The organism is Oceanicella actignis, assembly GCF_900111545.1.
GTDB lineage: Bacteria > Pseudomonadota > Alphaproteobacteria > Rhodobacterales > Rhodobacteraceae > Oceanicella > Oceanicella actignis.
In genome coordinates this window covers 164925-221422 of the sequence record NZ_FOHL01000001.1, presented here as the reverse complement: position 1 = coordinate 221422, position 56498 = coordinate 164925, and the positions used below count along the sequence as shown (strand labels likewise).

Genomic DNA, 56498 nt, shown 5'->3' with positions numbered 1-56498 from the left:
GAGGCCTCGGCCAGCGTCACGTCCGATTCGGTGATCGCGCCCACACCGGCATGCAGCACGCGCACGCGCACCTCGTCGTTGCCGATCTTCTCCATCGCCTGGACGATCGCCTCGACCGAGCCCTGCACGTCGGCCTTGACCACGATCGGCAGCTCGGCCACGTCCTGATCCGCCTTGGCCTGGGCCAGGAGCTGGTCGAGCGTGGCGCGCGCGCCGCGGGCGGCCTGCATCTCGCGCGCCTTGCGCTGGCGGTAGTCCGAGATCTCGCGCGCCTTGGCCTCGTCCTCGACCACGTTCAGCACGTCGCCGGCCTCGGGCGTGCCCTGAAGGCCCAGAACCTCGACCGGGACCGAGGGGCCGGCCTCGTTCACCCGCTCGCCGCGGTCGTTCATCAGGGCGCGCACGCGGCCCCACTGCTCGCCCACCACGAACACGTCGCCGCGGCGCAGCGTGCCGCGCTGCACCAGCACGGTGGCGACCGGGCCGCGGCCCACGTCCAGCTTGGCCTCGATCACCGCGCCTTCGGCGGGGCGGTCGGGGTTGGCCTTCAGGTCCAGGATCTCGGCCTGGAGCGCGATGGCCTCGAGCAGCTCGTCGAGGCCCTTGCCGGTCTTGGCCGACACCTCGACGTCCTGCACGTCGCCCGACAGCTTCTCGACCACCACCTCGTGCTGGAGCAGTTCGAGGCGCACCTTCTCGGGGTCGGCGTCGGGCTTGTCGCACTTGTTGATGGCCACGATCATCGGCACGCCGGCGGCCTTGGCGTGGTGGATCGCCTCGATGGTCTGGGGCATGACCGAATCGTCGGCCGCCACCACCAGGACCACGATGTCGGTCACCTGCGCGCCGCGCGCGCGCATCGAGGTGAAGGCGGCGTGGCCCGGCGTGTCGAGGAAGGTGATCTTCGCGCCGCCCTCGGTCGTCACCTGATAGGCGCCGATATGCTGGGTGATGCCGCCGGCCTCGCCCGAGACGACGTTGGTGTTGCGGATCGCGTCCAGCAGCGAGGTCTTGCCGTGGTCCACATGGCCCATGATCGTGACCACGGGCGCGCGCGGCTTGAGGTCCTCGGGGCGGTCCTCGGCGGTCTCGATCACGTTCTCGACGTCGGCTTCCGACACGCGCACCACGCGATGGCCGAACTCCTCGACCACCAGCTGGGCGGTGTCGGCGTCGAGCGTGTCGTTGATGGTGACCATCATGCCGCTCTTGAACAGGGTCTTGACCACGTCGGCGGCGCGTTCGGCCATGCGGTTGGCCAGCTCCTGCACCGTGATCGCGTCGGGCACCTGCACGTCGCGCACGACCTTCTCGCGGGTTTCCGAGCCGCGCATCTTGCGCTTCTCGCGCTCGGCGCGGCGGCGCATGGCGGCGACCGAGCGCTGGCGCCCGCCCTCGTCGTCGGACATCACGCGCGAGATGGTCAGCTTGCCCGAGCGGCGGCGTTCCTCGTCGCGGCCGCGGGGGCCGGGGCGGTCGGCGCCGTCCTTGCCGCGCTTGCCGGCCGGGCCGCGGGCGGGGCCGCGGTCGTCGGGGCGCGGGGCGGCGGCCTCTTCGGCCGGGCGGGCGCGGGTCTGCGCCTCGGCCTTGGCGCGCTCTTCGGCCTGCTTGCGGCGGGCCTCCTCGGCGGCGGCCTCGGCCTTGGCGGCCTCTTCGCGCTCGCGGCGGATCTGCTCTTCCTTCTCGCGGCGCTCGCGCTCTTCCTTCTCGGCCAGAAGGCGCAGGCGCTCTTCCTCGCGGGCCTTGGCCTCGGCCTCTTCGCGGGCGCGGCGCGCGCCTTCGTCGCGCTTGGCGGCCTCGAGCGCGCGCTTGCGGCGCTCGTATTCCTCGGGCGAGAGGCTTTGCAGCATGGCGCCGCGTCCCTTGGGCCCCTGCGCCGCGCGCGCCGCGCGGCCGGCGCCGCCGGCCTGCTGGGGCGCCTGGTGCGCGGGCGTCGCAGCCTGCGCCGCCGGCTTCTCGGCCGCCGCGGCCGAGCCCGCCTTCGCGCCGCCCGCGGCCTTGGCCGCCGCGCCGGGCGCCTTGGGCTTGATCACGCGCTTGCGCTTGGTCTCGACCACGACGGTTTTCGAGCGTCCCTGGCCGATGCCCGGCCGCACGCGCCCGGCCCCGCCGCCGCCGCCTCGCGTCCGGATGGTGCCGCCCGTCTTGTTGTCGCCGTCAGTATCGCTCATCAACCGTCCTTTTTCCCGCCCTGTGCGGGAGTCGTCATGTCCTGCGCGTCGTCGCAAGTTCGAAAGCCGGAAAGCCTCAGCGACTCGCGGAGCACGCTCTGGGCCAGTCCGCCCTCGTCAAGGGCGGCATGTATCACAAATTCCCGGCCAAAGGCCAAACCCAATTCGCGGCTGCTCAGGCAATCCACGATCGGGGCCTTGCCGGCCAGGGGGCGCAGCTTGGCCCGCCCCTGTTCGGAGCCGTCGCGCGCCTCGATCAGCGCCGCGACCGGCCCCTTCTTGAGCCGGGCCTTTACCTTCTCGAAACCGGTGACCGCAAGCCCCGCCTTTCGGCAAAGCGCGATCAGCTCGGTCAGCCGCGCCGCCAGAAGCGCCTCGACCCGCTCGGGCAGATCGGGCGCGGCGGCGGCCCGGGTCTTGAACGCGCGCGAGAAAAGCCCCCGCCGCACGGCCTTCTCGAGCGCGTCGCGGCGCGCCGTCACCCAGGCGCCGCGGCCGGGCAGGCGCTCGGCCAGATCCGGCGCGACCTGCCCGTCAGGCCCGAGGACGAAGCGGATCAGCCCCTCGCGCGGGGCGCTCTCGCCGGTGGCGATGCAGCGCCGCTCGGGCTGCTCGCGCGTCTTGAGCCGTCCGCCCCGGGTCATGGGCGCGCCGTGCGGGCCGGGGCGTCACGCCTCGGCCCGGACCTCCGCGGCGGGCGTCGCGGCATCCTCGCCTTCGCCCTCGGCCCCTTCCTCGTCCTCGGCGGGCTCGAGATCGGCCGGATCGACCATGCCCAGCTCGACTCGGGCGCGCATGATCAGCTCCTGCGCCTCTTCGAGCGAGACGTCGAAGGGTTCGAGAATGCCGTCATCCTTGACCCGCTTGCCGTCGATGGTCGAGTAGCCGCCCGCCAGCTCCCAGTCGGCGCATTCGGCGAAGTCGCGCAGGGTCTTGATGCCGTCCCTGGCCAGCGCCAGCACCATCTGCGGGGTCAGCCCCTCGAAGGCGATCAGGTCCTCGGCCGCGCCAAGCTCGCGCGCCTCGTCCAGCGCCTTCGCGTTGGCTTCCTCGAGCTTCTCCTGCGCGCGGGTCTGCAGCTCGGCGGCGGTGTCCTCGTCGAGTCCCTCGATCGAGAGCAGCTCGTCGCGATCGACATAGGCGATCTCCTCGAGCGAGGCGAAGCCCTCGGAGACCAGGATCTGGGCCAGGAACTCGTCAAGATCGAGCTGCTCCTGGAACAGCTTGGTGCGCTCGGCGAACTCGGCCTGGCGGCGCTGGCTTTCGGCCTCTTCGGTCAGGATGTCGATGTCCCAGCCGGTCAGCTGCGAGGCGAGGCGCACGTTCTGGCCGCGGCGGCCGATGGCCAGCGACAGCTGGTCGTCGGGCACGACGGCCTCGATGCGGCGCGCGTCCTCGTCCAGCACCACCTTGACCACGTCCGCGGGCTGCAGCGCGTTGACCACGAAGGCGGCCGGGTCCTCGGACCATGGGATGATGTCGATCTTCTCGCCGCCCAGCTCCTGCACCACGGCCTGCACGCGCGAGCCGCGCATGCCCACGCACGCGCCCACCGGATCGACGCCGCTGTCATGCGAGACGACGCCGATCTTGGCGCGCGAGCCGGGGTCGCGCGCGACGGCCTTGATCTCGACCGTGCCCTCGTAGATCTCGGGCACCTCCATCTTGAACAGCTCGGCCATGAATTCGGGCGCCGTGCGGCTGAGGAAGATCTGCGGGCCGCGCACCTCGCGGCGCACGTCGCGGATGTAGGCGCGGATGCGGTCGCCGGTGCGGTGCATCTCGCGCGGGATCAGCTGGTCGCGGCGGATGATGCCCTCGCCCCGGCCCAGATCGACGATGACGTTGCCGTATTCCACGCGCTTGACGACGCCGTTGATGATCTGGCCGACGCGGTCCTTGAACTCTTCATACTGGCGCTCGCGCTCGGCCTCGCGCACCTTCTGCACGATGACCTGCTTGGCGGTCTGCGCGGCGACGCGGCCGAAATCCATCGGCGGCAGCGGCTCGGAGATGAAGTCGCCCACCTCGGCCTCGGGGTTCATGGCGCGCGCCTCCTCGAGCGAGATCTCGGTGAAGTGGTTCTCGACCTCTTCGACCACCTCGCGCGCGCGGGCCATGGTCAGCTCGCCCGTCTTGCGGTCGATATGGGCGCGGATGTCATACTCGGCCCCGTAGCGCGAGCGCGCCGCCTTGGCCAGGCTGTCCTCCATCGCCTCGATCACCAGCTCGGGATCGATCAGCTTCTCGCGCGCGACGGCGTCGGCGATCTGCAAAAGCTCAAGTCTGTTCGCGCTGACCATTCTCAGGCCTCCGTGTTCGCATCTTCGTCCGCGGCCCCGGCCGCGCGGGCGCCGCCCTTGCCGGCGGCGGAATCCTCGTCGTCGTCTTCTTCGGTCTCGATCTCGTCGAAGGCGTCGGGCGCGGGCTCGGGCGCCAGCCCGGCCGCCTTGCGCGCGCGCAGCGTTTCGGCGATCAGCTCGTCCGTCAGCACCAGCTTGGCGTCGGCGATCAGATCGAAGGACAGGCCGATCACGCCCTCGGCGATCTCGATCAGGACCTCGCCGTCCTCGACCCCGTGCAGGACGCCGCGAAAGCGCTTGCGCCCGTCGATCATGACGTCGGTCTCGATCTTGGCCTCCCAGCCGGCGAATCGCTCGAAATCGGCGATGCGGGTCAGCGGGCGGTCGATGCCGGGCGACGAGACCTCGAGCGCGTAGCGCCCCTCGATCGGGTCCTCGACGTCCAGCGCCGCCGACAGCGCCCGCGAAAGCCGCGCGCAGTCGTCCACCTCCATCACGCCGTCGGGGCGCTCGGCCATCACCTGAAGCGTGGCCTTGCGCTCGGCGCCGGTGAAGCGCACGCGCACCAGTTCGAACCCCATCCCTTCGACGGTGGGGCGCAGGATGCGCGCGAGGCGCTGGTCCAGCGGTGTCTTGGCGACCAGGTCGGTCAAGTCGGGTCTCCTGAAAACGCGGAGGGCGGGCCTTAGCGGCCCGCCCTTCCCGGTCCGGTCGAGGCCCCCGTGGCGGGGACGTCGCCGCTATGTGTCACGCCATATACGCCCTTTGCCGCCGCGCCGCAAGGGCGCGCGCCGAAATATGCGCCGCGCCGCCTTCGGACCGCGGCGCGTCGCGCGGCGGCTTTCGTCGGCGGCGATTCGATGGCATAGCGTGCCGCCGGCCCCGCGCCGGCGCCCGCCGGCCCCGGATGCGCCCCAGACGCAAGGTCGCCGCATGCGCCGCTACGTTCTGTTCGACAACGGCCCCGAGGCCCCGCCGCTGCTGTTCGCCCGTCCGCGGCGGCTGCTGGCGGCGTGGGAGCCGGCCGAGGTCGCCGATTGCTTCGCGCGCATGGAGGCGGCGCGCGCGCAGGGCGCGTGGCTGGCGGGCTATGCTTCCTACGAGCTGGGCTATGCGCTCGAGCCCCGTCTCGGGCCGTTGACGCCGCGCGGGCGGCGCGCGCCGCTGATGCTGTTCGGCGTCTTCGACGCGCCGGCCCCGGCGGAAGAGGGCGCGGCGCTGCTCGCGCAGGCCGACCCCTCGCGCGCAGCGCTGTCCGCGCCCGCGCCGGACTGGAGCTTCGACGACTACGCGCCGCGCTTCGCACGCGCCGCGGCGTGGATCCGGGCCGGCGAGTTCTACCAGGTGAACCTGACCTTCCCGATGCGCGCGCGCGCGCGCGGCGCGGCGGCGGATCTGTTCGCGCGCATGCGCGCGGTGCAGCCGGTGCGCCACGGGGCGCTGGTTTCGCTGGGCGTCGGGCCCGAGGTGCTGTCGCGCTCGCCCGAGCGCTTCTTCCGCCTGTTCCCCGACGGCCGCATCGAGGTGCGGCCGATGAAGGGCACCGCCCCGCGCGATCCCGACCCCGAGGCCGACCGCGCCATCGCCCGCTGGCTGGCCGAGGACGCCAAGAACCGCGCCGAGAACCTGATGATCGTGGACCTGATGCGCAACGACCTGGCGCGCGTGGCGCAGGTGGGTTCGGTGCGCGTGCCGCGGCTGTTCCATGTCGAGACCTACGCCACGGTCCACCAGATGGTCTCGAGCGTGACGGCGCGGCTGCGCCGGCGCCTGACGCTGGCCGAGCTGTTCGCGGGCCTGTTCCCCTGCGGCTCGATCACCGGCGCGCCAAAGGTGCGGGCCATGGAGGCGATCCGCGCGCTCGAGCACGCGCCGCGCGACGTCTATTGCGGCGCGGTGGGCTGGGTCTCGCCCGACGGGGGCGCCGATTTCAACGTCGCCATCCGCACGCTGTCTTTGCATCCGGGCGGCGAGGCGGTGTTCAATGTGGGCGGCGGGCTGGTTCAGGACTCGACCGCGCGCAAGGAGTATGAGGAATGCCTGCTCAAGGCCCGCTTCGCGACGGACGTGGCGCGGGGGCCGGCCTGAACGGCCGCGCCGCGCCGCAGGACGGGGCCCCGGCGCTGATCGAGACCATGCTGCGCCGCGACGGGGTCTATCCGCGCCGCGCGGGGCACATGGCGCGGCTGGCGCGCTCCTGCGCGGCGCTGGGGCGGCCGCTGGACATGGCCGCGGTCGAGGCGGCGCTGGACGCCGCGCCCGCCGGCGGGCTGTGGCGCGTGCGGCTGACGCTGGACGCGGACGGGCGCGTCGAAGTCGCCTGGACGCCCTTCGCGCCGCTTGCGCCCGGCGCGGTGTGGCGGGTGGCGATCTCGGCGGTGCGGCTCGACCCGGCCGATCCGTGGCTGGGGCACAAGACCACGCGCCGCGCCGCCTACGAGGCCGCGCGCGCCGCCGCGCCCCCCGGCGTGGACGAGGCGCTGTTGCTGAACCTGCGCGGCGAGCTGTGCGAGGGCGCGATCACCAACGTCTTCGTCGATCGCGGCGCAGGGCTCGAGACGCCGCCCCTGTCCTGCGGCCTCTTGCCCGGCGTGCTGCGGGCCGAGCTGCTGGCCGCCGGGCGCGCGCGCGAGGCCAAGCTGCGCCCCGAGGATCTGCGCGGCGCGCGGCTTTTCGTCGGCAACGCCCTGCGCGGGCTGATCCCGGCGCGGCTGGTCGGGTAGGGCGCTCAGCCTTCGGCGTCCAGCTCGTCGGCGAAGTGGCGCAGCGCCAGCCGGATGGGATTGGGCGCCGCCTGGCCCAGCCCGCAGATCGAGGCGTCGGCCATGGTCTGGCACAGCTCCTCGAGCAGCGGCGCGTCCCAGCGCGGGGCCTCCATCAGCTTGACGGCCTTCTCGCAGCCCACGCGGCAGGGGGTGCACTGGCCGCAGCTTTCCTCCTCGAAGAAGCGCAGCATGTTGAGCGCCGCGTCGCGGATGCGGTCCTTGTCCGACAGCACCACGATCGCCGCCGAGCCGATGAAGGTTCCGTGCGCGTCGAGCGCGTCGAAATCCAGCGGCGCGTCGTCGATGCTGGCGGGCAGGATACCGGCCGAGGGGCCGCCCGGCTGATAGGCCTTGAAGACGTGGCCGTCCTGCATGCCGCCCGCGGCTTCGATCACGTCGCGGATCGTCGAGCCGGCCGGCAGCAGGTGCACCCCCGGCCGCTTCACCCGCCCCGAGACCGAAAAGGCGCGCAGGCCGCGGCGGCCGTTGCGCTCGACCCCGTTCAGAACCTGCGGCCCCTCGCGGCAGATGCGCGTCGTCCAGTGCAGCGTCTCGACGTTGTGAACCAGGGTGGGGCGGCCCCACAGCCCGCGTTGGGCCACATAGGGCGGGCGGTGACGCGGCAGGCCGCGCTTGCCCTCGATGCTTTCGAGCATCGCGCTTTCCTCGCCGCAGATATAGGCGCCGGCGCCGCGGCGCAGCTCGACATGGCCCGGCGCGATCAGCCCCGCCTCTTCCAGCGCGGCGATCTCGCGGCGCAGGATCTCGAGCGCGGCGGGGTATTCGTCGCGCAGGTAGAAGAAGCAGCGCTCGGCCTCGATCGCCCAGGCGGCGATCAGCATGCCCTCGAGCACCGTATGCGGCGTCGACTCGAGCAGCGCGCGGTCCTTGAAGGTGCCCGGCTCTCCCTCGTCGGCGTTCACCGCCATGTAGCGCGGCCCGGGTTCGGCGCGCACGAAGGACCATTTGCGCCCGCTCGGAAAGCCCGCCCCGCCCATGCCCCGCAGCCCGGCCTCGAGCAGCGCGCCCTGCACCTGCTCGGGCGTGCGCGCGCCCGCGCGCAGCGCCAGAAGCGTCTCGTAGCCGCCTTCGGCGCGATAGGCGGCCAGATCCTGCCAGCGGGGCAGCTCGGGCTCGGTCAGGCCGGCCTCGACGGCGGCCAGGACGGCCTCGGGGGTGGCGCGGTCGATGTGCCGCCGGCCCAGCTGCGCCGTGGGCGCAAGGTCGCAGCGGCCCATGCAGGGGGCGTGCAGCACGCGCACCTGCGCCGGGTCGGTCCCGCGGGCAAGCGCCTCGCGCAGGGCCTCGGCGCCCGCCATGGCGCAGGACAACGAGCTGCAAACCCGGATCGTCAGCGCCGGCGGCGGGGTCTCGCCCTCCTTCACCACGTCGAAATGCGCGTAGAAGGTGGCCACCTCGAACACCTCGGCCTGGGACAGGCCCATCTCCTCGGCCAGGGCGCGCAGCAGATCGGCGGGCAGGTGGCCGCGCGCGTCCTGGATCAGGTGCAGATGCTCGATCAGCAGGTCGCGCCGGCGCGGCCGGTCGCCCAGCAGCGCGCGCAGCTCGGCCAGCGCCGAGTCCGAGACCTGCCGTCCCTTGGGGGTCTTGCGGCCCTTGCCGCGCCCCGACTTCCATACGCCCTTGCCGTCGTCCAGCGCCATGCTTCGCCCCGTCATCCGTGCCCGTCACCGGTGATCGCGCCGCGCCGTGCCGGGCGGCCGCGGGCATGGTAGCGCGTGCGCGCCGGCGCGGGCAGGGCGAAAAGCGACGCAACGAGGCGCGCGGCGGACATGGCGCGCGCGTTCACCCTTTGGAAACCATCTTGCGCGCACCCTGACGCCGACCGATGGAACGAGGAGGCGCGATGTTCAGGGCATGGATCGCGGCCGCGCTTGCGGCGCTGGCGCTGGCGGCGTGCTCGTCGCCGGGAATGCGCTTCGTGGGCGCCGAGCCGACAAGGGTCGAGGTCGACGGCTGGAGCTTCGACGTCTATCGTGCGGGCGACGAGGCGCAGGCCATTCGGCTCAGCAGGGCATGGGGCGCCAGCGCCGAGCTCATGGCCCTGCGCGGCGCCGAGGCCATGCGCCGCGCCACGGGTTGCGAGCCGGTCGAGAAATCGATGCGGGCCGACCCTTCGGTGCTGACGGCGGTCTTGCGCTGCACGACCGGCTGATTGGCGGGCTGGCCGCCGCGCGTGCGGCTGCGCGGCGGCGACCGTTGGCGGTGGCCGAGAGGCCCGGCGCGCGCCGTTCCGGCGAGTTCGCGGCGCCGGCTCGTTCAAGCACGCCGCCGGGCGCGTCCGGGCGCGCGCCCCCGGGCCGGTCCGGCCCCTAGCGCGTTTGCCGAAGCGCCGCGTTCAGCGCGACAGCGCGCGCCAGCCGATGTCGCTGCGGCAAAAGCCGCCGGGCCAGTCGATGCGGGCGATGGCCTCGTAGGCCTTGGCGCGGGCCTCGGCCAGCGTCGCGCCGCGCGCGGTCACGTTCAGCACGCGCCCGCCATTCGACAGGATGCGGCCGTTTTCGGCTCGGGTGCCGGCGTGAAAGATCTCGACGTCCGGGTCGGCCGCCGCGGCTTCGAGGCCCCGGATCTCTTCGCCCTTGGCGTAGGCGCCCGGATAGCCCTTGGCGGCCATGACCACGGTCAGCGCCGGTTCGGGGCGCCAGTCCAGCCGCACGCCCTCGAGCCCGCCCTCGGCGCAGGCGCGCAGGGCGGGCAGGATGTCGCCCGCCAGGCGCATCATCAGAACCTGGCATTCGGGGTCGCCGAAGCGGGCGTTGTATTCGACCAGCCGCGGGCCCGACGGGCCGATCATCAGCCCCGCGTAGAGCACGCCGCGATAGGGAGCGCCGCGGCGGGCCATTTCGCGGATCGTCGGCAGGACGATCTCGTCGATGGCGCGGCGCTCGATCTCGGGGGTCAGCGCCGGCGCCGGCGAATAGGCGCCCATGCCGCCCGTGTTGGGGCCCTTGTCGCCGTCGAAGGCGCGCTTGTGGTCCTGCGCGCCGGGCAGGGGCAGGACGTGCTCGCCGTCGGTCAGGACGAACAGGCTGGCCTCCTCGCCGGGCATGAACTCTTCGATCACCACCGCCGCGCCCGCGGCGCCGAAGGCGCCGGCGAACATCTCGTCGATGGCGGCCAGGGCCTCGTCCTCGGTCGCGGCCACGACCACGCCCTTGCCCGCGGCCAGCCCGTCGGCCTTGATCACGATGGGGGCGCCCGACGCGCGGACATGGGCCTTGGCGGCCTCGGGGTCCTCGAAGCGGGCCCAGGCGGCGGTCGGCGCGCCGCAGGCGTCGCAGATCTGCTTGGCGAAGGTCTTGGACGCCTCGAGCTGCGCCGCCGCGCGCGAGGGGCCGAACGCCGCGATCCCCGCCTCGCGCAGCGCGTCGGACACGCCCGCGGCCAGCGGCGCCTCGGGGCCGATGACGACGAAGTCGATCTCCTCGGCCCGGCACAGGGCGATGACGGCGGCGGGGTTCTCGATGTCGGCCGGGACGCAGCGCGCGACGGCGGCGATGCCGGCGTTGCCCGGCGCGCAGATCAGCTTGCCGCAATCGGGGCTGCGGGCGATCGCCCAGGCCAGGGCGTGCTCGCGCCCGCCGCCGCCAAGGATCAGGATGTTCATCATGCGCCTCTTCGCTGTGGTCGGCCTCGCTTGTAGGGCGCCGGGGGCGGGCGCGTCCAGACGCGGCGCGGCGGGGCGGCGCGGCGCTGGATTCGGAACGGCGTTTCGCGTATTTCGACATCAGCAGCCGGCAACCGAGGAAGACCCCGATGGTGGACGAAGAGACCTTCGCGCAGCTGATCGACGCCGTGGACCGTTTCGTGGAAGAGCGCCTGATCCCGGCCGAGCCGCGCGTCGAGGCCGAGGACGAGATCCCCCCCGAGATCGTCTCCCAGATGCGCGAGATGGGCCTTTACGGCCTGACGATCCCCGAGGAATACGGCGGCCTTGGCCTGAGCATGTCGCAGGAGGTGCGGCTGGTGGAGCGGCTGTGCCGCGCCTCGCTGGCCTTTCGCTCGCTGATCGGGACCAATCTGGGCATCGGCTCGCAGGGCATCCTGATGGATGGAACCGAGGAGCAGAAGGCGCATTGGCTGCCGCGGCTGGCCTCGGGCGAGGTGACGGCCTCGTTCGCGTTGACCGAGCCCGATTACGGCTCGGACGCGGCGCATATCCGCACCTCGGCGCGGCGCGACGGGAACGATTTCGTCATCAACGGCGTCAAGCGCTACATCACCAACGCGCCGCGTGCCGGGGTGTTCACGCTGATGGCGCGCACCAATCCCGACGATCCGGGCGCGGGCGGGGTGACGGCCTTTCTGGTTCCGGCCGACGCGCCGGGGCTGGAGCTGGGCCCGCCCGACCGCAAGATGGGTCAGCGCGGCGCCAAGACCTGCGACGTGCGCCTGACCGACGTGCGCGTGCCGCAGGACGCGATCATCGGCGGCCCCCAGAACGAGGGCAAGGGCTTTCGCACGGCGATGAAGGTGCTGGACCGCGGGCGGATCCACATCTCGGCCGTGGCGGTGGGAACCGCGCAGCGCATGCTGGACGAGGCGCTGCGCTATGCCATGGAGCGCGTGCAGTTCGGCAAGCCGATCGTCGAGCACCAGCTGGTGCAGGCGCTGCTGGCCGACAGTCAGGCCGAGCTTCTGGCCGCGCGCGCCATGGTGCGCGAGACCGCGGCGCTTTACGACCGCGAGGGGCGCGCGCAGCTCGAGGCGTCGGCCTGCAAGCTGTTCTGCACCGAGATGGCCGGCCGCGTCGCCGACCGGGCGGTGCAGGTGCATGGCGGGGCGGGCTACATGGCCGAGTATCCCGTCGAGCGGCTTTACCGCGACGTGCGCCTTCTGCGCATCTACGAGGGCACGAGCCAGATCCAGCAGATGCTCGTCGCCCGCCAGATGGCCCGCCGCGCGGCGCGCTGAGCCCGGCCGCGCGCCGGCGGCGGGGGCGCCGGCCGTCGCCCGCGCGGCGGCGTCGCCCGCCCGCGCGGCCGGCGCGGGGAGCGTTTCGCATGCGTCGCCGGGCGCGCGCGTCGGCGGCGCGCTCCGGCCCGGGCGCGGATGCGGCGTGGCCGGTTGCGTCAGCGCGGGCCCAGCCTTGCGCCAAGCGACAGGGGCTGCGGCGCGCCGCTCAGGCGGGCGGCGTAGACATGGACGCTTTCCATCACGCGCATGACGTAGTTGCGGGTCTCGGGGTAGGGGATGGACTCGATCCAGTCGAGCATCTCGATCTGGCCGCGCCGCGGATCGCCCAGCCGCTCGAGCCATTCGCGCACGCGCGCGGGGCCGGCGTTGTAGGCGGCCGCGGCCAGGGGCTCGGCGCCGAATTCGCGCATGAGCTCGGCCAGATAGGCCTGCCCGAGCCGCGCATTGTAGCGGCCCTCGGAGGTCAGCGCGTCGCGCGAGTAGTCCACCCCCAGCGCCGAAGCCACCTTGCGCGCGGTGGCGGGCATCAGCTGCATGAGGCCGCGCGCGCCGGCGGGGCTGACGGCCTCGGGGGCCAGCTCGCTTTCCTGCCGCGCGACGGCCAGCGCCAGGGCGCGCGGCACGCCCGGGGCGGGCGGGCCAAGATCGACGATCGGGTAGAGCAGCACCGCCGGGGCGTCGCCTTCGGCGGCCCGCGTCGTCTTGGCGATGGCGATGGCGATGTCGGGGCGCCCGAGGTCGAGCGCCAGCGCGCCCAGCGCCTCGCGGTCGCGCCGCGTCGGCGCCTGGCGCGCGGCCGCGGTCAGAAGCCTTCGGGCCAGATCCGGCGCGCTCGCCTCGGCCGCCAGCGCCCCGGCGCGCGCCAGCCCGCCGCGCAGCCAGGGCGCGCGCTCGGGGTCGGGCAGCGGCGCGGCGCCCGTCAGCGCGGGGTCGGGCGGGGCGCCGATCCGCTCGGCCGCCAGCTGGCCGTAGAAGGTGGTCTGGAAGGCGGCGGCGCGGGCATGGGCGGCGCGCGCCTCGTCCGCCTTGCCGGCGGCCTCGAGCGCGCGGCCCAGCCAGTAGCCCGCGCGTCCCTTGCTGACGGGGGTCGAGACGGCGGCGTCGAAGGCGCGCAGATGCGTCAGCGCGCGCGCCGGATCGTCGAGCCGTCGCAGGGCGATCCAGCCGGCGAGCCATTCCAGCTCGGCCATGCGCGCCCCATCGTCAAGCCCGTGCCCCGAGACGATGCGCAGGGCGTCGCGCGCGCGGCCCTGCTGCAACGCCTCGCGCGCCAGCAGGAGGCGACCGCGCGCCCAGGCGGCGAGGCGGCCGAGGCCCTGCTTGGAGGGCGGGCGGGACAGCAGCAGCGCCTCGGCCTCGTCCAGCCGGCCGCGCGCCAGCAGGAAGGCGAAGCGGTCATGGGCAAGGCCCGGATTCGCGGCCAGCCGGGCGGGAACGGCGGCCAGCGCGGCCTCGGTGCCCGGGCGGCCTTCGCGCAGCGCGATGCGCGCGCGCATCAGCGCCATCAGATCCGCGTCCAGATGCGGCGCCATGCGCATGGCCTCGCCGCTCAGGCCGCGCCAGAGCAGCATGTCGAGACGCTCCGCATGGGCGCCGGCCAGCGCCGCGCCCCATTCGCGCTCGAAGGCGCGCTGCTCGGACGGGGTCAGGGACAGGCGGTGCCATGCGGCGCGCGCGGCCGCGCGGGCGGCGTCGATGCGGCCCTGGGCGCGCAGCGCCCGCGCCAGCATCAGCGCGCCGGCGCCCGTGGCGGGGGGCGTTCGGGCGAAGAAGGCGACGATCTCGGCCGGGGGCGGGGCCTGGTCGAACGGCGCATCGGCGGCGGCGCGCTCGGCCGCGCGGCGCAGCCGGGCGGCGTCGGGCCAGCCGGGGTTGCGGGCGAGGAAGTCGGCATATTCGCGCCAGCGCCCTTCGCCCGCGCGCAGGCGCAGCCAGCGCAGAAGGTCGGCGCCCGCCGGCTCTGCGGCCGCATCCAGCGCGCGTTCGGCCAGCAGGGCCGAGGGCCAGTCGCCGCGGCGCGCGGCGGCGAGGCCCTCGGCGACGATCCGCTCCGCAGGGCCGGAAGAAAGCGGCGCCGCGCCCGAGGCCCGCGCGTCCGAGGCCGCGGCCCTGCCGGGCGGAGCGGGCGTCGCCCAGGGGGCCGCGCCGTCCGGCGTCGAAGCGGCCGCGCGGGCGGGCGCCTCGATTCGCGCTTCGGTCCGCGGGGCGGGAAGCGGCGCGCGCAAGGGCGCCGGGCCCTCGGCGCCCGCGGCGGCCTGGCCGAGCGCGGCCGCCGCCAGCGGCGCCGCGTGCAGAAGGAAGAGGGTCGCGGCCCCGCTCGTGAGCCGTCGGCGATGAATGCGCGCCATTCGGGTCTTTCCGCTCGATCCGCGCGGTTGCTCCGCGCCGTGACGCGCAGTCTAGCACGGCGGCGCGGCCGAGGCCCGATCACGCGCGCGCGATCGGGCCGCGGCGGTCAGGCGTTGACGTCGACGACGACGCGGCCCTTGACCTGGCCTTTCAGGATGGCCTGCCCCAGCGCGGGCAGATCGGCCAGCGTCGCGGGCTGGACCATGGCCTCGAGCTTGTCCATGGGCAGGTCGCGGGCGATCCGGTTCCAGGCGCGCACGCGGTTCTCGTAGGGCTGCATCACGCTGTCGATGCCCAAGAGGTTCACCCCGCGCAGCAGGAACGGAATGACGGTGGTGTTGAGCTGCGCGCCCCCCGCAAGGCCCACCGCCGCCGCCGAGGCGCCGTATTTCAGCTGCCCCAGCACGCGCGCCAGCATGACGCCGCCCACCGCGTCGACGCAGCCCGCCCAGGTCTCGGATTCGAGCGGGCGCTTGACCGGCTCGGACAGCTCGGCGCGCGGCACGATCCGCGAGGCGCCCAGCCCGCGCAGATACGCCTCGGCTTCGGGACGGCCGGTGACCGCCGCCACCTCGTGCCCCAGCGCCGCCAGCAGCGCCACCGCCACCGATCCCACGCCCCCGGCGGCCCCCGTGACCAGCACCGGGCCGGCGCCGGGCTTGAGCCCGTGATCCTCGAGCGCCATCACCGCCAGCATCGAGGTCAGCCCCGCCGTGCCCACGGCCATGGCCTGCCGCGTGGTCAGCCCCTCGGGCAGCGGCACGAGCCAGTCGCCCTTCACGCGCGCCTTCTGGGCATAGCCGCCCCACCAGATCTCGCCCACGCGCCAGCCGGTCAGCACCACCTTGTCGCCGGGCTTCCAGCGCGGATCGGACGAAGACTCGACCGTGCCGGCGAAGTCGATGCCCGGCACATGCGGATAGGTCTTGACCAGCCCGCCGCCCGTGGTCAGGCACAGACCGTCCTTGTAGTTGAGGGTCGAGTACTCGACCGCCACGGTCACGTCGCCCTCGGGCAGACGCGATTCGTCGATCTCCTGAACCGAGGCGCGGGTCTTGCCCTCGTTGTCCTTCTCCACGATGAGCGCCTTGAAGGTCATGCGCAGTCTCCTTTGTGCGTCGTTTCCATTGGCGCGGGGCGCGGGCCCCGCGGCGTGCGTCGTTCAGTTGAAGGGGCGTTCGCGAACCGTGGCGCGGCGCGCGCCTTCGGGCGTTTCGACCGTCACCTCGGTTCCATCGTCCCAATGGGTCATGCGGATCATGCCGATGGCCACGTTGGTCTCGAAATCGGGCGACCAGGCGCAGGACGTCACCCGCCCGACCGCGCGCCCGCCCGCATGCACGGGCCACACGTCCGCGCAGGGCGCCAGCGGCGGGCCCGATATGGCCAGGCTGCGGATCTGGCGCACCGGCCCCTCGGAGGCCACGCGCAGCAGCGCGTCGCGCCCCACGCAGCCGATGGCCGTGGCCGTGTCGCAAAACCGGCCCAGGCCGCATTCATGCGGCGTGTTCTCGCGCGTCATGTCGTTGCCGTAGCTCAGCAGGCCCGACTCGATGCGCTCGATCAGGTTCGGGCAGCCCGCGCGCACGTCCAGGTCCGCCCCGGCCGCGAACAGCGCGTCCCACAGCGCGGGGCCGATGTCGGCGCCGTCGACATAGATCTCGAACCCGCCCTGCTTGGAATAGCCCGAGCGGGCGATCACCAGCTCGCGCCCCCGGAAATCGAACAGGTCGAAGCGGAAGAAGCGGATGTCGCGCACGCGCTCGCCGAACACCCGCGCCATCAGCGTCTCGGCCAGCGGGCCCTGCACCGCCAGCGGCGAGACGTCGGGCTCGGTCACGTCCACCTCGAGCCGGAAGCCGTAGGCCAGGCCCTTGACCCACAGCAAGAGGTCGCTGTCGGCGATCGAGATCCACCACCGGTCCTCGGCCAGCTTGAGCGTGACGGGGTCGTTGAGCATCCCGCCGGTCTCGTCCACCATCGGGGTGTAGAGGCATCGGCCCGGATGCACGCCGCGCAGATCGCGCGGGGTCAGCATCTGCACAAGGCGCGCGGCGTCGGGACCGCGCACCTCGACCTGCCGCTCGCAGGCCACGTCCCACACCTGCACCGCGGTCTTGAGGTGGCGGCACTCGGCGGCGACGTCGCCGAAATGGGTCGGCAGCAGCATGTGGTTGTAGACGGTCCAGCCCTTGACCCCGGCGGCGATCACGCGGTCGGTGAAGGGCGTGCGGCGCGTGCGGCGCGAAATCGAAAGCTCGGCCATGGCGGCTGCTCCTGGCGTGGTTCTGCGCGGGGCGCCCGCCGCCCCGCGCCGCGCTTGCGGCGGGCGGCGCCCGCCGCGGCCGGCCCTGTCAGGCCGAGCCCCAGCGGATCTGGCAGATCTCGGCCGAGCGGCCGTCGAAATCCCACACCCGGCCGCGGTCGCGCACGCGGCCCTGATCGGCCTTTGCGATGGTCACGTCCGGGCCCATCCAGTAGCCGGTGTTGACGACCTTGACCTCCTCGCCCGGCTCGGCGCCCTCGATCGGCGTGACCGCGCCCTTGACCTTGCGGCCCACGGTCAGGCGGCGCGTCTTGCCCTCGGTCTCGTAGGTCACGGGCTGGCGCTCGGCGCCCAGGAACTCGCCCACCAGGACCGAGAACAGCCCCGTCGTGCCGCGCGCCTGCCCCGAGAAGATCCTGACCAGGGCGTCGAAGGCCTCGTCCGAGGCGCGCTCGTCGATATAGGCGGCGGCCTTCCAGTTGCCGCGCGCCATCAGGCCGGGGATGTCCAGCAGCATGCCGATGTTCAGCCCCGACAGGTCGACGCCGTTGAAATGGCCCTTGTCGATGCGCACGCCCATCCAGGCCTGGCAGTAGCCCTCGGTGGGCGGATGCTTGCCCAGGCTCACCACGCACGGGCAGAACACCGTGCAGTTGCAGTTGAGGATCAGCTCCCCCTCGATCTTCCAGTCGTCCATCGGGCCCCTCCCTAGGCAAGCGCGCCGGCGGCCGTCGCGGCCGCGGCGCCGATCAGCGCGAACCCCAGCGGGCGCGTCAGCGGACGTCCCAGCTCGGGCAGTTTCTCGAGCGTCATGAGGGCGGTCCCCGCCGCCATCCACGCGATGTTCATGGTTCCGCCGACGAAGGCCAGCAGCATCAGCGCCCAGCAGCAGCCGAGGCAGACCGCGCCCAGCTCGACGCCCATGCGCGCGGCCGCGAGCGGGCCGGGGCGCCAGCGCTCCATGAAGAAGGTCAGCGGCGCGCGGCACTTGCTCAGGCACGCCTGCTTGAGCCGGCTGAACTGGTAAAGCCCCGCCAGCGCCAGAAGCGCCGCGTTCAGCCACAGCGCCGTCGCGCGGCCCTCGGCGTCGATCGCGCCCAAGGCCGACAGCCTGGCCTGCGCCAGCGCCGCCAGGGCCGAAAAGCCCAGCCAGACCGCAAGATACCCGCCCAGCAGCGCGAAGAAGTCGCGCTCGCCCCCCGCGCCGGCGCGCGTCAGGTCGCGAAAGGCGCGCAGGGCGGGCAGGGCGGTGGGCGCCATCATCGCCGCCGACATCGCCGCCCACATGGCGACAAGCGCCCAGGGCCGCGCGTCGCGCGCGCCCGCCGCGCAAAGGTCGCGCCACCAGTCGAGGCCAAGCGCCGCCGGCCCCTCGGGCGGGTTCAGCGCCGGGTCCATCAGCGCCGCCGCCGCCCATGCCGCCAGCGTCAGCGCGTAGAAGCCGATCCAGCCGGGCGCCGCGCCCCAGCGCCGTTCGGCCCTTGCCGGATGTTCGCCCGCGCTCATGCCTCGCCCTCGTCCGCGCCTTGTCCTCGGCCGAAGGTTCCGCGCGGGGGCGGGCGCTGTCAACGGCAAATGTCTGACAAATGAAAAAATGGCGGATTTGACCGCGCCGGCGCCCGCTTCTATCCTGCCCCCAAACTGCGCGGAGCCCGGCATGAGCATCGAATATCAGCCCCTGACTCGCGAGGGGCTCGGCGTCCAGATCGCCGACGCGATCCGCGAGGCCATCGTCGAAGGCCGCCTGATGGTGGACGAGCGCCTGCCCGGCGAGACCGAGCTGGCCGAGCGTTTCGGCGTCTCGCGCGCGACGGTGCGCGAGGCGCTCAAGCGCCTGGCGGCGCAGAACCTGATCCGCACGCGCCGCGGCCCGGCGGGGGGCGCCTTCGTCAACCGGCTCAGCCGCGACGAGGCGCAGGAGACCATCGTCACCGTCTCGCGCCTGATGATCGGCATGAACGAGATCGACTTCGAATCGGCGGCCGAGGCGCGCTTCGCGCTCGAGGCCGCATGCCTGCCCCTGGCCGCCAAGCGGCGCGAGGACGAGCATCTGGCCGCCATGCGCGTCGAGGTCGCCGCCCAGCGCGACCCCGAGATCGACGACGAGGCGTTCTGCGCCTCGGACGTGCGCTTTCACTGCGCGGTGGCCGAGGCGGCGGGCAATCCGATGCTGGCGATGCAGATCTGCGGCGCGGTCGAGGCCATGCAGCCGCTGATGAACATGCTGACCTACAGGCTGCGCGACCGCAAGGCGGTGGCCGCGCTGCACGAGGGCATGGCCGACGCGCTCGAGGCGCGCGACGCGGCCGCCGCCCGCGCCCGGCTGGACGAGCTGGCCGCCTATGCCGCGACCCTGGCCGCCGCGCGGCGCGCGCGCGCGGGCTGAACCGCGCGGCGCCGGGTCCTGGCGCGCGGATCGGGGGCGACCCGGCGCTGGCGCAAGGTCGGCCCGCGGTCGGCGATTGCGCCCTTCGCCCGCCGCGCCGATCCGCCCCGCCGATCGCCCCGCCGATCGTCCCGCCGATCGTCCCGGTCCGCCGCGACGGCCGGACGCCTGGCCTCGGTCGGGCGCGCCGGGCCGCGTTCACGATCTTCACGATCGCGCGCGCGTCGCCGCGGGCCCCTCGCCGCGCGCGCGCCCGCAAGCGAGGATGGCGGCGCTCGCGCGCATCCCGCGCCGCCGCATCGCAAGGAGCCGCCCGCCATGCCCGCATCGTCGCATCCGCCCAGCTGCGCCGACGTCATCGCCCGCCGCCTGCATGACGAGGGCGTGCGCCACGCCTTCGGCATTCCCGGCGGCGAGGTGCTGGCGTTGATCGAGGCGCTCGAGCGCGCGGGCATCCGCTTCCACCTGGCGCGGCACGAGAACGCCGCCGGCTTCATGGCCGAGGGCGTGCACCGCATGACCGGCGCGCCGGGGGTGCTGGTCGCGACGGTGGGGCCGGGCGTGGCGAATGCGGTCAACGTCGTGGCCAACGCCGCGCAGGATCGCGTGCCGCTGATCGTCCTGACCGGGCGCATTCCCGAGGACGAGGCCCTGACCTTCCCCCACCAGGTCTTCGACCACCAGGCGGTGCTGCGTCCGCTGGTCAAGGCCAGCTTCGAGGCCCGCCCCGGCGCCTGCGGCGCGATGATCGACAAGGCCGTTCGGCTGGCCGCCGATCCGCGCCCGGGCCCGGTGCATGTCGACGTGCCCACAAGCGTCGCCGCCGCGCCCGAGCGCGCCGCCCCGCCGCCCCCGCGCGCGCGCCTTGGCCCGGCGGCGCCCGCGCCCGGTCCCGCGCTGGACGAGGCCCGCGCCATGTTCCGCGCCGCGCGCCGCCCGGTGCTGATCGCGGGGCTCGACGTTCTGGCCGAGCCGGGCGCGCCCGAAGCGGTGCGCGCCTTCGCCGAGCGCTTCGGCGTGCCGGTCGCGACCACCTACAAGGCCAAGGGCGCGCTGCCCGAGGACCACCCGCTGAGCCTTGGCGGGCACGGGCTGTCGCCGCGCTCGGACGCGCTGATTCTGCCTTTTCTGCGCAAGGCCGACATGATCGTCTGCGCGGGCTACGATCCGATCGAGATGCGCGCCGGCTGGCGCGATCCGTGGGATCCGGCGCGCGCGGTCGAGTTCGCCGCCGCGCCTCCCGTCCACCACATGCACCATGCCCGCCGCGCCTGGGTCTGCGGCGTCGCCGCCGGGCTGGCCGCGCTGGCCGAGGGGGCCGAGCCCGCAGCGCTCTGGCCCGAGGGCGAGCCGGCCGCGCTGCGCAAGGCGCTGGCGCGCGCCTTCGCGCCGCCCGACGCCTGGGGACCGGGGCAGGCGATCGCTACGCTGGCGCGGCTCACGCCGCCCGACGCCGTGGTGACCGTGGACACCGGCGCGCACCGCATCCTGCTCAGCCAGATGTGGCGCTGCGCCGCGCCGGGGCGGCTGCTGCAATCGACGGGGCTTTGCACCATGGGCTGCGCGCTGCCGCTGGCGGCGGGGGCGGCGCTGGGCCGGGCGGGCGCGCGGGTCGTGGCGGTGCTGGGCGACGGATGCCTCGACATGACGCTGGGCGAGCTGGCCACCTGGCGCGATCTCGGCCTGCCGCTGACCGCGGTCGTGCTGGCCGATGACTCGCTGTCGCTGATCGAGCTCAAGCAACGCGCCGACGGCCGCCCCGAGGCCGGCGTCGCCTTCGGGCGCAGCGACTATGCCGCCGCCGCCCGCGCCCTGGGCGGACGCGGGGTCGAGGTCGGCGACGCCGATTCGCTGGCCGCGGCCTATGCCGGGGCGCTGGACGCCGATGCGGGCTTCTCCCTCATCGCCGCGCGCATTCCCCGCGGCGCCTATGAGGGGCTGATCTGACGGCCCGTCAGACCGCCATGGCCAGCTCCAGCGCGCGGGCGTAGTGGCTCTCGCACTGGCAGGCGCAGCCGGGGCGGCACTTGCCCTGGTTCTGCGGCTCGTCGAAGACCAGGGCGCGGCGCTCGAGCTTGCCGATGGCCGCGTCGAGCGCCTCGCGCTCGGCCGGCGCCAGCCCCTCCATCAGATAGGCGGCGCGTTCGCCCACGATGCGGCCGACCTCGCTCTGGATCGCGCGCCCCTCGGGCGTCAGGCGGATGAGCTTGATGCGCCGGTCATGCGGCGATTCGCGCCGGGTGATGAGGCCGCGATCCTCGAGCCGCGACGCCGCGCGGCTCATCGACACCTTGTCCATGGCGACGCGGCGCGCGACCTCGCGCGTCTCCATCTCGGGGGCCTCGGCGGCGGCGGCCAGAACGCGCCACTCGTCCCGCGTCAGCTGGAAGCGGCCGGCATAGATCTGCGCCATGGCATGGCTGACCGCCTCGGCCATGCGGGCCAGCCGCCAGGGAAAGAATGTCTCGAACTGCATCCGCCCTCTCCTGATCGTTGCGGATGCAATCTGTCACATGCGAAAGCGTCGCGACTTGACTTGCGTCAATTCCGGCGCTCTGTGCAGGGCAGCTCGGCCAGAAGCTGGCGGCTGCGCAGCTCGGCCAGCAGGGTGCGGTTGGCGGCCGCCATGTCGGCCAGCAGCCCGCCCACGGCCAGCGCGCCGCCCACCGCCATCAACCCCGAGCCGATCGCCAGCGACTGCACGTGGCCCGCGCCGTCGCCCGCCGCCCAGAACCACGCGAAGCGCCCGAAGGCCCAGACCCCCGGCGCAAGGAACAGCGCCGCCAGCGCGCCGAAGAAACGCAGCGGGTTGTAGAGCGCGAACACGCGCACGATCACCGCCGCCGAGCGCCACACATACCCGGCCACAGAACGGATGAGCCGCGAGGGGCGCGTGGGCGGGTTGGTGCGGATCGGAACCCAGGCGACGGGAATGCCCAGCCGCCCCGCCTGGATCAGCGTCTCGAGCGTGTAGGTGTGGCGATTGAACACGTAAAGCCGCACCGCCGCGTCGCGGTGAATGGCGCGAAACCCCGAGGGGGCGTCGGGCGCCTCGATTCCGGCGGCGATCTGGACCGCCCAGCTGCCCAGCCGCTGAAGCAGCTTCTTGAGCGGCGAGAAATGCGCGATCTCGGCGATCGGGCGGCGGCCCACGACCATCTGCGCCTCGCCGCGCAGGATGGGCGCCGTCAGGTCGGGAATGCAGGCGGCGTCATACTGGTTGTCGGCGTCGGTGTTGACGATGACGTCGGCGCCGGCGCGCAGCGCCGCCTCGAGTCCCGCCATGAAGCCGGCCGCCAGGCCGCGGTTGCGCGGCAGCCGCACCACATGGTCCACGCCGCAGGCGCGCGCGACCTCGGCCGTGCCGTCCTCGGACCCGTCGTCGATCACCAGCCATTCCACACACGAGAATCCCGGCACGTCGCGCGGAAGCTCGGCCAGCGTCGCGGGCAGCTGCTCGGCCTCGTTGTAGCATGGGATCTGAATGATCAGCTTCACCGCGCGCCCCTTCGCCTGCCCCCGACGGCTCCTCCGGCCCGCACAATGCCTTGCGGCGCGCGCGGGCGCAACGCGGCGCATGTTCGGCGCGCCATGGCGCGAAACCGCCCCGCCGCGTCGATTTCCGGTCGTCCGAGGGGCGCGCGCGGGTGCATACTCGGCCCCGGCGACAGGTGCGAAGCGGAGCGCGAAGCGGACGATGACCGAAACGATCAGGTTCATTCTCGACGGCGCCGAGGTCGAGGCGCGGCCCGGGCAGACGATCTGGGAAGCGGCCCATGGCCGCGGCCTGGTCATTCCTCATCTGTGCCACAAGCCCGCCCCCGGCTACCGCCCCGACGGCAATTGCCGCGCCTGCATGGTCGAGATCGAGGGCGAGCGCACGCTGGCCGCCTCGTGCATCCGCACGCCGACGCCGGGCATGGTGGTGCGCACCGACAGCGCCCGCGCGCGCGCCGCGCGGCGCACGGTGCTCGAGCTGCTCATGGCCGACCAGCCCGCCGAGGATCAGGCCCCCGACCGCTCGTCGCATCTGCGCCGCGTGGCCGAGGGGCTGGGCGTGCGTCAAAGCCGCTTCCCGACCCGCGAGGCCGCTCACGCCCCGCGCCCGGACGCCAGCCACGTGGCCATGCGCGTCAACCTTCAGGCCTGCATCCACTGCAATCTGTGCGTGCGCGCCTGCCGCGAGGTGCAGGTCAACGACGTCATCGGCATGGCCGGCCGCGGCCCCGAGGCGAAGATCGCGTTCGATTTCGACGATCCCATGGGCGACAGCACCTGCGTCGCCTGCGGCGAGTGCGTGCAGGCCTGTCCGACCGGCGCGCTGGCCCCGGCCGCGGCGCTGGACGAGGCCGGGCGCGGCGATCTTGGCGCATGCGACCGCGAGGTGACCTCGGTCTGCCCCTATTGCGGCGTCGGTTGCCAGCTGACCTTCAAGGTGCGCGACGACCGCATCGTCTGGGTCGAGGGCGCCGACGGCCCCGCCAACCGCAACCGGCTGTGCGTGAAGGGGCGCTTCGGCTTCGACTACGTCGCGCATCCGCACCGCCTGACCCGCCCGCTGATCCGCCGCCCGGACGCGCCGCCCAAGGGGCTGAACGTGGACCCGGCCAATCCCTGGACCCATTTCCGCGAGGCCAGCTGGGACGAGGCGCTCGACGTCGCCGCCGCCGGCCTCGCGCGCCTGCGCGAGGCGCATGGCGGGCGCGCGGTGGCGGGCTTCGGCTCGGCCAAATGCTCGAACGAAGAGGCGTATCTGTTCCAGAAGCTGATCCGGCAGGGCTTCGGCCACAACAACGTCGATCACTGCACGCGGCTGTGCCACGCCTCGTCCGTGGCCGCCCTGCTCGAGAACGTCGGCTCGGGCGCGGTCACCGCCACCTTCAACGAGATCGAGAACGCCGACGTCGCCATCGTCATCGGCGCCAACCCGGTCGAGAACCACCCCGTCGCCGCCACCTGGTTCAAGCGCTTCGCCAAGCGCGGCGGCAAGCTGATCGTGATGGACCCGCGCGGCGTCGGCCTGCGCCGCCATGCGTGGAAGATGCTCCAGTTCCGGCCCGGCTCGGACGTGGCCATGCTGAACGCCATCATGCACGTCATCGTGGAGGAAGAGCTTTACGACGCCGAGTTCATCGCCCGCTTCACCGAGAACTGGGACGAGATGAAGGCCCATCTGCGCGCCTTCCCGCCCGAGAAGATGGCCGATCTGTGCGGGATCGACGCGCAGACCCTGCGCGAGGTTGCGCGCGCCTTCGCCGGGGCGCGCGCGGGCATGATCTTCTGGGGCATGGGCGTCAGCCAGCATGTGCACGGCACCGACAACTCGCGCTGCCTGATCTCGCTGGCGCTGATGTGCGGGCATGTGGGCCGGCCCGGAACCGGGCTGCACCCGCTGCGCGGGCAGAACAACGTGCAGGGCGCCTCGGACGCCGGGCTGATCCCGATGTTCCTGCCCGACTATCAGAGCGTGACCGACGACGGCGTGCGCTCGGCCTTCGCCGAGATCTGGGGCTCGGGCGACTGGTCGGCGGAAAAGGGGCTGACCGTGGTCGAGATCATGGACGCCATTCATGACGGCGCGATCCGCGGCATGTACATCCTGGGCGAGAACCCGGCCATGTCCGACCCGGACCTGTCCCATGCGCGCGCCGCGCTGGCCCGGCTGGAGCATCTGGTGGTGCAGGACATCTTCCTGACCGAGACCGCCAACTACGCCGACGTCATCCTGCCCGCCGCCGCCTGGCCCGAAAAGACCGGCACCGTCACCAACACCAACCGCCAGGTGCAGATGGGCCGCCCCGCCGTGCCCCCGCCCGGCGAGGCGCGCGAGGACTGGCGGATCATCGTCGACCTGGCCAACCGGCTGGGTCTGGACTGGCGCTACGCGCATCCGCGCGACGTGTTCGCCGAGATGAAGCGCGGGATGAAGTCGCTGGACAACATCACCTGGGAGCGGCTCGAGCGCGAGGCCGTCACCTACCCCTCGCTCTCGCCCGACGATCCCGGACAGGCGATCGTCTTCGGCAACGGCTTCCCGCGCCCCGAGGGACGTGCGCGCTTCACCCCCGCGAAGGTCACGCCGCCGGCCGAGACGCCCGACGACGAATACCCGCTGATCCTGACCACGGGCCGCCAGCTCGAGCACTGGCACACCGGGTCGATGACCCGCCGCTCGCGGGCGCTCGACGCGATCGAGCCCGAGGCGAACGCCTCGCTGCATCCGCGCACGCTGGCGCGGCTGGGCGCGAAGCCGGGCGACATGCTGCGCATCGAGACGCGGCGCGGGGCGATCCGCATCATGGCCCGCGCCGATCGCGCGGTGGCCGAGGACATGGTCTTCATGCCCTTCGCCTATGTCGAGGCGGCGGCCAACATCCTGACCAACCCCAAGCTCGACCCCTTCGGCAAGATCCCCGAGTTCAAGTTCGCCGCCTGCCGCGTCACGCCCGAGCCGGCCGCGGCCGTCGGCTGACCCTCAGACGGGCGGCGCCCCGGCGTCGTCCAGAAGCTCGGCCGCGCGCTGCTTGTCCAGCGCGCGGTGCCGCCAGACGTCGGCGGCGGGCATGACCCGCAAGGGCAGCGCGTTGGGCACGCGGCGCAGGGGCGGATCGACCTTCACGCGCGTCTGCGCCGCCAGCCAAAGCCCCCCATGCGCCACGATCAGCGTGTTGGGGCCGCGCGCGACGGCGCGCTTCATGGCCTCCCATGCGCGCGCTGCGAATTCGGCGAAGGTCTCGCCCCCCGGCGGGGCATAGGCGCCGCGCCAATACTCCATCAGCCACGGGCCATGCGGCTTGCCCTGATGCTCGCCCAGGTGACATTCCTTCAGCCCGTCGTCGAGGATCACCTTCAGGCCCTTGGCGTCGGCGAGGATCTCGGCCGTCTCGCGCGCGCGCGCCAGCGGGCTGGCCACGATGTGCGAGACCGGCTGATCGCGCATCACTTCGGCCGCCCGCATGGCCTGCGCATAGCCGACCGCGTCCAGCTTCACGTCCAGCTGGCCCTGAGTCACGCCCTTGGCGTTCCACTCGGTGCGGCCGTGGCGCAGGAAATAGAAGGGGTGTTCGAATGCCATGCGAGCGTGTCCCTTTCGCGCGGGAATGATCCAATGATGCCGCGCTTTGGTTAACGCAGTCTTCGGCGGCGCGAAAGCGCGTCTTGCGCACGCGAAAAAGCCCCGCCGTCGCCGGCAGGGCTTTCGCAAGTTCTCTCGGGCTGCGGGCCTGAAGCCGCGCCGCCCGCCCGGTCAGGGGTAGGAGACGCTGCCGGCCGAGCTACGCCCGTCGCGGCCGCGCTCGAGCTCATACTCGATCTTCTGGCCGTCGGCCGGGGCCGACAGACCCGCGCGCTCGAGCGCCGAGACGTGCAGGAACACGTCGTTGCCGCCCGCGTCGGGCTGAATGAAGCCGAAGCCTTTGGTGGAGTTGAACCATTTCACGGTGCCGGTGGCCATGTCGCCAATCCTTCGCATTGTCGCCGCGCGCGGAATGCCGCGGCTGTGGCTGGTCAGTCTCAAGACGCCAGCACCAGTCGAAGGACAGTCACCGTAGTCAGTCAGAGATAGATCGCAGCGCCCTTGTGCCCCGAATCGCAGGGCATGGCAAGGCATTTTTTCCCAACGGCGTAGCGTGCGAAACCTTTGGTGAACGGATTCGGCGCCAGGATGCCCGCATGAGCACGCCCTTCGCCATATGCCCCGACCCCGCGCCGCTTCCTGCGCACGCCGCCTGCACGCTGCGTCTGCTCGATCGCCGCTCGGACCTTCTGGTGCGAGAGGTCGCGGCCCTGCGCGCCGCCTGCGCCGCGGTCAAGCGCCGGCGTCCATTCCAGATTCTGGGCGCGGTCGTTCTTCCGGCCGAGCTGCGCCTGGTGATCCGCGCCCCCGATCACGACCTGCAGGCGCGGCTGAGCGCGATCAAGGCCGGCTTCATGCGCGCTCTGCCGCCGGAAGAGAAGCGGCGCTCGATCCTGCTGCGGCGCAAGGATGTCGGCGTCTGGATGCGCGGCGCCGTCATTCGCCCTCTTGCCGACGGACGGGCCTTGCGCGAAGAGATCGAGGCGTGCTGGCGCGCACCGGTTCGCGCGGGCCTGGCCGCCGACCCGTCGCAATGGCCGTTCTCGTCCTATCGGCGCGATGCCTCGGCCCGCGCGGCGTGACGGGCCTTGGCGCAAGCCGCAGCAACGGAGGGCCGCATGATCGTTCTTGTCGAAACCACCGCCTCGTCGCGCGACGAGGCCGAGCGAATCGCCCGTCTTTGCGTCGAGCGGGGGCTGGCCGCCTGCGCCAACATCGACGAGGTGCGCAGCATCTATCGATGGCAGGGCGAGATGCAGGAGGAGACCGAGTTCCGCATCCTGCTCAAGACCGCGCGGGAATCGCTCGATGCGCTGTCCGCGCTCATCCGCACCAACCACAGCTATGAAGAGCCGGCGATCCTGGCGCTCGAGGTCTGCGGCGGCAGCCCCAGCTTCCTGGCCTGGGTGAAGGAGAATTCGCGGGGCGAAGGCGGCTGATCGCCGGCCCTCGCCCCGCCGCGGATCAGCCGCCCAGCTGCGCGGGCAGCCACAGGACGATGCCCGGGAAGGCGATCAGCACCGCCACGGTCAGAACGTCGGCGATGAAGAAGGGCGAGGCGCCGCGGAACACGTCCTGCACCGAAATGTCGGGGCGCACCCCCGCCACCACGAAGCAATTGAGCCCGATCGGCGGCGTGATCAGGCACAGCTCGGCCATCTTCACCACGATGATGCCGAACCACACCGCGCATTCGGGGCCCGTCATGCCCAGCGCCGAATCGGCCGCCGACACCCCCATCCCGCCATTGAGCGCGATGACCGCCGGGAACGTCACCGGCAGCGTCAGGATCAGCATGCCGATCGCGTCCATGAACATGCCCAGCACGACATAGGCGCTGAGGATGAGCAGCAGGGTCAGCATCGGGGGCTGCTCCAGCCCCGCCACCCACGAGGCGAAGGCGCCCGGCAGGTCGGCGAAGCCCAGATAGCGCACATAGATCAGCACGCCCCAGATCATGGTGAAGATCATCACCGTCAGCTTGGCGCTTTCCATCAGCGCGCCGCGCAGCTGCGACCAGCGCATGCCGCGCCAGAGCGCCATCACCAGCACCACGAAGGCGCCCAGCGCGCCCGCCTCGGTGGGCGTGCCCCATCCGCCGTAGATGCAGAAGATGATGATCGCCACCACGAACATGATCGGGAAGGCGCCCGGCAGCGTCTGGAACCGCTCGGCCCAGGTGAAGCCCGTCACCGGCGGGCCCAGATGCTTGCGCGTCTTGGCCAGGGTGATCACCAGCCCGCCATAGATCACCGCCGACACCGCCCCCGGCAGGAAGCCCGCCAGCAGAAGCTGCCCGACCGAGCTTTCGGTGATGATCGCGTAGATCACCAGAATGGCCGAGGGCGGAATCAGCGAGGCCAGCGTGCCGCCCGCCGCCACCACGCCGGCCGCGAAGCGCTTGTCGTAGCCCAGCTTCAGCATTTCGGGGATCGCGATGCGCGCGAACACCGCCGAGGTCGCCACCGACGCCCCCGAAACCGCCGCGAAGCCCGCCGTGGCGAAGACGGTCGCCACCCCCAGCCCGCCCGGCAGCCAGCCGACCCACCGCTTGGCCGCTTCGAACAGCGCCTTGGTCAGCCCCGCATAATAGGCCAGGTAGCCGATGAGGATGAAGGTCGGGATCAGCCCCAGCACATGGGTCGAGGTCTTGGAATGCGGCACCTGGCCGGCGATGCGCACCGCCGTGGTCAGCCCGCGCTCCCACCCCTGGCCCTTGTCGAAGGCGAAGACCGTGAACAGGCCGATGAAGCCGATCAGCGCGGTCGCGAAGGCCACGCGAACGCCGATCACCACCAGAAGGATCAGCAGCCCCGCCAGAAGAAACGATGTCTCGATCGTCGTCATCGCGCCGCTCCTCCATCGCCGCGGGCGTCGTCCTCGAGCCCCGAAACCGTTTCGGCCTCGTGCCTGGCCTGGGCGGCGGCGTCCTCGATCAAGGGGACCGCCACGGGGGTCAGCTCGCCCGCGGCCAACGCGCGCCAGAAGGCCCACAGCTGAAGCGTCAGCCGCACCGCCAGCAGCGCGAACATGATCGGGAAGGCCAGCTTGGTCGGCCAGATCGGCAGGTTGATGTCCACCGTCGAGTCGCCCAGGCGGATCGCGCGTTCGGCATGATCCCAGGTTCCGTAGATCAGCGCCGCGGTGATGATCAGCATCAGCAGCGTGCTCAGCAGCTCGAACGCCCAGACGGCGCGGCCGTTAAGCTTGCCGATGACGAAATCCATGCGGATATGCCCGCCCAGCCGCTGGCAATAGCCGATGCCGAGCACCGCCATCAGCGGCACCGCCTGGATCATCCAGTCGATGTAGCCCGAGATCGGCGCGTCGAACAGCTTGCGCCCCAGGATGTTCGCCACCGAAAGCAGCATGACCGCCAGGATCAGCAGCCCGCCCGCAAGGTTCAGCGCGCTCTCGACCCTGAACAACGCGCGGTCGAGGCGGCTGAGCAGGGAGTCGTCCTCAAGGACCGAATGCGATGACATGTCTCGCCCTCTCGTCGCCCGGCGCCGTCGGCGCGGCGCCGGGCCTGCCCGCCGCGCTCAGCGCGTCTTGGCCAGGGTTTCCTGAACCAGGTCGTAGAGCTCTTGCGCGGGGATGCCCTGCGCGCTCATCTGGGCGATCCAGGCGTCGCGGATGGGCGCCGCGGCCTTGTCGCGGAAAGCCTGCAGTTCGGACTCGGGCAGGCGCACCTTCTGCACGCCCTTTTCCTTGAGCACGGCTTCCCAGCGGTCCAGCAGCTTGCCGTAATTGGCCAGATAGTGCTGGATCGCCGGTTCGATCGAGCTGTCGAGCGCGGCGCGATGCTCGGGCGACAGCGCCTCGTAGGCGTCGATGTTGACCACCACCGGGCAGTTGACGGTGCCGGGGTTCAGGTTCTCGGTCCACCACTTGGCAATGTCGATGGTGCCGTAGGACAGATGCGCGTGCTGCGCGAAGGCGACCGCGTCCACCACGCCCGATTCGAGCGCGCTGTAGGCCTCGGTCGCGGTCACCGAGGTGGGCACGGCGCCCACGGCGCGGAACGCCTCGCCGATGCCGCCGGTGGCGCGCACGCGCATGCCCTTGAAGCTGTCCAGCCCCGTCGGCGCATCGCCGACGCCGGCCAGGTTGTATTGCGGCATGGGCGAGGGCATCAGAAGCTTCGCGTTCCAGCGCGCCAGGTCCTTCTGCACGGCCGGATGGGCGTAGACCGCGTTGCTGACGGCCACCTCCTGCTCCAGCGTCGAAACGCCGAGGAAGGGCAGCTCCAGCACGGTGATGGTCGGGTTCTTGTCGCGGTGATAGCCGGCGCAGAACTGCGCCATCTCGAAGGCGCCGATCGAGATGCCGTCGAGATTCTCGCGGTTCTTGGACAGGCCGCCATAGGAGATGTTGAGCGTGAACTCGCCATTCGTCTTCTGCGCGACCAGCTCGGCCAGCTTCTCGACATGCTCGGTGAAGGCGCGGCGCTTGCCCCAGACCGAAACGTTCCATTCGACGGCATAAGCCTCGGCTGCGAAGGCGCAAAGCGCCGTGGCTGCAAGCGCGATGCGCGCGGTTTTTCTGATCATGCGAACCTCCCGATCGTTGCGCCGCGCAGGGCGCGGCCGTTTGCGGGCGGCGTCTTTGCGCCGCGCTCAAGGCCCACAAGCTAAACGCTTCTTCGGCGAAGCCAACGATTTTCTGAACGCAAGGGGCTCAGCCCTCGGGGGCGACGCGGCGCAGCGCCTCGAGCGCGGCCTGCAGATCCTCGCGCCGGAAGGGCTTGGGCACGTGGCGGTCGAAGCCGCGCTCGAGATATTCGGCGACCTGATGGGTCATGGCGTTCGCGGTGATCGCCGCGGCGGGCGTCGGGGGCAGGCCGCGTTCGGCCTCGTCGCGGCGTATGCGATCGAGCGCCTCCATCCCGTCCATTTCGGGCATCGAGATGTCGAGCAGCAGCGCGTCGAAGCGTTCGCGGCGGGCGGCCTCGACGGCCTGAAGGCCGTTCTCGACCAGAACGGCCTCGACGCCCATGCCGCGCAGCATCGCCTCCATGATCATCCGGTTCGAGGGCGTGTCGTCCGCCGCCAGCACGCGCATGTTGCGGATCGGGGGCGCCTCGGCCTCGGCTTCGCCCGCGGCCGGCGGCGTCTCGGCCCGCGGCAGCGGCAGGGCCACCGTCACCCGCGTGCCCTTGCCCGGGGCGCTGCGCACATGGATGCGCCCCTGCATCATCTCGACCAGGCGGCGCACGATGGCCATGCCCAGCCCGGTTCCGCCGAAGCGGCGCGAGATGGTGCTGTCGGCCTGCGCGAAATCCTCGAACAGCTTCTTCTGCTGCGCGCGCGTCATGCCGATGCCGTCGTCGCGCACGTCGATCACCACTTCGTCGCGCCGGTTGACGCGCAGCTGCAGCTCGATCTCGCCCGATTCGGTGAACTTGACCGCATTGCTCAGCAGGTTGTGCAGGATCTGCTGGACCCGGTGCTGGTCGCCCAGGCGCGGCGCCTCGGCCAGGGAATCGATGCGGCTGCGCAGCGTCAGCCCCTTTTCCGCCGCCTTGAAGGCGTGCACGTCCGCGACGCGCCGCGCGGCCTCGGCGGGGGCGAAGGGCGCGGCCTCGAGCGTCAGCTTGCCCGCCTCGATCTTCGACATGTCGAGCAGGTCGTTGAGGATGTTGAGCAGCGTCTCGCCCGACTGGCGGATGGCGCCGATCATCCTGAGGCCTTCGGGATCCTCGATCCGTTCCTCGAGCAGCTCGGCCATGCCCAGGACGCCGTTGAGGGGGGTGCGGATCTCGTGGCTCATCGTCGCCAGGAACAGCGACTTGGCGCGGTTGGCCTCCTCGGCCCTTTCGGCGGCCTCGACGATCTCGGTCACGTCCGAGCCCAGCCCGCGATAGCCCTTGAAGGCGCCGTTCTCGTCGAAGACGGGCGTGCCGCCGATGCGGATCCAGCGCCTTTCGCCGCCCGGCCGGTGCGGCGCCATGTAGACGAAGTTGCGGAAGGGCTCGCGGCGCTCGAGCTTGCGCGCAAGCGCCTGCCAGTCGGCGCTGGCCAGAACCTCGGGCCTGTCGGCGAAATATTCCTCGCGCGTCTTGCCCAGAACCTCGGCGGCGTCCTGGCTGACGACCTGGCGCGAGGCGTTGTCGGACAGGAAGGTGAAGCGCAGGTTCTCGTCCTGCTCCCAGACCCAGTCGTCGCTGACCGAGATGATGTCGTAAAAGCGTTTCTCGGCCGCGTCGCGCTCGCGCATGGCGCGTTCCAGCTCGGCCTTGGCGGCCTCGAGCGCCTGTTCGCGCGCCTTCTGCTCCGAGATGTCGATATGCACGCCCGAGGTCACCAGGGGCTCGCCCGTCGGGGCCCGCAGCGTCACCCGGCCGCGGCTGAGGATCCAGACGTAATGTCCGTCGCGGTGGCGCAGGCGCACCTCGTTCTCGAACATGTCCTTGCCAGCCAGGATCTCGGCATGCTCCTTCTCGATCTTGGCGCGGTCGTCGGGGTGGAGCAGCGCCATGAAATCGTCGGCGGTCACCGCGTCCGGGTCGTCGAGCGAATAGCCCAGCATCTCGGCCCAGCGGCGGTTGACTGGGTTGCGGCCGCTGCGCATGTCGAGCTGCCAGGTGCCGACCTGCGCGCCCTCGATGATGTCGGCCAGGCGTTGCTCGGCTTCCTTGAGCGCGGTGACGTCGATGCGCATGCCCACCCAGCCGCCTTCGGCCGTGCGCTTTTCCAGCACGCGCACCCAGCGCCCGTCGGCCAGGCGCTGTTCGATCGGGCCTTCGCAGCGGGCGTGCTGCGCAAGGCGTTCGCGCAGCCATTCCTCTTCGTGGCCCAGAGCGGCGACGTATTCGCCCGCCGCAAGGCCCGCGCGCAGGATCTGCTCGAAGCTGGCGCCCGGAACCATGGCATGGGCCGAGCGCGGGTAGTATTCCTTGTAACGCTCGTTGCACAGCACCATCCGATCGTCGGCGTCGTAGAGCGCGAAGGCGTCGGGCAGCGCCTCGATGGCCTCGAGCAGCTGGCGGCGGGCGGTGCTGGCGGCTTCGAGCGCGGCTTCGCGCTCGGCCTCGCGGATCTTGTCTTCGGTGATGTCCTGGACCACGCTCCAGATGCGCTTGCGGCCGAGATCGTCCTGAACGAGCACCCCGTTGACCAGAACGTTGCGCACCTGGCCGTCGCTGCGCCGCACGGTCAGCTCGAAGGGTCCGAAACGTTCGCCCACCGCCATCTGCGCGCGCGCCCTGGCCTCGGCCTCGGCCAGGCCGTCGGGCAGGAACACCTCGCGATAACGGATGCCGGGCAGCTTTTCGCGCGGGATGCCCAGGGTTTCGGCCAGGGCGGGGTTCGCCTCTTCGATGCGGCCGGTGTGGTAGTCGTAAAGCATGATGCCGACGGTGGCGAGCTCGACCAGGCCCTCGAGCAGCTCTTCGCGGTAGCGCAGCGCCTCGAACGCCTCCTTGCGCGCGGTCACGTCCATGTGCACGCCCGACATCAGCCGCGGGCTGCCGTCGGCCTCGCGCTGCAGGACGCGGCCGCGGGCTTCGATCCAGATCCAGCGGCCATCCTTGTGGCGCATGCGGAACTGCGCCTCGAAGGCGTCGGTCTCGCCGTCGATGCACCGGCGCAGGCGCGCCATGGCGGCGTGCAGATCGTCGGGGTGGGTCAGGCGGCGCCAGGTCTCGAAGGTGACGGGGCGCAGCTCGTCCACCTGATAGCCCAGCATCTGGGCCCAGCGGTCGTTGATGATGTTCTCGCCGCTGCGGATGTCCCACAGCCATGTGCCGACCCGCGCGCCCTCGATGACCTGGGCCAGGCGGCGCTGGGCGCGGACGGTTTCGGTCACGTCCATGCGCAGGCTGACGCGGCCGCCGCCGGGGACGCGCCGCTCGAAGATGCGCAGGACGGTTCCGTCGAGCAGCTCGATTTCCGATCGGTATTCGTCCTGCGCGTTGCGCTCGCGCAGCTTGCGCACGAAGCGCTCGGGGTCCGAGTCGGGGCCGCCCAGCAGGCCGCGTTCGATGGCCGCGCGGACCAGCTCCTCTTGCGGGACGCCGGGGCGGATCAGGTCGGCCACGCCGCAGTTCATGCGGGCATAGGCCTTGTTCCACATCACCAGCCGATCCTCGGCGTCGGTGAGGAGGAATGCGTGCGGCAGCGTCTCGATCGCGTCGCGCAGAAGGTCGGCGGCGGCCTGCGCCTTTGCGCGGCTGCGCTCCAGCTCGGCCTCGCGAAGCTTGCGCTCGGTGATGTCGCTTTGCAGCGCCAGATAGCCGACGATCTCGCCGTTCCGGCCGCGCCGCGGCAGGATGTTCGTCTCGATCCAGTAGGTTTCGCCGTTCTTCGCGCGGTTCCGGATCTCTTCGCGCGCAGGGCGGCCGGCGGCCAGGGCGGCGCGGATGCGGGCCTTGACCGCCGGATCCGTGCCGTCGAAGTGAAGAAGCTCGGAGGGTCGCTTGCCGCGCGCTTCTTCCAGCGAATAGCCCGAGCGGCGCTCGAAGGCCGGGTTGACCCAGGTGATGCGCTGCGCGGCGTCGGTCATCACCACCAGGTGGTGGGATTCCCGCGCCGTCTGTTCCAGCCAGTCGAGGCGCTCGGCGCGCCGGCGCTCGGTCGTGACGTCGCGCACGCGCAGCCGCAGCTCGGTCTTGCCCGAGGGCGCGGCGACGGGCATCGCCGTGAGCTCGAACCAGGCCTCCGAGTCGCCCTCTTTCAGCCCCAGCATGGCGCGCGGGGGCGGCGCGGCGGCGTCGAGCGCGGCGGTCGCGCGGGTCAGCTCGGCCAGGGCGGCGGCCGGTTCGGCGGGGTCGAGAGCGAGGGCCGCAAGCGCGTCGTCGATGCGCGCGCCCATCAGCGCGGCGGGCGGCAGCGGCCAGCGCGCGGGCGGGCGCCCGCGCCAGCCGGCGCAGCGGCCTTCGGCGTCCAGCTCCAGAATCAGGTCGGGGCAGGCGTCCAGCTCGGCGCGCAGGCGGGCGACCTCGTCCCGCAGGGCGGCGAGTTCGTCGGATTGGGGCGCATACGGCGCCGATGCCGGTTCGGGTCGGCGATTTTCCGCAAAGCCGGACATCCGGGCGCGCTCCACTGTTTCCGGTCGGCCGGGCGGCGCCGACCCTTCATCCTTGGGTCGAACGTGCCGCAGCTTGCTTAAGAACCTGTTTCGCCGCTGGAGGGCCTTTCGTCAACTTGCGCGTGCGCCCTACCAGAGGATGCCAAGGCGCAGGGCCTCGTAGATGGCGGCGTGGATGTTGCGCGCCGCCACCGCGTCGCCGATGCGGCAAAGGCGCATCCGCGCCTCGGGCCGGCGCGCGGGAAAGGGGTCGCGCCCGGCCAGCAGGGCCTTGTGGTCGATCTCGCCCAGGTTGCGGCTCAGGGGCTTGAGCGCGAAGTAGAGTTCGTCGAGCGGGGCGGTGGCGTGCTCGACCACCACCTGGTCGACGCGCCGCTCTTCGCGCCAGCCCTCGGCGTAGTCCGAGCCGAAGGTCGCGACCAGCTCGTTTCCCTCGCGGCGCACCCCCGTCAGGCGGGCGTTGATGGTCACGCGCACGCCCAGCTCGTGGAACGCCTTCATGTAGGGCGCATGGTTCAGGCCGCCGATCTCGGGCGCGAAGAATCGCTCGGGCGTGACCAGCTCGACCTCGGCGCCGGCGCGCGCCGCGACCTCGGCCGCGCTCATGCCCGGATGGGCGCCGTTGTCGTCATAGACCAGCACGCGCCCGGCCGGCTTGACCGCGCCCGACAGGATGTCCCAGCTCGAGACGGTCAGCTCGGCGCCCGCGTCCATCGGCGGGGTCTGGGGCAGGCCGCCGGTGGCGATCACCGCCATGTCGGGGTCTTCGGCCAGCACGTCCTCGGCCTCGGCGTAGACGTTGAAGCGGATGCGCGCGCCAAGGCGCGCCAGCTCGTCCAGGCGCCAGTCTATGATGCCGATCATCTCGCGCCGGCGCGGGTTCTGGACCAGCAGGTTGACCTGCCCGCCGGCGCGGTCGGCCGCTTCGAGCACGGTCACGTCGTGGCCGCGCTCGGCCGCCACGCGCGCGGCCTCGAGCCCGGCGGGGCCGGCGCCGACGATCACCGCCTTGAGCGGCCTGGGCGCGGGCGGAATGACGTGGGGCATGCGGGCCTCGCGCCCGGTGGCGGCGTTGTGGATGCACAGCGCCTCGCCGCCCTCGTAGATCCGGTCGAGGCAGTAGGTGGCGCCCACGCAGGGGCGGATGCGGTGCTCTTCGCCGCGCATGACCTTGGCGGCGATGTGCGGGTCGGCGATGTGGGCGCGGGTCATGCCGACCATGTCCAGCTTGCCCGTCGCGATCGCATGGCGCGCGGTGGCCACGTCGGGGATGCGCGCGGCGTGGAAGACGGGGATGCCGACCTCGGCGCGGACCTCGCCGGCGAAGTCCAGATGCGGCGCCGAGGCCATGCCCTGCACCGGGATCACCCGCGCCAGCGGCGCGTCGTGGTCGATATGCCCGCGGATCAGGTTGATGAAGTCGAACTTGCCCGAGGCGGCGATGCGGCGCGCGATCTCGACCCCTTCCTCGCGGCTCAGCCCCTTGTCCCAGTCCTCGTCCGCGACCATGCGGATGCCGACGATGAAGTCGGGCCCGACGGCGGCGCGCACCGCGTCGATCACCGCCCATGTGAAGCGCAGCCGATTGTCCAGCGAGCCGCCCCATTCGTCCTCGCGCCGGTTGGTGGCGGGGGACCAGAAGCTGTCCATCAGGTGGCCGTAGGCCTCGAACTCGATGCCGTCCAGCCCGGCCTCCTCCATGCGCTGGGCGGCGGCGGCATAGTCCGCGACGATGCGGGCGATGTCCCAGTCCTCGGCCTCCTTGGGAAAGGCGCGGTGGGCCGCCTCGCGCACCGGCGAGGCCGACAGCACCGGCAGCCAGTCGCCCTTGTTCCAGCTGGTGCGCCGGCCCAGATGGGTCAGCTGGATCATCACCGCGGCGCCGTGCTCGCGGCACTCGTCGGCCAGGCGGCGCAGCCAGGGCACGATCTCGTCGCGATAGGCGTGCAGGTTGCCGAAGGCCTCGGGGCTGTCGGGCGAGACCACCGCCGAGCCCGCCGTCATGGTCAGCGCGATGCCGCCGCGGGCCTTTTCGACGTGGTAGAGCCGGTAGCGGTCCTTGGGCAGGCCGTCCTCGGAATAGGCCGGCTCGTGCGCGGTGGACATGATCCGGTTGCGCAGCGTCAGGTGCTTGAGCCGGAAGGGCTGGAGCAGGGGATCGTTCGTCATGCTCGGACCTCGGTCTGGGGGCGTAACCCGATTGGCGCGCGCCTTGGGCCGACGCGCAAGCCCGGCGGCTCAGTGCCACATGTCGGGCCCCTGGGCCTTGCGGCGGGCGACGAAGTCGGCCAGGGCCTCGTCGATCGCGGGGTCGAGCGGCGGGGGCTCGAACTCGGCCAGGCGGCGCTTCCAGATGCGGTTGGCGCGCGTCGCCGCGTCCTCGGCGCCGGCTTCGAGCCAGGTCTCGTAGGGGTCGTCGTCGCCGGTCTCGGAGGGGCGGAAGGCGGTTTCGTAATGGGCCAGCGTGTGCGCGCAGCCGAAGAAGTGCCCGCCCGGCCCGACCTCGGCGAAGGCGTCGAGCGCCAGCGTCGCCTCGTCCACCCGCACGCCCTGCAGATAGGTGTGCAGCGCGCCGCACAGGTCGCAGTCAAGAACGAACTTCTCGTAGGACATGGACAGAAGCCCGTCCAGGAAGCCGGCCGAATGCAGCACGAAATTGGCGCCGCAATGGATGGCCGACAGCATGGACATGGCCCCCTCGGCCATGGCCTGCGCGTCGGGCAGCTTCGAGGTGGTGAAGTTGCCCGCGCAGCGCAGCGGCAGCCCCAGCCGCCGCGCCAGCTGCCCCACCGCCAGCGAGCCGACCGCCGGCTCGGGCGTGCCGAAGGTGGGCGAGCCCGAGCGCAGGCTCATCGAGCTGAGGAAATTGCCGAAGATCACCGGCGCGCCGGGCCGCTCGAGCTGGGTCAGCGCGCAGCCGGCCATGGTCTCGGCCAGCGCCTGGGCGACGGCGCCGGCGGTGGTGACGGGCCCCATGGCGCCCCCCAGGATGAAGGGAACCACCACCGCCGCCTGGTTGGCGCGCGCATAGGCGCGCAGCGCCCGCGTCATGGTCCCGTCCCAGACGAGGGGCGAGTTGACGTTGACGTTGCCCAGGATCACGCAATTGGCGTCCACGAAGTCGGCGCCGAAGAGGATGCGCGCCATCTCGATCGAATCCTCGGCCCGGTCCTCGGCGGTGACCGAGCCCATGAAGGGCCGGTCCGACAGGCGGATATGCGCCAGGACCATGTCCAGATGGCGCTTGTTCACCGGGATGTCGGTCGGCTCGCAGATCGTGCCGCCCGAATGGTGCAGCCAGGGCGAGGACTGGGCCAGCTTCACGAAGTTCTGGAAATCCTCGAGCGTGCCGTAGCGCCGCCCGCGGTCCAGATCCATCACGAAGGGCGAGCCGTAGGCCGGCGCGAACACCACCTGATCGGCGCCGATGCGCACCGAGTTGGCCGGATTGCGCGCGTGCTGGACGAACGCGCGCGGGGCCGAGGAGAGGATCTCGCGCAGCATGCCCGGCTCGAAGCGCACAAGCGCGCCCTCGACGCGCGCGCCGGCCCGGCGCCACAGCGCCAGCGCCGCCGGGTCGTCGCGGAACTCGATCCCGACCTCGGCCAGGATGCGGTCGGCCGCGCGCTCGATGCGCAGCAGCGATTCCTCGTCCAGCAGCTCGATCGGTGGAACCGCGCGGCGGATGCCCGGCCGCCCCGCCGGCGCGCCCGCCTCGGCGCGCCTGGCCTGCCGCGCCTGCCTTCCGCCTTGTCCCTTGCGCCGCGCCGATGCTTCCATGATCGCCTCCCTTCGCCGCGCCGCGCGCGCCGGTCGCGCGGCGCCCCAGGGGAACGCTAGACCGGGCGCGGGCGTGCGTAACGCTGGAAAATTCTCATGCGGCGCATAAGCTGCGCTTATGACGAACCTGCGCCGCCTGCTGCCCTCGCCGGGGCATCTGATCGTGTTCGAGGCCGCCGGCCGGCTCGGCAGCTTCACCGCCGCCGGGCGCGAGCTGGGCATGAGCCAGGCGGCGGTCTCGCTTGCGGTGCGCGCGCTCGAGGACCAGCTGGGCGCGCAGCTGTTCGTGCGCACGCCGCGCCGGGCGCGGCTGACCGATGCGGGGGCGCGCTTCTTCGCCGAGGTCTCGCAGGCGCTGTCGCAGATCCGCGGCGGGGTCGAGGCGCTGCGCGCGCGCGAGGACGGGCCCGTGACGCTGGCCGTCTCGACGGCCTTCGCCGCCTTCTGGATGATGCCCCGCCTGCAGCAGCTGCGCGAGGCGCTGCCCGGCGTCGATCTGCGCCTGCAGACCGCCGACCGCGACCTTGACCTGGTCGCCGAGGGAGTGCCCCTGGGCGTGCGCGGCGGCGATCCGGCCGACTGGCCCGGCCACGGCGCCGAGCCGATCGCCGAAGAGGTGATCTTTCCCGTCGCCAGCCCCGCCTGGATCGCCCGCCACGGCCTGCCCGCCGACCCGGCCGAGCTGGCGCGCCGGCGGCTCATCCATCTCGAAGAGCCCACGCGCCCGGCCGCCGACTGGGGCGACTGGTTCCGCGCCGCGGGCCTCGAGGGCGCCGCGCCCGCGCGCGAGCTGGTCATCAACGACTACGTCCTGGTCATCCAGGCCGCGCTCGAGGGGCAGGGGGTGGCGCTGGGCTGGCGCCACCTGGTCGAGCGGCACCTGCGCGCGGGGCTTCTGCGCCGCCTGGGCGGGCCGGCGCTGCGCACGGGGCGCTCGTTTCACGTCGTCTGGCCGCAGGGCGTCGCGCTGACGCCCAAGGCGCGCGCCGTGCGCGACTGGCTGGCCGCCGCTGCGGCCGAGGGGCGCCGCGCCGGCGCGCCCCGGCTCAGACGAAGATCAGCGCCGCGGACGCCGCCATCAGCGCCGACAACGCGGTCATGAAGCGGCGGTGGGCGCGCTCGGACGCCATCAGCCGGCGCAAGAGCCCGCCCGCCGAGGTCCAGAACACGCATACCAGCAGGTTCAGCCCCGAGAACACCAGCGCCAGGCGCGCCGCCTCGGCCGCCGGACCGCCCCCGCCGGCGAAGCCCGCCGCCGCCGCCGCCAGCGCCACCGCCCAGACCTTGGGGTTGACCCATTGGAACAGCGCCGCCTCGGCCAGCGTCATCGGCCGTCCGGCGTCGGCGCCGCGCGGGCGGCGCGCGGCCGCGGCCATGGACCAGGCCAGCCGCAGGATCCACAGCGCCGCGATCGCCTTGAGGCCGGCCGCCAGCCACGGCGCCGCCGCCAGCGCCGCGCCCACGCCCAGCCCCGCCGCCGCCGCGATCGCCCCGACGCCCCCCGCCACGCCAAGAATGTGCGGGACCGTGGCTCGCACGCCAAAGCGCGCGCCCGAGGCGGCCAGCATCACCACGTTCGGCCCCGGCGAGAACAGCCCCGCGAAGACGAAGGCGGCCAGCGGGGCCAGCTGCGCGTCGGCGCTCATCCCAGATCGGCGACGGCCAGCATCGCCGCGCCCGCCGCGACCATGGCGCCCATGCAAAGGTTGAAGGCCCGCAGCCGCGCGCCGCCGCCCAGAACGCGCCCCATGCCGGCGCCGAACGCCGCCCATCCATGCGCCGAGGTCAGGCCCGACGCCACGAACACCAGCGCGCAGGACGCCGCCTCGCGCAGCGGCGCGGCGCCGGTGACGAATTGAGAAACCACCGCCACGCACATGGCCCAGGCCTTGGGATTGACCCACTGGAACGCCGCCGCCTGCAGGAAGGTGAAGGGGCGCGAGGGGCCGCCCGCCGCGCCGGGCGCGCGCGCCGTCGCGATCCGCCACGCGATCCACAGCAGCAGCGCCGTGCCGGCCCAGCGCAGCCCCTCGCGCAGAAGGACGCTTTGCTTGAACAGCCCCGCCAGGCCCAGCGCCGTCAGGAACATCATCAGCGAAAAGCCCAGCGCCACCCCCATCGCGTGCGGCAGCGTGCGCCGAAAGCCGAAGGTCGCCCCCGAGGCGGCCAGCATCGCGTTGTTCGGCCCAGGCGTCCAGGTCGAGGCCACGGCCAGCGCGGCCAGCGCGGCGAAGGTTTCGAAGGTCCACATCGGGGGCTCCGCGTTTCGGGCGATTTGGTCAGCAGGGGTGACCAAAGAAGATATGACGCGCTCCGCCCCGGCGCGTCAAGCGTGGCCGCTCAGCCCTTGCCGACCCGCGCCAGCAGCGCCTCGGCGTCGAGCCGCATGTCCGAGTCGAGCCACGCCTCTTCAAGGCGCCGCAGCTCGGCGCCCATCTGCGGCCCGGGGGCGACGCCGCGCGCGGCCAGATCGCGCGCGCGCACGGGCATCCGCGCGCCGGCGCCGCGCGCCAGCTCGGCCTCCAGATCCGCGGGCGGCGGGGCGGCGCGGGCGGCGGCGTCGATCAGCGCCGCGTCGCGCGCGGCGTCGGGGCCATGGCGCCAGGCGGCGCGGGCCGGGGGCTCGGCGGCCTCGCGCGCCGCGGCCGCGGCGGCCAGGCGGCGACGCTCGGCGTTGGACAGGCGCAGGGCCCGGGCCAGCTCGTCGGCGTCGGCGCCGGGCGCAAGCGCGGCCAGGCGGCGCAGCCAGTCGGGCGCGGCGCCGGCCAGCGCCTCGACATGCGTCAGGGGCGCGATCAGCGCCGGGTCCGCGCCCGGCAGCACCCGCGCCAGCGCGCCGCAGGCGGCCATGGCGGCCAGGGCCGGGGCGGGGTCCGGGGCGGCCAGAAGGCGGCGCATCTCGTGGCCGATGCGCTCGCGCGACAGGCGGTCGAGGCCGTCGAGCCCCTCGGCGCAGGCGGCCAGGCCCTCGGGGTCGATGCCGTTCGCGCCATACCAGGCGTGGAAGCGGAAGAAACGCAGGATGCGCAGGTAGTCCTCGCGGATGCGCCGCCCCGCGTCGCCGATGAAGCGCACGCGCCGCGCGCGCAGGTCGGGCAGCCCGCCCACGGGGTCCAGCACCGCGCCGTCGGGGCGCGCGTAAAGCGCGTTCATGGTGAAGTCGCGGCGCGCGGCGTCCTGGGCCAGATCGGCGCCGAAGGCGACCTCGGCATGGCGGCCATGGCCGCGCAGATCGGCGCGGAAGGTGGTGATCTCGAAGGGGCGGCCGTCGGCGACCGCGGTCACGGTGCCGTGCGCGATGCCCGTGGGAACGGCGCGCAGCCCGGCGCGGGTCAGAAGCTCGACGGTGCGTTCGGGGCGCGCATCGGTCGCCAGGTCCACATCGGCCACGGGGGCCGGCGCTCCGAAGCGCGAGAGCAGCGCGTTGCGCACGCAGCCGCCCACGAACAGCGCCTGCGCGCCGCCCTCGAGCAGGGCGGCGGCGACGCGCTGCGCGGCCGGATCGCGCAGCCACGCATCGTCCAGCGGCGCAAGGTCGGGAACGGGCGCGGCGGCGCTCATGCCGCGCCCCCGCCCGCGCCGTCAAGCGCGGCCAGGCGCGCGCTCAGCCCCACCAGCATGCGCGCCGTCGCGCCCCAGATGCGGCGTCCGCGCCATGGCATCTCGTAATACCAGCGCCGCTGGCCGTTCCACTCGCGCCAGCCGCGGGCGTGGTTGGCGGGGTCCATGAGCCAGTCGAGCGGGACCTCGAACACCTCGGCCACCTCCGAGGGGTCCGGGCGCGGCGAGAAGGCCGGGTCCACGAGCCCGAGCCAGGGCGTGACCAGAAAGCCGGTCACCGTTTCGTGCCCGTCGATGGCGCCCAGAAGCTCGACCATGGCGGGGTCGAGGCCGATTTCCTCTTGCGCCTCGCGCAGCGCGGCGGCGGCGGGCGAGGGGTCGTTCGGTTCGACCTTGCCGCCGGGAAAGGCCACCTGGCCGGGGTGGTGGCGCAGATGGTCCGCGCGCCGCGTCAGGATCACGTGCAGCCCCTGCGGGCGGCGCACCAGCGGGCACAGAACCGCGGCCGGGCGCAGCTTGCGGCGCGGGGGCAGCGCGTCGCGCAGCTCGGGGTTGAGGTCGTAGTCCGAGCTGCCCGCACGCCCGCCGCCGCGCGCCACGCGGCGCAGGTCGTCCTCGCTGACGGGCATCCGGGGCGGGCGCGGCGCGTCGAGCGGCTGCGGCCCGGCGCCGGGGTCGAGCGTGGGGTCGGCCTCGTCGTTCAGGGCCGCGGCGGGATCGTGCGGGGGCGTGTCGAAAGCGTCTTGCATGGGCAAGATGTGGCCCGCCGGGCGCGCGCTGGCAAGCGCCGCGTGCCCGCGCCCATGCGCGCGGGGCCACCGCCGCCGCCCCGCCAAGGGTCGAGGCAGGCGGCGGAGCGGGGGCGTCGAGGCCGTGACCGATGCGGAGCTCGGGCACGGGCCGAGGCGGCGGGCGCGGCGTGCGCGCGGCGCTGCGGGGCGAGACGACCGGGGCGGCCACGCGCCATTCGACCGGGGCCGCGCTGCGGGGCGGTCGAGGCGACCATGCGCCGTTCGACCGGGGGCCGGGCGGGCGGGGCTGCGCCGCGAGAGGGCGGACGCGGCGACGTCCCGTTCGGGCGAGGCGGCGGCGCCGGGCGGTCGAGACGGCGGCCGGCTGTTCTGCCGCGGGCTTGGCGCAGGGCGGCCGAGGCGGCCTTGCGCCTTTTGGCCAAGGGCGCCGCGCGGCGAATGCGGCGGCCCTGCGCCGTTCGTTCAGGGCCGCGTCGCCGGGCGCGAAGCTGGCGCGCCTCAGCCGCGCCGGCGCGCGAAGCCGGCCCCGGCCAGCGCGCCCAGCCCCGTCAGCAGCAGCGCGCCGGCCGCCGGGACTGGCACGGCGGTCGAGCGCACGTCCACCGGATCGAGGAAGGCGTTCGGATCATACAGGCTCAGATCGCCGTCGATGGCCGAAAAGACGGCGTTGCGCGCGGGCCCGGCGCTGTTGGCGACCGAACCGAACGAGAGCCGGATCTGGTCCGTGTCCACGAAGCGCAGCACCAGCGCGCCGCTTGCGTCGGTTTCGTCGAAGTTCGTGCCCGGCCCGGTGAACAGGTAGGTTTCGCCCTCATCCGTCGCGCTCAGCGCCTGCGGCGCGTCGCCCAGCTGGTATTGCGCCAGCCCGTCGGCGCGCCAGACGCGCAGGAATTCCGACTGCGAGGGCTCCCCGTCCACGTCATAGATCAGCAGCTCGACGGCGGCGGCCTTGAAGGGCGTCGAGAAGGTTCCCGACAGCGCGCCGGTGCCGTCGAACAGCGCGATGGTCAGATCGATGCCCGCAAAGCCGTAGTCGAGCGATTCGTAAAGAAAGCCCAGGTCGTCATTGGGCTCGGCCGCGCCGTTGGGGGCGTAGTAGTTCGGCGCGAAGCCGCGCCGGGCCTCGCCCGTGAGCTTCCTTCCGCTCGAGCCCCTCCGGCGGTCGTTGACGGTGGCGAAATGCGTGTTGGCCTCATCGACCACGGCGGTCACGCGGGCGTCGACGGTGGTCGCGCCGTCGGTCGCGACGGCGATGAAGTCGACGCTGAGCGCGTTGGTGATCGCCGGGCCGGCGAAACCGTCCATGTTCGCCACGTCGGTCGGCGCGACGGCGTTGTTGAACTTGAGCGGCAGCGCGCCTGCGGGCGCGGCCCAAATCGCGGCGCCAAGCGCCGCGGCCAGGATCGAAACGTGCTTCATCGGTTGGGCTCCGTCGCGGAACGGCGGCGCTGGCGCGAGCGGCCGGCGTCGGCGTGATCATAATGGCGACGGATCATTCATTCAAAGTTCATTTGCCGATCCGCCGATCTTCAAATCGTCAGTCGGGCAGCTCGTCGGCGGCGATCAGCGGAAAGAACATGCCGCCCGAGCGCACGCCGAACCATTCGCGCCCGTCCTGTTGCGCGCGCTCGCCGATCTCGGCCAGGCGGTAGAAGCTCTTGCGGTCGATGAGCGCCTCGAGCCCGCGGCGCACATGCACATAGGGGCTGGGCTCGCCGGTGGCGGGGTCGTGAGCCACGCGGATCGGGTTCTCGGGGCCGGCGGCGGTCTCGTCGCCGACATTCGTCGCGAAGACGATCGTCTGATCGGGGCCGGGGTTCTCGACGCGGAAATCGACCGCCACGAAAGGCGCGTCCTCGACGACGATGCCGACCTTCTCGACCGGGGTGACAAGGTAGTAGCGGTCGCCGTCCTTGCGCAGGATCGAGGCGAACAGGCGCACCAGCGCCTCGCGCCCGATGGGCGTGCCCAGATACCACCAGCTGCCGTCGCGCGCGATCCGCATGTCCAGATCGCCGCAAAAGGGCGGGTTCCACAGATGCACCGGCGGCGGCCCCTTCTTCGCCGCCGCGGCGGCGGCGCGCGCAAGGCTCTCCTGCGTCGGCTTGTCCGTCGGTCCGGCGCTCTCGCTCATGCCGCGCTCCTCGATTCGTTGCGTGTCGCTTCCGCCGCCGGCTGCATCGCCGGCGCTAGACATGCTATGCCTGCGGTCTAGAGTTTCAACCCGCACCCCGCTTCGCGCAGGAGGATCCGCATGACCGAAGACCCCGCCGCACTCGCCGCCGAGATCGAGTCCCTGGGCGAGGCGCTGGCGCGCGTGCGCGCCGAGGTGTCGCGCAGCGTGATCGGCCAGCAGGGCGTGGTCGATCTGACGCTGGCGGCGCTGCTGTCGGGCGGGCATGCGCTGCTGGTCGGCGCGCCCGGCCTGGCCAAGACCCGCCTGGTCGAGACGCTGGGCGTCGTGCTGGGACTGGATGCCGGGCGGGTGCAGTTCACTCCCGACCTGATGCCGGCCGACATCCTTGGCGCCGAGGTGCTGGAAGAGACCGAGCATGGCGGCGGCCGCGCCTTCCGCTTCATCGAGGGGCCGGTGTTCTGCCAGCTGCTCATGGCCGACGAGATCAACCGCGCCTCGCCGCGCACGCAATCGGCGCTGCTTCAGGCGATGCAGGAGCGGCACGTCACCGTCGCCGGCCAGCGGCGCGACCTGCCGGCGCCCTTCCATGTGCTGGCCACGCAGAACCCCATCGAGCAGGAGGGCACCTATCCCCTGCCCGAGGCGCAGCTCGACCGCTTCCTGCTTCAGATCGACGTGGACTTCCCCTCGCGCGAGGACGAGCGGCGCATCCTTCTGGCCACCACCGGCGCCGACGAGGCCGGCCCCGCCCCGGTCCTCGACTCGCCGGCGCTGATCGCGGCGCAGCGGTTGGTGCGGCGCATGCCGGTGGGCGAGAGCGTGCTCGAGGCGATCCTGACGCTGGTGCGTTCCGCGCGCCCCGATCTGCCCGAGGCCGCCGAGCCCGTCGCCGCCCAGGTCGCCTGGGGGCCGGGGCCGCGCGCGGCGCAGGCGCTGATGCTGGCGACGCGCGCGCGGGCCCTGCTGGACGGGCGCCTTGCGCCCTCGGTCGAGGATGTGGCGGCGCTGGCGCGGCCGGCGCTGCGCCACCGCATGGCGCTGACCTTCGCCGCGCGCGCCGAGGGCGCCTCGCTGGATGCGCTGATCGACGATCTGGTGGCGCGCGCGCTGGGCGTCGAGGCCGCCGCATGAGCGCCCGCCCGCCCCAGGCGCCGCCCGACGCGGCCTTCATGCGCGCGGCGCGGCTGCGGCGCGACGCCGAGCGCGCGGCGGGCGCGCTGCCGCCCTTGCTGGTCGAGGCGCGGCGCCTGGCGGCGGCGGTCTCGTCCGGCGCGCATGGGCGCCGGCGCGCGGGGGCGGGCGAGGCGTTCTGGCAATATCGCCGCGCCATGCCGGGCGATCCGGCCTCGGCCGTCGACTGGCGGCGCTCGGCGCGCTCGGATCAGCTCTTCGTGCGCGAGACCGAGTGGGAATCGCCGCAATCGGTCTGGCTATGGGCCGATGACGCGGCGTCCATGTCGTGCCGCTCGGCCGCCGCGCCGCGCGCCAAGCGCGACCGTGCGGCGCTTCTGGCGCTGGCGCTGGCGGCGCTGGTCATCCGCGGGGGCGAGCGCGCGGCCCTTCTGGGCGCGGGCCGCCCCGGCGCCGGCGAGGCGCAGCTGCGCCGCATGGCCGCCGCCCTGGCCGCGCCGCCGGCCGCCGACGACGCCCGCCCGGCCTGGGGCGCGCCGCCCGCCGCCGCCTGGACGCGCGGCGGCACGGCGGTGTTCCTGTCCGACTTCCTCGGCCCCCTGGCCCCGGTCGAGGCGGCGCTGCGCGCGGCCGCCGCGGCGGGGGTGGGCGGGGTGTGCCTGCAGATCCTCGACCCGGCCGAAGAGGCGTTCCCCTTCGATGGGCGCGTCGATTTTCTGTCGCCGGACGGCGCCATGCGCCACGACGCCCACCGCGCCGAGTCGCTGCGCGAGGCCTACCGCCGCCGTCTGGCCGAGCGCCGCGCCCGCCTGCGCGACGCCGCCCGCCGCAGCGGCTGGCAATTCGGCGTGCATCGCACCGACCAGAGCGCGCGCGCGGCGCTGGTCTGGCTGCACGGCGCCGTCGCCGCGCGGCGCGAGCGGCTATGCTGAGCCTCGGCGCCATCGCTTTCCTGAACCCCTGGGCGCTGGTCGCGCTGGCGGCCCTGCCTGCGCTGTGGCTGCTGCTGCGCGCAACGCCTCCCGCCCCGCGCCGGGTCCGTTTCGCGGGGGTGAGGCTGCTGGCCGGCCTGCGCGAGACCGAGCGCACGCCTGACCGCACCCCGTGGTGGCTTCTGGCGCTGCGGATGCTGCTGGCGACGGCGCTGATCCTGGCCTTCGCCGAGCCCGTCTCGAACCCGCGCCGCGCCCTTGCGGGGGGCGGAACCCTGCTGATCGCGCTGGACGGCGGCTGGGCCTCGGCGCCGGACTGGGAGGCGCGGCGCGCCCGCGCGGCCGAGGCGCTGGACCAGGCGGCGCGGGCCGGGCGGCCGGCGATCCTGGTCTCGATCGCCGATCCGGGGCCCGAGGGCTGGCGCTTCGACCCGCGCCCGGCCGACGACTGGCGCGGCGCGCTGGCCGCGCTGGCGCCGCGCCCCTGGGCGCCGCCGCGCGCCGCCTTCGCCGCGGCGCTGGACGCGCGCGCGGCGATGGGCTTCGCCGCCGGAGGGCTCGAGATCCTGTGGCTCACCGACGGGCTGGCGCATGAACCCGGCGACGGGCTGGCCGAGACCTTCGCCGCGCTCGGGCCGACCACGATCGTTCCGCCCGCGACGCCCGCGCCGGGGCTGCGGCCGCCGGCGCTCGACAAGGACGGCGCGCTGGTCGTCGAGGTCGTGCGCGCCGGCGCCGACGGCGCCCGGGCCGTGACGGCGGCGGCCATCGGCCGCGGCCCGGACGGCGTCGAGCGCCGGCTGGGCGTCGCGCGCGCGGCGATCCCCGAGGGCGCGCAGCTCGCGCGGCTGCGCTTCGACCTGCCGCTCGAGCTGCGCAACCGGGTCGAGCGCGTGGTCCTTCTGGACGCGCCCTCGGCCGGGGGCGCGGCGCTGGCCGACGACGCGCTGCGCCGCCGCCGCGTGGGCCTTGCCGCGGGGCGCGACGATGCGGGCGCGGCGCCGCTGGTCTCGCCGCTGCATTACCTGCGCAAGGCGCTCGAGCCCACGGCCGAGCTGGTCGAGGGCGGCGTCTCGGCGCTGCTGGCGGCGCGCCCCGACGCCATCATCCTGGCCGATGTCGGCGCGATGGACGACGCCGAGCGTCAAGCCCTGACCGAATGGGTTCGCGCCGGCGGGCTGCTGGTGCGCTTCGCCGGCCCGCGCCTGGCGCGCGCCGCCGCCGAGCAGGCCAGCGGCCAGGCGCCGCCCGATCCGCTGCTGCCCGTGCGCCTGCGCGCGGGCGGGCGCGAGCTGGGCGGCGCCCTGAGCTGGAGCGCGCCGCAGCATCTGCGCCCCTTCCCGCCCGACGGTCCCTTCGCCGGGCTCGAGCCGCCATCGGACGTCGAGATCCGCCGCCAGGTCCTGGCCCAGCCCGGCCCCGACCTGGCGCGCCGCACGCTGGCCGCGCTCGAGGACGGCGCGCCGCTGGTCACGGCGGCCGATCTGGGCGCGGGGCGGGTGGTTCTGTTCCATGTGACGGCCGACGCCGAATGGTCGTCGTTGCCGCTGTCCGGGCTCTTCGTGCGGATGCTCGAGCGCCTGGCGCTGGCCGCGCCGGCCGCCCGCCCGGCCGCCGAGCTGGCCGCCGACGATGCGCTGTGGAAGCCGCTTGCGGTGCTGGACGGGTTCGGCCGCCCCGCCGATCCGGGCGCCATGCCGGCCATTCCCGGCAAGGCGCTGGCCGCCGGCGTGGGGCCCGGCGCGCCGCCGGGGATCTATGCGGCGGGCGAGCGGCGCGCGGCGGTCAACGTTCTGGGCCCCGAGGCGCAGCTTGTCCCGGCGCCCCCGCCGCCCTTGGGCGTGCGCGTGGATCCGGGGCTGGGCGGCGCGCGCGAGGTCGGCTGGAAGGGGCCTCTGCTGGGCCTGGCCGCGGCGCTGCTGGCGCTGGACGCGCTGGCGGCGCTGCTGGCGACCGGCCGGCTGCGGCTGAGCCGGCGCGCCGGCGCGGCGGCGCTGGCGGCGGGCCTGGCGCTGGGCGCCGGCGCGGCCGGGCTTCCGCCCGCATCCGCCGCTCCGAAGCCCGCCGCGCCGCCCTCGGCGGCCGAGGGCGGCGCCGCGAACCCGGCCGCCTTGAACCTTGCCGCCGTCGGGGGCCCCGCGGGATCGTCGCCGGGCGCCGCGATGGTCGCCGCAGCGCAGTCCGGCTCCCCGCCGCCCCCCGCGGCGCTCCGGTCGATGCGCGGCGCCCTCTTTCGCTTCGCGGGTTCGTCGCCGGGCCTGCACGGCGCCTCGGGCGCGCGGCCCGCGCTTGCCGTCCGCGGCCGGGGCGCCGCCGCGCCCCTGCGGCTGGCGCAGGCCGCTTCGGCGCCCGGGGGCGAAGGGGCGGGCGGCCAGCCCCCGGCCCGCCGGCGCCCGCCGCCCGATCCCGAGCGCGACGCGCGCGCGTTGGCCGCCACGCGCGACACGACGCTGGCCTATGTGCGCACCGGCGATCCCCAGACCGACCGCATCAGCGAGGCCGGGCTGCGGGGGCTGTCGCGCGTGCTGGCCGCGCGCACGGCGGTCGAGCCGGGCGAGCCGATGGGGGTGGACCTCGAGGGCGACGATCTCGCCTTCTTTCCGCTGCTCTACTGGCCGGTCGCCACGGCCCAGCCGCGCCCCTCGGACGGCGCCTATGCGCGGCTCAACGCCTATCTGCGCGCGGGCGGCATGATCGTGTTCGACCTGCGTGATCCGCGCCTTTCGCTGGGCGCGGACGGGGCCGGGCCCGGCGCACGGGCGCTGCGGCGGCTGGCCGGCCCGCTGGACCTGCCGCCGCTCGAGCCGGTTCCGCGCGACCACGTCCTGACCCGCACCTTCTACCTGCTCGACGACTTTCCCGGCCGCCGCGCGGGCGAGCGCGTGTGGATCGAGGCCGCCCCCGCCCCGCGCGAGGCCGAGGGGCGGCCCTTCCGCATCCTGAACGACGGCGTCTCGCCGGTGGTGATCGGCGCCAATGACTGGGCCGGCGCCTGGGCGGTGTCCGATGACGGCGCCTTCCTGCTGCCCGTCGGCCGCGCCGGCGAGCGGCGGCGCGAGATGGCCTTTCGCTTCGGCGTCAACCTGGTGATGTATGCCCTGACCGGAAGCTACAAGTCCGACCAGGTGCATGTGCCTGCCCTGCTCGAGAGGCTGGGGAACTGAGATGACCGCCGGCATCGACTTCGCGCCCCTTCTGCCGCCCGCCGCCGTCGCGGCGCTGGGCGCGCTGATGCTGCTGGGCGCGCTGCTGGCCGCGGCGCGCGGCGCGCCGGGCTGGCCGCTGCGCGCGGCGGCGGCGCTGGCGCTGACCGCGGCGCTGGCCAACCCCAGCCTCAAGCGCGAGCGGCGCGATCCGCTGCCCGACGTGGCGCTGGTGATCGTGGACGAAAGCGCCTCGAACCGCATCGAGGACCGCGCCGCGCAGACCCGCGCCGCCGAGCGCGCGCTGACCGAGGCGCTGGCGCGGCTGGGCGCCGACCCCGACCGCCCGCTCGAGACGCGCGTGACGCATGTGCGCGACGCCGGCGCCGATGGCACGCGCCTGGCCGAGGCCCTGCGCGCGGCCGCCGCGCCGGTGGCGCCGGACCGCATCGCCGGGGCGCTGATCGTGACCGACGGCCGCGCCCATGACGCCGACGCCGCGCCCGCCGATTTCCCGGCTCCCGTGCATGTCCTGCTGACCGGCCGCCCCGACGAGTGGGACCGGCGCCTGACCCTGACCGCCGCGCCCGCCTTCGGCATCGTCGGCGAAGAGGTCGAGGTCTCGTTCCGCGTCGAGGCGCTGGGCGCCGCCCCGCCCGAGGCGCGCGAGCCGGCCGAGGTCGAGCTGCGGATCGACGGCGCGCGCGCGGCCGCGCTGCGCGCGCCGGTGGGGCGCGAGGTGACGCTGCGCCTGCCCGTGCGCCATGGCGGCGCGAACGTGGCCGAGCTGACGCTCGCGCCGCTGGCGGGCGAGCTGACGGCGCGCAACAATGCGGCGCTGTTCTCGGTCAACGGGGTGCGCGACCGGCTGCGGGTGCTGCTGGTGTCGGGCGAGCCGCACCCGGGCGAGCGCACCTGGCGCAACCTGCTCAAGGCCGATCCCTCGGTGGATCTGGTGCACTTCACCATCCTGCGCCCGCCGGGCAAGCAAAGCGGCGCGCCGGTGTTCGAGCTGTCGCTGATCGCCTTCCCCACGCGCGAGCTGTTCATGGAGAAGATCGACGATTTCGATCTGATCGTGTTCGACCGCTACCGCCGCCGCGGCGTCCTGCCCGACGCCTATCTCGAGAACGTCGCGCGCTATGTGCGCGAAGGAGGCGCGGTGCTGATCGCCTCGGGGCCCGCCTTCGCCGGCGCGCAAAGCCTGTATCGCACGCCCCTGCGCGCGATCCTGCCGGGGCGCCCGACGGCGCGGGTGATCGAGGGCGGCTTCGTGCCGCGCGTCACGCCCCAGGGCGCGCGCCATCCGGTCACGGCCGGGCTGGCCCCGCCGCCGCCGGCCGATCCGGGCTGGGGTCGCTGGTTCCGTCAGATCGACCTCGAGCCCGTGTCGGGGCGCGCGCTGATGACCGGCGCCGCGGAACGGCCGCTGCTGCTGCTCGACCGGGTGGGCGAGGGGCGCGTGGCGCTGCTGGCCTCGGACCACGCCTGGCTGTGGGATCGCGGCTTCGAGGGAGGCGGCCCGCAGGCCGAGCTGCTGCGGCGCCTGGCGCATTGGCTGATGAAGGAGCCCGAGCTTGAGGAGGACGCGCTCTGGGCCAAGGTTTCGGGCGCGAATGTCGAGGTCTTCGTGCGCGCCGTCGACCGCGCGCCGACCGAGGCGACGGCGACCTCGCCCTCGGGCGCGACGCGGCGCCTGACGCTGCGCGAAGAGGCGCCGGGGCTGCATGTCGCCCGTTTCGAAGCCGACGAGCAGGGGCTCTGGCGTCTGAGCGACGGCGTGCGCGAGGGGCTGGCGGCGGTGGGGCCGCCCTCGCCGCGCGAGTTCGCCGACGCCGTGTCCTCGGCCGCGCCGCTGGCGCCGCTGGCGCGCGCGACGCGGGGGGGCGTCGTGCGGCTGGCCGACGGCATGCCCGCGCTGCGCCGCGTGCGCGAGGGGCGCGACGCCGCCGGGCGCGGATGGCTTGGCCTGGCGATGCGCGAGGCGCACGCGGTGCGCGAGGTCTCGCTGATCTCGCTGGCGCCGGGCTGGCTGGCGCTCTTGCTCGTCGCGGGTCTGATCGCGGCGGCCTGGCGGCGCGAGGCGCGCTGACCCGCCGTCCTTGGCCGGCCAAGGCGCCGCGGCCCGGCGCGCGCCCTTGCCATGGGGCGGGGCCTGGGCGACGCACGCGCGCGCGGCTCCCGGCTCCCGGCTCCCGGCTCCCGGCTCCCGGCTCCCGGCTCCCGGCTCCCGGCTCCCGGCTCCTTGCGTCCGGCCCTCGGCCTGTGCGCGCCGCCGCCGGGCTTCGTCGCGCCGCGTTCGGCGAATGCGGGGCGGCGGGGCGCGCCGGACCTGGCCATGGCGGACCGCGCGCTTCGGGCCGCGGCCATGTCAAAGACGGCGGCGACGGCCGAGATCCGCGGCGGCGTCCGCGGCGTCGGCGTCATGCGGGCGCGCGCGGGCGCCGCGCTCAGCTCCAGCGGCGGACGGGGCCGGCGATGCCGCGCATCGCGCCGGGGACAAGCTCCTTGGCCAGGATGCGATCGGGGTTGGTCGGCGGCGGGAATTCGACCTCGCGCGCCAGATCGCGCGAGAAGCCGAAGCGGCGGTAATAGGGCTCGTCGCCCACCAGCACGACCCGCGTCCAGCCCAGCGCGGCGGCGCGATCGAGGCTTTCGCGCATCAGCAGCGCGCCCAGCCCCTCGCCCTGGCGCGTCGGGTGCACCGCGACCGGCCCCAGCAGCAGCGCCGCGTCGCCGCGCGGGCCGATGCGCACGGGCCAGTAGCGGATCGCCCCGCCCACGGCGTCGAACTCGTCGCGCGCAAGCAGGCACAGCTCGGCCACCGGCTCGACGCCTTCGCGCAGCCGGTAGGAGCTCAGCGCCGTGCGGCCCGGCGCGAAGGCCAGATCGTAGAGCCACTCGACCTCGGGCCGGTCCTTCGGCCGCTCCTGCATCAGACGGAACATGCGCCCCCCGCTTCCGGCGCGCGGAAAGGCGCGCCGAAGCGGCGAGGTATCACGCGCTTCGCGCTTCCGTCCAGCGCCGGACTTGCTACAACCCCGGCAAGCCTTGCAGCCAAGGAGACCGCCCATGCGCTACAGACCCGCCGACGGCCACGGCCTGCCGCACGACCCGTTCAAGGCCATCGTCGCGCCCCGGCCGATCGGCTGGATATCGACCGTGGACGAGGAAGGGCGCGCGAATCTGGCGCCCTACAGCTTCTTCAACGCCGTGGCCGACCGCCCGCCGGTGGTGATGTATTCGACCACCGGCCGCAAGCTGGGCCTGGACGAGCGCAAGGACAGCCTGGCCAACATCCGCCGCACGGGCGAGTTCGTGGTCAACCTGACCTCGTGGGATCTGCGCGAGCAGATGAACGCCACCTCGGCCCATCTGCCCCATGGCGAGGACGAATTCCTCGCCGCCGGGCTGGAGAAGGCTCCAAGCGTCGAGGTCGCGCCCCCGCGCGTGGCGGCCGCGCCCGCCGCGCTCGAATGCCGCCTGCTGCAGGAGGTCGCGCTGCCCTGCTGGGACGAGACGGGCGAGAACGTGGTGGTGTTCGGCGAGGTGGTGCACATCCACATCCGCGACGACATGATCGTGGACGGGCGCTTCGACCTGACGCGCAGCCGCCCGCTGGCGCGCTGCGGCTATCAGGACTACGCGGTGGTCGAGCGCCTGTTCCAGATGCGCCGCCCCGGCCAGGGCGGCGGGCGCTGAACCGGGGCCGCGCGGCGCCTTGCCGCGCGATCCTGCAAGACCGCCCGTCGCGCCGCCCTCGCGGGGCCGCGATCGGCCGAACGGGCGCGTTCCGCGTTCCGCCCGCCGGCGGGCCGTCGCCGCATGAGCCGGGGGCTCCGGGCCCCGATGTCTCGCCCCGGGGCGCCGGGCGGGCCGCCTGTTCGCGCGGCGCCCTGGCGGCGCGGCGACGCGCATGGCCCGCGCGAGGCGCTTCGCTCCGCCGTCCGCCGGGCGCTTCGCTCCGCCGTCCGCCGGGCGCGGCGGCGCCGCGTCAGTCCGGCGCGGCGGGCGGCGGGTCGCCCGGCAGGGCGGCGCCGGGGTTCATGACGCCCGCCGGGTCCAGTGCGCGCTTGATCGCCGCCATCATGCGCAGCGCCGCCGGATCGCCGTAGCGGCGCAGATCGGCGGTCTTGAGCCGGCCGACTCCGTGCTCGGCGCTGAACGAGCCGCCCAGCTCGGCGATCAGGTCGTGGACCGTGCGCTGGATGCGCCCGCGCAGGCGCTCGTAGTCGCCGCGCGAGGCGCCCTTGGGCGGGAACACGTTGTAGTGCAGGTTTCCGTCGCCCAGATGGCCGAAGCAGTTGATGCGCAGCGCCGGATCGATGCGCCCGATCGCCTCGCGTCCCAGGGCGATGAAGCGCGCGATGCGCGAGAGCGGCGCCGAGACGTCGTGCGACGAGATCGCACCGACCTTGCGGTTCGCTTCGGGGATGGCCTCGCGCACGCGCCAGAGCTGCGCGCGTTGGGCCTCGGATTCGGCCAGAACGCCGTCCGCCGCCAGCCCGCGCTCGACCGCCTCGGCCAGCGCCGCCTCGAGCCGGGGGCGCTGGGCCGAGCCGGCCGGCCCCGACACCTCGGCCAGAACGGCCCATTCGGGCGGCGGGGTCATGGGCTGGCGCAGGTCGGGCAGGCGCTCGGCCAGAAAGTCCATGCCCGTGCGGTGCATCAGCTCGAAGGCGGTGAGCTGCTCGGCGAAGGCGCCGCGCAGCAGGTGCAGCAGCGCCAGCGCCGTCTCGGGCGAGGGCGTGCCCAGCCAGGCGGCGGCGCGTTCGGCCGGGCGCGGGAACAGGCGCAGCGCCGCGGCGGTGATGACGCCCAGCGTGCCCTCCGAGCCGATGAGCAGGTGCCGCAGGTCGTATCCGGCGTTGTCCTTGCGCAGCAGCTTGAGCCCGCGCAGCACCGAGCCGTCGGGCAGCGCCGCCTCGATCCCCAGCGTCAGGTCGCGCGCATTGCCATAGCGCAGCACGTTGACCCCGCCCGCATTCGTCGCCAGCAGCCCGCCGATCCGCGCCGAGCCCTCCGAGGCCAGCGACAGCGGAAACAGCCTGTCCGCCGCCTCGGCCGCCGCCTGGGCGTCGGCCAGGATCACGCCGGCCTCGACGATCATGGCGTCGTCCTCGGGCGAAACCTGGCGGATGCGGTTCATGCGATCGACCGACAGCACCACCGGGGCCGGCTCGGGCGCCATGCCCTGCGGCGCCAGCTGCCCGCCGACAAGCCCGGTGCCGCCGGCATGGGGCACCACGGGCACGCGCGCCTCGGCGCACAGGCGCAGGATGCGGGCGGTCTGTTCGGCATCGGCGGGGCGGGCGATCAGCGCGGCGCGGCCGGTCAGACGGTCGCGCGGCTCGCGCAGCCAGGGCGCGGCGTCGGGGCCTTCGCGCACGCCTTCGGGGCCAAGCAGGGCGCGCAGGGCGTTCAGCAAGGCCTCGTCGGCCTCGCGCAGGCGGGGCTCGCCCGGCGGGGCCGGGGCGCGGTCGGGGTCCGGTGTGGATTGGGGCGTGGATTGGGGCGTTGTTTCGGGCGTCAAGACGGCGTCTCCGTTGGCGATGCGGCGGCGGGGGCGATGCGGCGCCATGGGGCGGGGGCGTCGAAAGCGCTGGCTCGGGCGTCCTGCGCGGGCGCGGCGCCTTGGGGGCGGCGCGCTCGGCGGCTCGCCGTCCCGGCGGACGGGCAGGGCGGGCGAGGCGGCCCGCGCCGGCGCGATCGCCCCGCCTCGGTCCCCGTCGCGCCGCGCACCTGCCGGGCGAACCCGCAACGCTTGGCGCCCTTGCTG

At 73.7% G+C, this 56498-nt stretch carries 44 protein-coding genes (1 of these 44 only partly in view); 15 read left to right on the top strand and 29 right to left on the bottom strand.

What is annotated here, in order from left to right; translation table 11 throughout:
• The 4 genes in view from infB to rimP are tightly spaced (at most 24 nt apart) and all read right to left on the bottom strand, a layout consistent with a single transcriptional unit that may run on beyond the window.
• A protein-coding gene (infB, locus tag BMW67_RS01010) for a translation initiation factor IF-2 (RefSeq protein ID WP_072746781.1) crosses the window boundary here: on the bottom strand, window positions 1-2171 show its 5' portion. It extends 454 nt beyond the left edge of the window; the window shows 2171 of its 2625 coding nt (coding positions 1-2171); the start codon lies at window positions 2169-2171; its stop codon lies beyond the left edge, outside the window.
• On the bottom strand, window positions 2171-2815 hold the full coding sequence (locus BMW67_RS01005; RefSeq protein WP_072746780.1) for an RNA-binding protein: 645 nt from the start codon (window positions 2813-2815) through the stop codon (window positions 2171-2173). The genes infB and BMW67_RS01005 overlap by 1 nt, the downstream gene beginning before the upstream one ends.
• Window positions 2816-2839: 24 nt before the next feature.
• Complete coding sequence (gene nusA / locus BMW67_RS01000; RefSeq protein ID WP_072746779.1) at window positions 2840-4480, bottom strand: transcription termination factor NusA; 1641 nt, start codon at window positions 4478-4480, stop codon at window positions 2840-2842.
• The gene (gene rimP / locus BMW67_RS00995) at window positions 4477-5127 is read right to left on the bottom strand and encodes a ribosome maturation factor RimP (protein ID WP_072746778.1); all 651 of its coding nucleotides are present in this window, start codon (window positions 5125-5127) and stop codon (window positions 4477-4479) included. The genes nusA and rimP overlap by 4 nt, the downstream gene beginning before the upstream one ends.
• 280 nt (window positions 5128-5407) lie before the next feature.
• Between rimP and BMW67_RS00990 the strand changes: the two genes are divergently transcribed.
• Together BMW67_RS00990 and BMW67_RS00985 are read left to right on the top strand one after the other, a co-directional pair.
• Window positions 5408-6562 carry an aminodeoxychorismate synthase component I gene (locus BMW67_RS00990; RefSeq protein WP_072746777.1) on the top strand — a complete coding sequence of 385 codons (1155 nt, stop codon included), beginning with the start codon at window positions 5408-5410 and terminating at the stop codon, window positions 6560-6562.
• The gene (locus BMW67_RS00985; RefSeq protein ID WP_083581208.1) at window positions 6511-7197 is read left to right on the top strand and encodes an aminotransferase class IV; all 687 of its coding nucleotides are present in this window, start codon (window positions 6511-6513) and stop codon (window positions 7195-7197) included. Before BMW67_RS00990 ends, BMW67_RS00985 begins: the two co-directional genes overlap by 52 nt.
• Before the next feature lie 5 nt (window positions 7198-7202).
• Here the strand turns inward: BMW67_RS00985 and BMW67_RS00980 are convergent, their stop codons facing one another.
• Window positions 7203-8903, bottom strand: coding sequence for an NAD(P)H-dependent oxidoreductase subunit E (locus BMW67_RS00980; RefSeq protein ID WP_083581207.1), 1701 nt, complete (start codon window positions 8901-8903; stop codon window positions 7203-7205).
• Window positions 8904-9106: 203 nt separating this feature from the next.
• On the opposite strand from BMW67_RS00980, the gene BMW67_RS00975 reads away from it, so the two are divergent.
• Window positions 9107-9415, top strand: a complete 309-nt coding sequence (locus BMW67_RS00975) for a hypothetical protein (protein ID WP_072746775.1) — start codon at window positions 9107-9109, stop codon at window positions 9413-9415.
• Between the two features lie 183 nt (window positions 9416-9598).
• Here the strand turns inward: BMW67_RS00975 and purD are convergent, their stop codons facing one another.
• On the bottom strand, window positions 9599-10867 hold the full coding sequence (purD, locus tag BMW67_RS00970; RefSeq protein ID WP_072746955.1) for a phosphoribosylamine--glycine ligase: 1269 nt from the start codon (window positions 10865-10867) through the stop codon (window positions 9599-9601).
• Window positions 10868-11016: 149 nt separating this feature from the next.
• Here purD and BMW67_RS00965 point away from each other — a divergent pair, with 149 nt between their 5' ends.
• A complete protein-coding gene (locus BMW67_RS00965; RefSeq protein ID WP_072746774.1) occupies window positions 11017-12174 on the top strand; it encodes an acyl-CoA dehydrogenase family protein in 1158 nt (385 codons plus the stop codon).
• Between the two features lie 158 nt (window positions 12175-12332).
• Here the strand turns inward: BMW67_RS00965 and BMW67_RS00960 are convergent, their stop codons facing one another.
• From BMW67_RS00960 to BMW67_RS00940, 5 genes are all read right to left on the bottom strand, one after another.
• Window positions 12333-14525, bottom strand: a complete 2193-nt coding sequence (locus BMW67_RS00960; RefSeq protein ID WP_083581206.1) for a lytic transglycosylase domain-containing protein — start codon at window positions 14523-14525, stop codon at window positions 12333-12335.
• A gap of 107 nt (window positions 14526-14632) precedes the next feature.
• Entirely contained in the window at window positions 14633-15625 is a 993-nt protein-coding gene (locus tag BMW67_RS00955; RefSeq protein WP_072746773.1) for an MDR family oxidoreductase, read from the bottom strand.
• Window positions 15626-15688: 63 nt separating this feature from the next.
• On the bottom strand, window positions 15689-16792 hold the full coding sequence (locus BMW67_RS00950) for a dimethylsulfoniopropionate demethylase (RefSeq protein WP_072746772.1): 1104 nt from the start codon (window positions 16790-16792) through the stop codon (window positions 15689-15691).
• Between the two features lie 88 nt (window positions 16793-16880).
• Window positions 16881-17489 carry a DUF1326 domain-containing protein gene (locus tag BMW67_RS00945; RefSeq protein WP_072746771.1) on the bottom strand — a complete coding sequence of 203 codons (609 nt, stop codon included), beginning with the start codon at window positions 17487-17489 and terminating at the stop codon, window positions 16881-16883.
• 11 nt (window positions 17490-17500) lie between these two features.
• Entirely contained in the window at window positions 17501-18298 is a 798-nt protein-coding gene (locus tag BMW67_RS00940; protein ID WP_072746770.1) for a DUF2182 domain-containing protein, read from the bottom strand.
• A gap of 151 nt (window positions 18299-18449) precedes the next feature.
• Between BMW67_RS00940 and BMW67_RS00935 the strand changes: the two genes are divergently transcribed.
• Together BMW67_RS00935 and BMW67_RS00930 are read left to right on the top strand one after the other, a co-directional pair.
• Complete coding sequence (locus BMW67_RS00935; protein ID WP_072746769.1) at window positions 18450-19178, top strand: FadR/GntR family transcriptional regulator; 729 nt, start codon at window positions 18450-18452, stop codon at window positions 19176-19178.
• 318 nt (window positions 19179-19496) lie between these two features.
• Complete coding sequence (locus tag BMW67_RS00930; RefSeq protein WP_072746768.1) at window positions 19497-21125, top strand: thiamine pyrophosphate-binding protein; 1629 nt, start codon at window positions 19497-19499, stop codon at window positions 21123-21125.
• A gap of 7 nt (window positions 21126-21132) precedes the next feature.
• On the opposite strand, the gene BMW67_RS00925 is transcribed toward BMW67_RS00930, so the two are convergent.
• A complete protein-coding gene (locus BMW67_RS00925; protein ID WP_072746767.1) occupies window positions 21133-21654 on the bottom strand; it encodes a MarR family winged helix-turn-helix transcriptional regulator in 522 nt (173 codons plus the stop codon).
• A 65-nt stretch (window positions 21655-21719) separates the two neighbouring features.
• A complete protein-coding gene (locus BMW67_RS00920; protein WP_072746766.1) occupies window positions 21720-22676 on the bottom strand; it encodes a glycosyltransferase family 2 protein in 957 nt (318 codons plus the stop codon).
• A gap of 199 nt (window positions 22677-22875) precedes the next feature.
• Between BMW67_RS00920 and fdhF the strand changes: the two genes are divergently transcribed.
• Window positions 22876-25650: a formate dehydrogenase subunit alpha gene (fdhF, locus tag BMW67_RS00915; protein WP_072746765.1), complete on the top strand. Its 2775-nt coding sequence runs from the start codon at window positions 22876-22878 to the stop codon at window positions 25648-25650.
• Between the two features lie 3 nt (window positions 25651-25653).
• Here the strand turns inward: fdhF and BMW67_RS00910 are convergent, their stop codons facing one another.
• Complete coding sequence (locus BMW67_RS00910; protein WP_072746764.1) at window positions 25654-26253, bottom strand: histidine phosphatase family protein; 600 nt, start codon at window positions 26251-26253, stop codon at window positions 25654-25656.
• A gap of 171 nt (window positions 26254-26424) precedes the next feature.
• The gene (locus BMW67_RS00905) at window positions 26425-26631 is read right to left on the bottom strand and encodes a cold-shock protein (protein ID WP_072746763.1); all 207 of its coding nucleotides are present in this window, start codon (window positions 26629-26631) and stop codon (window positions 26425-26427) included.
• A 218-nt stretch (window positions 26632-26849) separates the two neighbouring features.
• Between BMW67_RS00905 and BMW67_RS00900 the strand changes: the two genes are divergently transcribed.
• Together BMW67_RS00900 and cutA are read left to right on the top strand one after the other, a co-directional pair.
• Window positions 26850-27335 carry a hypothetical protein gene (locus BMW67_RS00900; RefSeq protein ID WP_072746762.1) on the top strand — a complete coding sequence of 162 codons (486 nt, stop codon included), beginning with the start codon at window positions 26850-26852 and terminating at the stop codon, window positions 27333-27335.
• A 36-nt stretch (window positions 27336-27371) separates the two neighbouring features.
• Complete coding sequence (gene cutA / locus BMW67_RS00895) at window positions 27372-27692, top strand: divalent-cation tolerance protein CutA (RefSeq protein WP_072746761.1); 321 nt, start codon at window positions 27372-27374, stop codon at window positions 27690-27692.
• A 25-nt stretch (window positions 27693-27717) separates the two neighbouring features.
• Here cutA and BMW67_RS00890 read toward each other — a convergent pair whose 3' ends face one another.
• The 6 genes from BMW67_RS00890 to BMW67_RS00865 all read right to left on the bottom strand — a co-directional run bounded on the left by BMW67_RS00890 (window position 27718) and on the right by BMW67_RS00865 (window position 39063).
• Window positions 27718-29100 carry a TRAP transporter large permease gene (locus BMW67_RS00890; RefSeq protein WP_072746760.1) on the bottom strand — a complete coding sequence of 461 codons (1383 nt, stop codon included), beginning with the start codon at window positions 29098-29100 and terminating at the stop codon, window positions 27718-27720.
• Window positions 29097-29738: a TRAP transporter small permease subunit gene (locus BMW67_RS00885; RefSeq protein WP_072746759.1), complete on the bottom strand. Its 642-nt coding sequence runs from the start codon at window positions 29736-29738 to the stop codon at window positions 29097-29099. Before BMW67_RS00885 ends, BMW67_RS00890 begins: the two co-directional genes overlap by 4 nt.
• A gap of 57 nt (window positions 29739-29795) precedes the next feature.
• Window positions 29796-30806 (bottom strand): C4-dicarboxylate TRAP transporter substrate-binding protein, encoded by a 1011-nt coding sequence (locus tag BMW67_RS00880; protein ID WP_072746758.1) that lies wholly within the window; start codon window positions 30804-30806, stop codon window positions 29796-29798.
• A gap of 127 nt (window positions 30807-30933) precedes the next feature.
• Window positions 30934-35283, bottom strand: coding sequence for a PAS domain S-box protein (locus BMW67_RS00875; protein WP_072746757.1), 4350 nt, complete (start codon window positions 35281-35283; stop codon window positions 30934-30936).
• Window positions 35284-35412: 129 nt separating this feature from the next.
• Window positions 35413-37452: an NADH:flavin oxidoreductase gene (locus BMW67_RS00870; protein WP_072746756.1), complete on the bottom strand. Its 2040-nt coding sequence runs from the start codon at window positions 37450-37452 to the stop codon at window positions 35413-35415.
• A 69-nt stretch (window positions 37453-37521) separates the two neighbouring features.
• Window positions 37522-39063: a trimethylamine methyltransferase family protein gene (locus BMW67_RS00865; protein WP_072746755.1), complete on the bottom strand. Its 1542-nt coding sequence runs from the start codon at window positions 39061-39063 to the stop codon at window positions 37522-37524.
• Window positions 39064-39181: 118 nt separating this feature from the next.
• Between BMW67_RS00865 and BMW67_RS00860 the strand changes: the two genes are divergently transcribed.
• Window positions 39182-40165, top strand: a complete 984-nt coding sequence (locus tag BMW67_RS00860) for a LysR substrate-binding domain-containing protein (protein WP_072746754.1) — start codon at window positions 39182-39184, stop codon at window positions 40163-40165.
• Here BMW67_RS00860 and BMW67_RS00855 read toward each other — a convergent pair.
• The 6 genes from BMW67_RS00855 to BMW67_RS00830 form a co-directional block, all read right to left on the bottom strand.
• On the bottom strand, window positions 40110-40709 hold the full coding sequence (locus BMW67_RS00855) for a LysE family translocator (RefSeq protein ID WP_072746753.1): 600 nt from the start codon (window positions 40707-40709) through the stop codon (window positions 40110-40112). The genes BMW67_RS00860 and BMW67_RS00855 overlap by 56 nt on opposite strands.
• A complete protein-coding gene (locus tag BMW67_RS00850; RefSeq protein WP_072746752.1) occupies window positions 40706-41314 on the bottom strand; it encodes a LysE family translocator in 609 nt (202 codons plus the stop codon). The genes BMW67_RS00855 and BMW67_RS00850 overlap by 4 nt, the downstream gene beginning before the upstream one ends.
• Before the next feature lie 89 nt (window positions 41315-41403).
• On the bottom strand, window positions 41404-42624 hold the full coding sequence (locus BMW67_RS00845) for a CCA tRNA nucleotidyltransferase (RefSeq protein WP_072746751.1): 1221 nt from the start codon (window positions 42622-42624) through the stop codon (window positions 41404-41406).
• Entirely contained in the window at window positions 42621-43253 is a 633-nt protein-coding gene (locus tag BMW67_RS00840) for a CoA pyrophosphatase (protein ID WP_072746953.1), read from the bottom strand. The genes BMW67_RS00845 and BMW67_RS00840 overlap by 4 nt, the downstream gene beginning before the upstream one ends.
• Before the next feature lie 621 nt (window positions 43254-43874).
• The gene (locus BMW67_RS00835) at window positions 43875-44795 is read right to left on the bottom strand and encodes a hypothetical protein (protein WP_072746750.1); all 921 of its coding nucleotides are present in this window, start codon (window positions 44793-44795) and stop codon (window positions 43875-43877) included.
• A 118-nt stretch (window positions 44796-44913) separates the two neighbouring features.
• Window positions 44914-45510, bottom strand: a complete 597-nt coding sequence (locus tag BMW67_RS00830) for a DUF1285 domain-containing protein (RefSeq protein ID WP_072746749.1) — start codon at window positions 45508-45510, stop codon at window positions 44914-44916.
• Between the two features lie 120 nt (window positions 45511-45630).
• Here BMW67_RS00830 and BMW67_RS00825 point away from each other — a divergent pair, with 120 nt between their 5' ends.
• Genes BMW67_RS00825 through BMW67_RS00810 form a run of 4 tightly spaced genes read left to right on the top strand, consistent with a single transcriptional unit; the run spans window position 45631 to window position 52811 of the window.
• Entirely contained in the window at window positions 45631-46644 is a 1014-nt protein-coding gene (locus BMW67_RS00825) for an AAA family ATPase (protein WP_072746748.1), read from the top strand.
• Window positions 46641-47576: a DUF58 domain-containing protein gene (locus tag BMW67_RS00820; RefSeq protein ID WP_342707589.1), complete on the top strand. Its 936-nt coding sequence runs from the start codon at window positions 46641-46643 to the stop codon at window positions 47574-47576. Before BMW67_RS00825 ends, BMW67_RS00820 begins: the two co-directional genes overlap by 4 nt.
• Window positions 47570-50740: a DUF4159 domain-containing protein gene (locus BMW67_RS15605; RefSeq protein ID WP_072746747.1), complete on the top strand. Its 3171-nt coding sequence runs from the start codon at window positions 47570-47572 to the stop codon at window positions 50738-50740. The genes BMW67_RS00820 and BMW67_RS15605 overlap by 7 nt, the downstream gene beginning before the upstream one ends.
• 1 nt (window position 50741) lies before the next feature.
• A complete protein-coding gene (locus tag BMW67_RS00810) occupies window positions 50742-52811 on the top strand; it encodes a hypothetical protein (RefSeq protein ID WP_072746746.1) in 2070 nt (689 codons plus the stop codon).
• 358 nt (window positions 52812-53169) lie between these two features.
• Here BMW67_RS00810 and BMW67_RS00805 read toward each other — a convergent pair whose 3' ends face one another.
• Window positions 53170-53667, bottom strand: a complete 498-nt coding sequence (locus BMW67_RS00805) for a GNAT family N-acetyltransferase (RefSeq protein WP_072746745.1) — start codon at window positions 53665-53667, stop codon at window positions 53170-53172.
• A gap of 124 nt (window positions 53668-53791) precedes the next feature.
• Here BMW67_RS00805 and BMW67_RS00800 point away from each other — a divergent pair, with 124 nt between their 5' ends.
• On the top strand, window positions 53792-54421 hold the full coding sequence (locus BMW67_RS00800) for a flavin reductase family protein (protein WP_072746744.1): 630 nt from the start codon (window positions 53792-53794) through the stop codon (window positions 54419-54421).
• A gap of 292 nt (window positions 54422-54713) precedes the next feature.
• Here BMW67_RS00800 and BMW67_RS00795 read toward each other — a convergent pair whose 3' ends face one another.
• Window positions 54714-56252, bottom strand: a complete 1539-nt coding sequence (locus tag BMW67_RS00795) for an FAD-binding oxidoreductase (RefSeq protein ID WP_370426838.1) — start codon at window positions 56250-56252, stop codon at window positions 54714-54716.
• Between the last annotated feature and the right edge of the window lie 246 nt (window positions 56253-56498).

Excerpts from the sequence above, each read along its gene's own strand:
- BMW67_RS01005 (WP_072746780.1), bottom strand. The coding sequence starts at position 2,815 with ATGACCCGGGGCGGACGGCTCAAGACGCGCGAGCAGCCCGAGCGGCGC.
- BMW67_RS00990 (WP_072746777.1), top strand. The coding sequence starts at position 5,408 with ATGCGCCGCTACGTTCTGTTCGACAACGGCCCCGAGGCCCCGCCGCTG.
- BMW67_RS00985 (WP_083581208.1), top strand. The coding sequence starts at position 6,511 with ATGCCTGCTCAAGGCCCGCTTCGCGACGGACGTGGCGCGGGGGCCGGC.
- BMW67_RS00980 (WP_083581207.1), bottom strand. The coding sequence starts at position 8,903 with ATGGCGCTGGACGACGGCAAGGGCGTATGGAAGTCGGGGCGCGGCAAG.
- BMW67_RS00975 (WP_072746775.1), top strand. The coding sequence starts at position 9,107 with ATGTTCAGGGCATGGATCGCGGCCGCGCTTGCGGCGCTGGCGCTGGCG.
- purD (WP_072746955.1), bottom strand. The coding sequence starts at position 10,867 with ATGAACATCCTGATCCTTGGCGGCGGCGGGCGCGAGCACGCCCTGGCC.
- BMW67_RS00965 (WP_072746774.1), top strand. The coding sequence starts at position 11,017 with ATGGTGGACGAAGAGACCTTCGCGCAGCTGATCGACGCCGTGGACCGT.
- BMW67_RS00960 (WP_083581206.1), bottom strand. The coding sequence starts at position 14,525 with ATGGCGCGCATTCATCGCCGACGGCTCACGAGCGGGGCCGCGACCCTC.
- BMW67_RS00955 (WP_072746773.1), bottom strand. The coding sequence starts at position 15,625 with ATGACCTTCAAGGCGCTCATCGTGGAGAAGGACAACGAGGGCAAGACC.
- BMW67_RS00950 (WP_072746772.1), bottom strand. The coding sequence starts at position 16,792 with ATGGCCGAGCTTTCGATTTCGCGCCGCACGCGCCGCACGCCCTTCACC.
- BMW67_RS00945 (WP_072746771.1), bottom strand. The coding sequence starts at position 17,489 with ATGGACGACTGGAAGATCGAGGGGGAGCTGATCCTCAACTGCAACTGC.
- BMW67_RS00940 (WP_072746770.1), bottom strand. The coding sequence starts at position 18,298 with ATGAGCGCGGGCGAACATCCGGCAAGGGCCGAACGGCGCTGGGGCGCG.
- BMW67_RS00935 (WP_072746769.1), top strand. The coding sequence starts at position 18,450 with ATGAGCATCGAATATCAGCCCCTGACTCGCGAGGGGCTCGGCGTCCAG.
- BMW67_RS00930 (WP_072746768.1), top strand. The coding sequence starts at position 19,497 with ATGCCCGCATCGTCGCATCCGCCCAGCTGCGCCGACGTCATCGCCCGC.
- BMW67_RS00925 (WP_072746767.1), bottom strand. The coding sequence starts at position 21,654 with ATGCAGTTCGAGACATTCTTTCCCTGGCGGCTGGCCCGCATGGCCGAG.
- fdhF (WP_072746765.1), top strand. The coding sequence starts at position 22,876 with ATGACCGAAACGATCAGGTTCATTCTCGACGGCGCCGAGGTCGAGGCG.
- BMW67_RS00910 (WP_072746764.1), bottom strand. The coding sequence starts at position 26,253 with ATGGCATTCGAACACCCCTTCTATTTCCTGCGCCACGGCCGCACCGAG.
- BMW67_RS00905 (WP_072746763.1), bottom strand. The coding sequence starts at position 26,631 with ATGGCCACCGGCACCGTGAAATGGTTCAACTCCACCAAAGGCTTCGGC.
- BMW67_RS00900 (WP_072746762.1), top strand. The coding sequence starts at position 26,850 with ATGAGCACGCCCTTCGCCATATGCCCCGACCCCGCGCCGCTTCCTGCG.
- cutA (WP_072746761.1), top strand. The coding sequence starts at position 27,372 with ATGATCGTTCTTGTCGAAACCACCGCCTCGTCGCGCGACGAGGCCGAG.
- BMW67_RS00890 (WP_072746760.1), bottom strand. The coding sequence starts at position 29,100 with ATGACGACGATCGAGACATCGTTTCTTCTGGCGGGGCTGCTGATCCTT.
- BMW67_RS00885 (WP_072746759.1), bottom strand. The coding sequence starts at position 29,738 with ATGTCATCGCATTCGGTCCTTGAGGACGACTCCCTGCTCAGCCGCCTC.
- BMW67_RS00880 (WP_072746758.1), bottom strand. The coding sequence starts at position 30,806 with ATGATCAGAAAAACCGCGCGCATCGCGCTTGCAGCCACGGCGCTTTGC.
- BMW67_RS00875 (WP_072746757.1), bottom strand. The coding sequence starts at position 35,283 with ATGTCCGGCTTTGCGGAAAATCGCCGACCCGAACCGGCATCGGCGCCG.
- BMW67_RS00870 (WP_072746756.1), bottom strand. The coding sequence starts at position 37,452 with ATGACGAACGATCCCCTGCTCCAGCCCTTCCGGCTCAAGCACCTGACG.
- BMW67_RS00865 (WP_072746755.1), bottom strand. The coding sequence starts at position 39,063 with ATGGAAGCATCGGCGCGGCGCAAGGGACAAGGCGGAAGGCAGGCGCGG.
- BMW67_RS00860 (WP_072746754.1), top strand. The coding sequence starts at position 39,182 with ATGACGAACCTGCGCCGCCTGCTGCCCTCGCCGGGGCATCTGATCGTG.
- BMW67_RS00855 (WP_072746753.1), bottom strand. The coding sequence starts at position 40,709 with ATGAGCGCCGACGCGCAGCTGGCCCCGCTGGCCGCCTTCGTCTTCGCG.
- BMW67_RS00850 (WP_072746752.1), bottom strand. The coding sequence starts at position 41,314 with ATGTGGACCTTCGAAACCTTCGCCGCGCTGGCCGCGCTGGCCGTGGCC.
- BMW67_RS00845 (WP_072746751.1), bottom strand. The coding sequence starts at position 42,624 with ATGAGCGCCGCCGCGCCCGTTCCCGACCTTGCGCCGCTGGACGATGCG.
- BMW67_RS00840 (WP_072746953.1), bottom strand. The coding sequence starts at position 43,253 with ATGCCCGTCAGCGAGGACGACCTGCGCCGCGTGGCGCGCGGCGGCGGG.
- BMW67_RS00835 (WP_072746750.1), bottom strand. The coding sequence starts at position 44,795 with ATGAAGCACGTTTCGATCCTGGCCGCGGCGCTTGGCGCCGCGATTTGG.
- BMW67_RS00830 (WP_072746749.1), bottom strand. The coding sequence starts at position 45,510 with ATGAGCGAGAGCGCCGGACCGACGGACAAGCCGACGCAGGAGAGCCTT.
- BMW67_RS00825 (WP_072746748.1), top strand. The coding sequence starts at position 45,631 with ATGACCGAAGACCCCGCCGCACTCGCCGCCGAGATCGAGTCCCTGGGC.
- BMW67_RS00820 (WP_342707589.1), top strand. The coding sequence starts at position 46,641 with ATGAGCGCCCGCCCGCCCCAGGCGCCGCCCGACGCGGCCTTCATGCGC.
- BMW67_RS15605 (WP_072746747.1), top strand. The coding sequence starts at position 47,570 with ATGCTGAGCCTCGGCGCCATCGCTTTCCTGAACCCCTGGGCGCTGGTC.
- BMW67_RS00810 (WP_072746746.1), top strand. The coding sequence starts at position 50,742 with ATGACCGCCGGCATCGACTTCGCGCCCCTTCTGCCGCCCGCCGCCGTC.
- BMW67_RS00805 (WP_072746745.1), bottom strand. The coding sequence starts at position 53,667 with ATGTTCCGTCTGATGCAGGAGCGGCCGAAGGACCGGCCCGAGGTCGAG.
- BMW67_RS00800 (WP_072746744.1), top strand. The coding sequence starts at position 53,792 with ATGCGCTACAGACCCGCCGACGGCCACGGCCTGCCGCACGACCCGTTC.